This is a genomic window from Candidatus Stoquefichus sp. SB1 (genome assembly GCF_001244545.1).
Taxonomy (GTDB): Bacteria; Bacillota_I; Bacilli_A; order Erysipelotrichales; family Coprobacillaceae; genus Stoquefichus.
Window position 1 is genome coordinate 230,687 of sequence record NZ_LN852696.1, and the last position, 57,671, is coordinate 288,357.

Sequence of the window (57,671 nt, forward strand, 5' to 3'; positions counted from 1 at the left end):
TAATCCAACAGGAAGAATCTGGACTGATCAGGAAATGATGACAATGATTCAACTTTGTCAAAAATATCAGGTGAAAATCATATCAGATGAAATTCATATGGATATCCAAATAGGTGATAGAAAACATATTCCTTTACTCAAATATTTTCATCAATATAATGAGTTATATACTGCTTCATCATCAAGTAAGACATTAAATACACCAGGATTAATTGGTTCTTATGTCATTATTCCTAATGATGATGTAAGAGATGCATTTTTAAATCAGACAAGAAAAAAAGACTTTCTCAATTCAGCAAGTATTTTTGGAATGCATGCGACAATGATTGGTTATACACAATGTGATGATTATATTGACCAATTGAATGAATATATTCGTCATAATATGCAGTATGTAGAAGATTTTATCAAAAGAGAATTACCTGATTTTCAATTTCATCAACCTGATGCAACATATCTTGCATGGATAGATATTCGTCACGTTCCTTATACTTCTGATGAAGTTCAAGATGCTCTTGTGAATATTGGTGGTGTTGCGATTATGCGTGGTGAAACATATGGAGAAAATGGAAATAAGTATTTAAGAATGAATTTAGGATGTCCGCTTTCTAAAATAGAAGAGGGATTAAAGCGTATAAAGCTAGCAATGGATGCTTTATATCAAAAATAGGAGGAAAAGTTTTATGCAAAAATTATGGAGAAAATTAACACCTTGGCTTGATCGAAAACCAACAAAAGTCAAATTCATTACACGTTTTATTGCCTATGTTATTGACTGGGCTATTGGCGGTATCATTGCAGGATTCCCAGCTGTTTTCATTTATGCTGCTGTTACTAAGCGTTCAGATATGTTTAGTGATCTGTATGTTTTTCCGGCTTTAGATTTTCCTATTTATTGGTCTTTTATTGCTGGTATTTTCTGCGTTTTGGTGGCTTTGGTTTATTATGTTTATATTCCTTATAAAAAATATCCAGGACAAACATTAGGTAAAAAATGGATGAAAATTAAGATTATGCGATTAGATGGTCAACCATTAGATCTCAAGACATTATTCATCAGACAAATATTGGGTTTAATGCTATTAGAAGGTGTTTCAATGGTTGCGACAAATTATATAAGGCAAATGCTAACTCTGGCAACAGGCTTCTATTTAGATTACTATCTTTTAGCGTTTGGGTCTTTTATCACAGTGATTTCTTGCATTTTGGTATTTAACACACCTTCTGCTCGTGCTATCCATGATTATATGGCAAAAACCAGAGTGGCTTTGGAAGATGAAGAGTATCATATTACTGAGAAAAAAAAGAAATCAAAGTCAAAATTAAAAAATCAACATAAGTAATTGCATAAAAAGAATTAACACTTCTATAACAATAAAAAACAAGTCTCTGACTTGTTTTTTAAATAATCAACCATGGATTTTCTTTGTTTTCATGCATGGCTAAAGAACTGGTTATCGAATATTCTACCATATTACTAACAGCTTGATGCGTAAAGAAAGCTGTATGAGGTGTCAAAAATACATTTGGGAAAGAACGTAATATGGCAAGATTTCGATTATCTAAAACTTCATTTTTTAAATCCTTATAATAGAGGTGAGATTCATTTTCTACAACATCTAATGCTGCATAACCTATTTTTTTGTTTTCCAATGCATCAATAAGATCACTTGTATTAATCAAGGCACCACGTGCAGTATTAATAATGATGACATCATCTTTCATTTTTGCAATACTTTCTTGATTAATCATATGATATGTTTCATCTGCATTAGGTGCATGTAAAGAAATAATATCACTACGTTGATACAATGTATCTAAATCAACATACTCTATTTGATTTTTTAAAGTCTCATTTGGATATAAGTCATATGCAATAATATGACAAGAAAAATGAGATAACAATCGGATGACTTCCTGTCCAATTTTTCCAGTCCCAATAATACCAACAGTTAAATCCTTGAGTTCACGTCCACGAATATGATTTAAACTAAAATCCTGACTTGAAAACCTTTCTAAAATAAGTTTAATGTTTCTTAGTGACATTAAAATCATCATTACTGTGTATTCAGCAACACTACTTAAAGAATAACTCACATTACCAACATGAATACCATATTCCTGACATGCTTTTAAATCAATATGATCAAAGCCTATTGTTCTTGTTGAAATATATTGAATATTGTATTCTTTTAATTTTTCAATAATCTTCCTATCTGTTTTGGTTGTCATAATACTGATAGCTGTTGCATCTTTACAAAGATGAACATTTTCTAATGTTAAGGCTTCTCGACATATTGAAATCTCTATCTGATATTTTTTGGCATATTGACTGACAAAATCATATTCATCATCTCTGACACTAAAAAAAGCTATTTTCATTTTTCTAACTCCCTTCTTACATACATATTATAATGGAGTAAAAGTACTATCAAAAGGTGATATTTTGCATTTTTAAGTGCAGTTTTTTAATGATTAAATGGGTTAAATAAGAGCGAAAATCACTAAGTATAAGGGCAATGTGTCTTTCGCTTTTTTTGGTTATATGATATAGTTAGTTTATAATCAATAGTGATATGTTTTAAATAGCTATCTAGTTGATATGGGATTTGAATGATTTTTAATGAATAACATGAAAAAAGGAGTGAGGGGCATGGATCCTTTTTATCGAACAGAGAATATAGAGATATTTAGAAAATGGGTCTATTTTCAAGTTATGAATGATCCTCGTTTAACGCTTGAAGAATATGATTCTAGAACGTATAAAATTTATTATCAAAAAAGGGTAGCAAGATTTGTTATATGGCCAATTGGGATTGTGGAAGAGGCTGTGACTGAAGGTGAAGAATTATTATTTTATTTACATTATCAGTTTTATAACTTTTGTTTTGCAACTGATTTATTTCATCGGATGATTCAAAAGCTGACTGAAGTTCATGAAGAGAAAAAATCGATTTTACTTTGTTGTAGTGGTGGTATGACAACTGGTTATTTTGCAGAAAAAATGAATAAATACTGTCAATTAAATAAGTTGCCTTATACAATTCAGGCTGCTCCAGCATATCATTTACAAGATGTTTATCAAAAGTTTGATTTAATATTAGTAGCACCACAATTAAGATATAAAGCCGCTGAGTTAATGCAACAGTTACAGCCAGTTACAGTGAAATGTATAGAACCGACGACTTTTGCAACTTATGATTGTCAGGCTTTGCTAGATCAGATAGAAGATTTTTATAAGAATGAGGAGAAAGTATGAGTGAAAAAGAAAAGATGCTAGATGGGCATCTGTATCAAGCTTATCATGGTGAACTTTATAAAGATAGAGAATTTTGTAAAGCTTTATTACATGAGTATAATATGTTAAGTCCAATTGATAAAGAGGATAGAGATTTGTTATTGAAGAGACTTTTAAATGTAAAAGGAGAGTTATGTATTGAACAGCCATTTTATTGTAGTTATGGCTATAATATTACAATTGGATTGAATTTTTATAGTGATGTGAATTTGACTATTTTAGATCAAGGAACTGTTACGATTGGAGATAATGTAATTTTAGGACCTAATGTCAATATCTATACTGCAGCACATCCTTATAATGAAATTCAAAGGATTAAAGGTTTAGAATATGCTAAGCCAGTTAAAATCTATGATAATGTCTGGATTGGTGGAAATGTTACTATTTTACCAGGTGTGAAAATTAATCAGGGTGCTATTATTGGTGCTGGAAGTGTTGTAACACATGATATTCCACCTTATGTTATTGCAGCAGGGAATCCATGTCAAGTTCTACGTTCTATTACAAAAGAAGATGTACACAAAGTGTGGTAAAAGAAAAAATGGCTACTAGCCATTTTTCTTTATATTTGAGAAATTAATTAATTCAATATGATTTTCTTCAATAAATTGTCTTAATTCAGGAGAAAGAATAAGTTGAAGTTCTTTCATACGTGGTAAACAATAACTTGTCATATCATATAATCGTTGATCAACATAGGCTGGATGACACATAAATTCTAATATTTCATCATCAGTATTAAATGCATTTGTAACAAAATCATAGTTGGCATCATCACCATACATACGATCATCACAGCGAGCATATTCATAAGTATCTAAGACTTGTTCTCTTTGACGCATTGGTAAATCATATTCTTTAGCTAGTCTTTTAGCAACTTCAACATGCCAAGGCAATAAATGAACATGATGGTGAGAATCAATATGAGTAGGTTTATGTCCTGCCACAGCAATAAATTTTTCCATTTGTGCTTTCCATTCTACATATAGTTCTTCTGGATCAGCATGAGGATGATTGTCTGGATAATCCTTAGGTCTGATAAAGTTTCCATCTTTATCAGTATAAGATGTAGCTCCTTCCACTAATGGTCTACCAACAGTTAATACAAAGTGAATTCCTACACCTAATTGAGGGAATTTTTTTGCTTGCTCTAAAGCAAACTGGGCATAAGGCATATTCATCATACATGTTGTAGATGTTAAAATACCTTGTGCATGTGCCATTAAAATTCCAATTGAATTTCCTTGAGTCATCCCAAAATCATCAGCATTCATAATTAATTTTTTAATCATTATTATAGTCCTCCCGTTTATGATTTTATTATATAGCGAAAATAAGTAAAAAGGAAATTATTTTAATATTCTGAAAATAAAAATAGACATTTATGAATTGGACTTTGTATTTAAAGAGGCTTTGCTATATAATAAGGGAAGAAAAAAGGAGATGAATCACTTGAATAAAAATACAATTACAGGTTATACCGGTTTATATGGTATTGTGGCTAATCCAATCAAACATTCGTTTTCACCAATGATGCATAATACTGCTTTTCAAACATTGGGAATTGATGATGTTTATTTAGCATTTGAAGTTATGGAAGATAAACTGGCTGATTATATAACAAGTGTGAAAACATTAAATATTAAAGGATTTAATGTTTCTATGCCATATAAATTAAAAATAATGGATTATTTGGATGATTTGACAAATGAAGCGAAACTATGTCAGGCTGTGAATACAGTTAAAAATGTGAATGGAAAACTAATAGGGCATATTAGTGATGGCAAAGGGTTTGTTATGGCATGTGAAGAAAAGGGATGGCATATTCAAAACCAAAAAATTGTTGTTCTAGGAGCAGGTGGAGCTGCTCAGGCAATTATTGTAGAAATGGCATTACAGGGGGCTAAAGAGATTGTTGTCTATAATCGTAGTGTAAAACCATTTATAGAAGAACTTAATCAAAAGTTAGATTGTTCTATTTATTTAAAATCTTTAACAGACAAAGGGGAATTAAAAAAAGATTTAAAAGATGCCTATTTGTTAGTTCAAACAACAAATGTTGGAATGAGTCCAAACATTGATCAATGTTTAATTGATGAATCTTATTTATCTCCTCAATTAAAAGTTGCAGATATTATTTATAAGCCTGTTCAAACGCAGTTGTTAAAAATAGCAGAAAAATTAGGATTAGAATATATGAATGGTGAAGGCATGATTTTATATCAGGGTGCTGTCTCTTTTGAATTTTGGACTGGCCAGAAAATGCCTATTAAAGAAGTAAAACTTGCATTAGGAATGGAGTGAAAATATGAAAGAAATTATTGTCGCATCTACAAATGAAGGAAAAATTAAAGAAATCAAAGCGATGTTGAGTGAGATTGGGATTGAAGTGAAATCTATAAAAGATGTTTTTGATGAGGATATAGATATTGAAGAAACGGGTCAAACATTTCAAGAAAATGCTTTAATTAAGGCTCAAACGATTTGTGATATGATTCATAAACCAACATTGGCAGATGATTCAGGATTAGAAGTTGATGCACTAGATGGTGCACCTGGTATTTATTCAGCACGATTTATGGGTCACGATACAAGTTATGATATTAAAAATCAATATATTATAGATGCTGTCAAAGGGAAAGAAAGAGGAGCACGATTTGTCTGTGCAATGGCTTTATGTATACCTCATGAAGAACCTATTTTGATTGAAGAATATTTTAATGGTGAAATCTATGATCATATAGAGGGTGAAAATGGCTTTGGGTATGATCCGATATTTTATGTCCCTGAATTGAAGAAAACATCAGCATCATTAACTTTAGAAGAAAAAAATCAATATTCACATCGTGCAAAAGCACTAAAAAAACTATATCAAATATTAAAGGAGAAATAATCATGAATCATATTGTTTTAGTACACCCAGCAATACCTCAAAATACGGGGAATATTATGCGTACATGTGTTGCAACACATTCAAAATTACATATTATTAAACCAATGGGTTTTTCATTAGATGATAAACATATGAAAAGAGCAGGTTTAGATTATATTAAAGATTTAGATATGCAAATTTATGAAAACTGGGAAGAGTTTGTAACAAAAAATCCAGGTGATTATCATTTCTTTACACGTTATTCTAAACTTTGTTATACTGATCAAAGTTATGTATCTCATCAAGATCAATATTTGTTATTTGGTCATGAACATGATGGGATACCACATGATATTTTAAAAGATCATTTAGATGAGTGTGTACGTATTCCAATGGATGGTAATGCGAGAAGTCTTAATTTGTCAAATTGTGTAGCTATTGGCATCTATGAAGCTTTACGTCAACAAGATTATCCAAGTTTATCAAAAGTAGAGGTCCAAAAAGGTGAAGACTTTATTTACGAATAGGAAGAGAGACATTGTATTAGCCTTACTGCTAACAATTTGTATTATTTGTTTTGCAGTTATTATCACAGTATTTTTTAAACAACTGTATTATTTTGATATTGATTATTTAAATATTGTACAGAATACAGGTTTATCAAAAGAGGTGATTAAAAATAATTATGATATCTTAATTCAATACCAAAGTATTTTTTATCAAGGAACATTAGCGTTACCAGATTTTGTGATGTCTACAACAGGACGTATTCATTTTGAAGAAGTCAAAAGAGTTTTTGAGGTAATACAAATTATGTTTGTTATAACTGGTATCATTTCAGGTGTTATGATTTATCAAAATGTAAAACAAAAAGAATATCGTTTTTTACAGTTAACTGCTCTTTTTGCTGTAGGGATTCCAACAATATTAGGGTTCTTTGTCGCTTTAGATTTTGATAAAGCTTTTGTTATTTTCCATAATATTGTTTTTAGAAATAATTATTGGATATTTGATTATACAACCGATCCAGTTATTACAATTTTACCAGAAGACTTTTTCATGCATTGTTTTATGATGATTATTGTAATTGTTATTGTCATAAGTTTAACAATGTATTGGATATATCGAAGAAAAAGAAAAATGATATTACAAACACAAGTTCAATAGCTTGTGTTTTTATATTTTTACATCATTTTCTGGTAATTTTACTATAATGAAAAGATATAGTTGAATAGAGGTGATTTTTTGAAAAAAAGATTAATCTTATTCTTTATAATATTTTTGTTAGGTATATGTTTGATTTGTATAAAAATAAATAGGAAAAATCTATGGATGAGTAGTGATAAGCAGACAGAAAGTTTATTCTTCAATCAAGATATCAAAAGTGCTGATGATTGTAAGAAAGTTATTGATATAGATGAGATTTTACAAAATCCTGAATTACCAACAGGATGTGAAGTCACTTCATTAGCAATGGTTTTAAATTATTGGGGGTATGATATTGATAAATTAACTTTAGCCACCGATTATTTGAAAAAAGGTGAAATTGGTTCAGTTAATTTTAAAGAAGCGTTTGTAGGTGATCCTAGAAGTGCTGAAGCATATGGCTGTTATGTGGAAGTTATTGTAGATTGTGCTCATAATTATTTATCTGATGTTTCTTCTTTAATGCAAGTGACAAATGTGAGTGGCAGTGAACTGAGTGATTTATATGCCTATATTCAACAAGATATACCAGTTATAGTATGGACAACGATTGACTTAGTAGAACCAGTTTATACAACAGAGTGGGTTATTAATGGTGAAACGCTCAAATGGCTATCAAATGAACATTGTGTTGTTTTGACAGGTTATAATCAAGAAGAAAATGTGGTTTATGCAGCTGATCCACTTAAGGGAAATGTCACTTATGATGCAAGTCTTTTTGAACAAAGATATAATCAACTTTTTTCCCAGGCAGTTATTATTAATTAATAAATCTGAAAAGACTTTAAAAGATTAATTTTTTAAAGTCTTTTTAAAAACACTTGACCAACTTGTTATAAGATGTTATATTATATATGTAAGTTGTTATAAGATGTATTAAAACAAACAAGGAGAGAAATATGGAAATCAAAGAAATTATTGCAACAATTAAACAAGAAAAACCACAAGTGAAATCAATTTATTATGTAGGGTGTGGCGCTTCACAGGCAGAACTTTATCCTGCTAAATATTTTTTAGAAGCTAATGCTCAACATTTACGTATTGCATTATATACTGCTAATGAATTTAATTATGCAACACCTGCAGGATTGAATGAAGATGCAATTGTCATTACTTGCTCATTAGGAGGAACAACACCAGAAACAGTTGCGGCTTCAAAATTAGCTATGGAAAAAGGGGCAGCAGTCATTGCTATCACAAATAATGGGAACTCTCCATTAGCGAAAGCATGTCATTATTTAGTTGTTCATGACTGGGAAGGCAGTTATTCAGCAAAAATGGATAAAATGAATAAAGCTCTTCTCGTTGCCATTGAAATTTTAAATCAATATGAAGGTTTTGAAACATATGATACAATGATTAAAGCTAATCAGGATATTTATCAAATTATTGATGAAGCTGTTCAAAGTGTTTTGCCACAAGCTAAAGCATTCGCTGAAAGTTATAAAGATGATGAAGTCATTTATGTGATGTCATCAGGAGCAACTCATAAAGTTGCCTATTCATTTTCTATATGTTTATTAATGGAAATGCAATGGATGAATTCTGGTTCATTCCATGATGGAGAATTCTTCCATGGTCCATTTGAAATTACTGATAAAGATGTACCTTTTATCTTATTAATGAATGATGGACGTACACGTGCAATGGATTCAAGAGCACTTACATTTTTAGAAAGATTTGATGCAAAAACAACTGTTATAGATGCTAAAGATTTTGGATTAGGTTCATTATTACCTGGTGGAGTTGCAGAATATTATAGTCCAATGGTGATTTCAGCAGTTTTAAGAATTTATGCTGAACAATTAGCTATTGTCAGAAATCATCCACTTACAAAACGTAGATATATGTGGAAATTAGAATATTAGTTTATAATAATAGGGGCAAAGGGGGAATCGTGTATGCGTCCAGAATTAGTGATTTTTGATGTTGATGGTTTAATGTTAGATACTGAGGCAAGATGGCAACAGGCATGGCAGGAAGTAGGATTAAAACATGGTATTGCTGATTTGGGTTATACAACTTTTTTAAGGTGTGTAGGTAGAAACGGTCAAGAAGTTGAACAAATTGTTTATGATGATTTGAAGGAGGACCATGTTGAACCACAAAGTATTTTAGAGGAAGCACGCCTTTATGGTAGACAATTATTAGAGGAACATATTGATCCAAAACCAGGTATTTATGAATTGCTTAAATTGTTAGATGATTTACAAATACCTAAGGCAGTTGCGACTGCAACTGATCGTGATTTAACTATCGAAAGATTGCAGAGACTTCATTTGCTTCATCATTTTGATTATTTACTTTGTGGTAATGAAGTGACAAAACGTAAACCTCATCCAGAAATCTATCAAAAAGTGATTCATCATTTTGGTGTTGATTCAAAAAAAGCTTTGGTTTTGGAAGATTCAGTTGTGGGAGTGGAAGCAGCTTATCGAGCTGATATTCCTTGTATTATGGTTCCTGATCTGATTGCTCCTCAAGAAACTCAAAAACAACAAGCTATAGCCATTGTTTCTTCTTTACATGATGTTATTCAGTTATTTGAATAAGCGATAGTTTGACTATCGCTTTTTGCTTAAAAATAGCCTATAATAGAAAATAAGTGAGGTAGAGATATATGAAATTAGATGATAATAATTCAATGCCTTTATATTTGCAGTTAAAAAATACAATTAAAGGTTTGATTGATAGTGGTGAAATCAATAAAGGTGATAAAATTCCTTCAGAAAATGAACTCTGTAAAAAATATAATGTGAGTCGTATTACTGTTAGAAATGCTTTGGCTGATTTAGAAAGTGAAGGGTATCTCATAAAAAAACAAGGAAAAGGAACATTTGCAACAACACCTAAATTATTTAGACCTTTACAAGATAGTATTGGTTTTAGTGAATCATGTAAAAATGCGGGTATGGAAAGTTCTTCTATTGTTTTAAAAAGAGAAATATTACCATTAGATGATCGTATGAAAGATATTTTAAAATTAGCTGATGATGACCAGGTTCTTTATATTCAAAGACTCAGATTAGCTGATGGAATACCTTTAATGATTGAAAATAATTATTATTCTTATCAGAAATTTGGTTTCCTTTATAATGAACCTTTAATAGGTTCATTGTATGAATTGTTAGCAGAGAAAAAGGGAATCATTTGTGATCGTTCATTAAAAACAGTGATTACTGTAACAACAGCAAGTGGTGAACTTGTGAAAATGTTACAAGTTTCTATTGGAGCACCATTGTTTGTTATGGATGGGATTATGGGCGATGAACATGGTGAGCCGGTTCATTATAGTTTACAGTATATTGTTGGTGAAAGATATTCGTTTGTTAGATAATTTTAAAATGAAAAAGAAGTGTTTGAATTCTCAAAACAGTGTTGAGTCTTTAAACACTTTTTTTATTTTGTTGAGAAATCCATATAATAAATGATATGAAAAAGGGGGAATGAAGATGAATGGACTTAGAAATTATATAGGATCTAAAGCCTTTTATAAACGTGCTTGTCTGATTGCTATTCCATTAGGATTACAGCAGTTAATTACAAGCTGTATGGGAATTATTGATTCGCTTATGGTCTCTTGGATTGGTCAGGTTACAGCTGTTGGAACAGCCGTTCAATTAGAAACATTATGTACATCAGTTTCTTGGGCATGTGCGGCAGGGGTAGGTATTTATTCGGTTCAGTTTTTTGGTGCTGGTGATTTAAAGAACTTGAGACGTTCATTTGGGTTGAGTCTCGTATTGGCAGTTATTTCTGGGGGATTTTGGTTTTTATTAGCTGCATTTTTTGGTAAGGATATTTTAAGTTTTTATATACAGGATGTGACAGTAGTTAATAATGGCTTGCAATATTTAAACATTGCTATGTTTTCTTATATTTTTTTAGCTTTAGAATTTGCTTTTAATATCATTTATCGCAATATCAATAAACCACGAGTTCCTTTGTTTATTGGTTTAATGACTATGGTTATCAATGTAGTCTGTAACTATGTTTTTATTTTTGGATTATATGGTTTTCCTGAAATGGGAATCCAAGGAGCAGCGTTAGGAACCTGCATGGCTCATATGAGTGGGGTTATTGTTCATTTTATTTATGCCTATCATACTCATCAGCCATTTCTTGGTCATTTCCATGAATTGTTTTCTTTTGATACATTATTTGTTAAAAATATTATGCGTAAGACTCAACCAATGATTATTAATGAGTTATTCTTTGGCTTTGGGTCGACTTTATTTATTAAAGCTTTTGGTGCTTTAGGAACAAGTTCAATGGATGCTTATTATGTAGGTGCAAAGATTTCAGATATTTTTTATGCTTTTGCTAACGGTTTTTCAAATGCAGTTGCTGCTATTATTGGAATGTCTTTGGGGGCTGGCGATATTGATAAAGCCAAACGTGAAGCTAATTATTTCGTCAGTATGGCCATTTGTTTATCGGTTGGAGTGATGGGATTAATTTTCACAGCTGCACCATTATTCGTTTCTATTTTTGATCTTAATAGTTTTTCCGTTATTCATGAGGCTATCTTAATTGTTAAAGTTTTTGCTTTAAGAATTGCTTTACGTTTCTTTATTGTCATTGTCTTTTCATCACTTCGTGCTGGTGGTGATTCAAAAGTATTAACAATTTTAGATAGTGGATTAATGTGGAGCATAGGTATTCCGCTCGCTTTTTTAAGTGTTCATTTCTTCCATATCCATAGTATTGCTCTTGTCTTTTTGATTTGTCAAATTGAACAGGTTATTCGTGTTTGTTTTGGTATGAAACGTTATGCTAAAGGAGAATGGGCCATTAATTTGACAGCTTTGATTTCTAAATAAGAAAAGCCATTATATATCCCTTTGAATGATGTAAAATAAAGATAGATTCAACTGTCTAACCTCTTTATGCTTTACAAGTGTCGAAACGTGTTGAGAAGTGTTGAAAATATCAATGTTTATCCAAATAATTAAAAAGTGTGTCAAAGAATTCAACACTAATGTTATAAGATGTCATAATACGATATAGTAGAGTTGTCAGGCAGGGATGAATCAGAAAACTCATGAAAGGATGATAAAAAATGGCCAGTAGTACAAAAGATCTTATATTAAACTATCTGAGTGATCTGAGTGAAAACTTTGATTTCACACAAGTCCAGCATTTCACTGCTTCTTCGATTAGTGATGAAATGCATATCAGTAGAAGCCTTGCAAGTCAATATCTCAATGAACTCGTTAAAGAAAAGTCAGTTATGAAAATTAACTCTCGACCTGTTTACTTCTTACATCGTCAAAAAATGGAGGAACTTTATCAGACAACATTTCAAGATGATGACTTCTATGATTTAGAAGAAGTTAAGCAATATGTGATGAATCACTCTCAAGGAGTAGGAGATTATTCTCATATTATTGGAAGTGACAAGTCTTTAACAGGTGTTATTAAACAATTACGAGAAAGCATTGAGTATCCACCAGCCGGTTTACCAGTTGTTGTGTATGGTGAAAAAGGTGCTGGTAAACGTACTTTGTGTACAACAGTCTATGAAAATGCTGCAAGAAAGGGAATTATTGGAGAAAATACAAAACTTGTGAAATTAGAATTTTCTCCACATAATCAAGAAGAACTTCTTCAGAGTGTCTTTGGACAAAAGAATAAGCCAGGATTGATTGAAACAAATCATCAAATTGTCTTTATTTTCTGTGGAGCACAGCATATGTCAGAAGCTTTCCAAACACAATTATGTCAATTGATGGAAGCTGATAAGAATCATATGTCTATGAATCATAAAAATAAAATTATTCGTTATATGTTTGTGAGTGATTTACATCCAAGTTTATTTATGAGCGAAAGACTTTTAAAGAATATTCCTGTAATTGTGAAAGTTCCTTCCTTAACAGACAAAAGCAATGAAGAAAAAGAAGAATTAATCATTTACTTTGTTCAACAAGAAGGCAAGAAAATGAATAAAACAATGAAAATCAGTAATGTTGTTTTACGTGCTCTTGTCAATGGAGATTACGATAACAATATGATCGGTCTTCAATCTACAATTCGCATTATGTGTGCAAGTGCACTTAGAGAAAGTGCAGGTAAAAACGAAGCCATTATTCACACATATCATTTACCAGAACATCTTCTCCAAACAATGCCAATTATGATTAATGAAGATGTCATCTACATCAATACAACAACTTACAAAAAAAGTGAACAAATTGAATTTATCTTAGATTACTTCAACCGTATCCTAAAGCCTTTTGTCAAAACACAGAGTTTTCTAGAATCAGTTAATGAAAGTAAACATAACTTTGATTTATTAAGTGATTATCTTTCTTACAAGCAAAGAATACCACCTGAAAGAATCAAAGGAACAGAAATATCATTATCCAATATGATGGATATTGTCTTAAAAAAACGTTATATCAATTTACCAAGTGGTTTTTGTACAACCTTGGCTAAATTAATTTATATTAATGATTTGTATAGTTCATCTATCCAAAAATGGCAACAGGATAATCGGAATTTGATTGATGATGTTCTTTCACAAATGAAAGAACACCTCTTCAATGAATCATTAATTGTTGAAGATATTATAAGATTAATGAGTACAAACTTAGAAATTCATGCAACTGATTTCTTATCTGTAATTATGATGGTTTATTTACAACATTATAATTCAGAATTGACGAATCGAAAGATTTTTGGAATCATTGTCTGTCATGGTTATTCAACAGCAACAAGTATTGCAGATGCTGTGAATAGTTTACTTGAAACATATGTTTTTGATGCTGTTGATATGCCACTAGATATTACAGTAGATGAAATTAAAGAAATATTGATGGAAAAATTGAATCGTATGAATACCAATGCTGATGTTATTGTGATGGTAGATATGGGGTCTCTTGAACAGCTTGGTAAAAGTTTAAGTAGTGCAATTAATTGTAATGTTGGAGTGATTAATAATGTTTCTACAAGATTAGCACTTAATGTTGCCAATTGTATCTTAAATGAGAAAGATATGAAAACGACATTACAAAAAGTAAGTGAAGATTCGCTTGCTCATTATACAATTATTGATCGTAAAAAGAATGATACGATATTATTTACAAGTGAAAGTGGCATTCATATGGCCCAAAGAATGAGAGAATTATTTGAAAATAGTTTTCCTCTTCAAGTACCAGTTGATTTAGAGGTCTGTGATTATAACCAGCTCTTAGCAAGTGGTTCAAATCATGAGATTTTTACAAGTAGTAATGTCCTGTTTATGACAGGGACAGCAAATCCACAAATTGAAGGTCAAATCTTTATTGCCTTAGAAGAAATTATTTCAGGCAATAACATTGATATTATTATGAAACGTTTATCTAAATATTTAAAACCAGATGAATTAAATCAGTTATTAGATGATTTAAGAAAGAATTTTACATTACAGAATGTTGTTGGATACTTAACGATTTTAAATCCAAAGGTATTATTAGATAATGTCAGTCAAGCTGTAGAAGAATTACAAGATCATCTTGAAAAGAGATTTGGTGGAAAAACACTGATTGGTATTTATATTCATGTTTGTTGTTTGATTGAAAGATTGGTTACAAAATCTGCTATTACTGAATTTGATCATTTAGAAGATTTTGAAAAACATAATCAAAGTTTTATACAAGATGTTCATGATTCCTTTCAAACATTATCTAAGCGTTATAATGTGACTTTTCCAACGAGTGAAATCGCTTATTTGTATGAATTTATTGCAGCTGATGAAAAAAGATTTGGAGATGGTGAATTATTATCAAAATTAGAGAAGAAATAGGGGATAGGAAATGGAAAGAGAAAAGAAAGTTGTTATAGCAACACATGGTCATCTTGCTGAGGGATTTGTGAGTGCCCTTAAGATTATTGTGGGTGATAATCCACAGGTGACAAGTGTATGTGGATATACAACACCGGATTTTAATTTAGATGAAACAATTGAAAATATCATGAAAAATCATGATTTTGAAGCATTTGATTTGGTTATATGTACAGATATGATGGGTGGAAGTGTCAATAATGGCTTTATTAAGTATTTAGGTCAATATCCATTCCATTTGGTAACAAATATCAATTTAGCCTTTTTGGTTGATTTGTTGTTAACACCTGGTGGTATCAATAAAGCAATGCTAACAAATAAGGTAAATGAAGAGTTAGTATCTGTAAAATATATTAATAATGTCGTTGAAAGTTTTACTGATGAAGATGATTTATAAAAGGATGGAGGTGAAAGAATGATTAAGGCAGTTAGAATTGATCATCGATTGGTACATGGTCAGGTCGCATTTACTTGGACACATTTCTTAGCAGCAACAAGAATTATTGTTATTGATGATAAGGCTGCAAATGATGAATTTCAAAAGATGGCATTAAATATGTCTAAACCAGCTGGGGTGAAGTTAAATATTTTCACTGTTGAAAAGGCTTTATCAAAGATGGCAAAAGTAGAAACATTAAATGATACAATCTTTATCATTTTTGGTGGAACGCATGATGCAGCAAGATTTATAGAGGCATATCCAAAGATTAAGGAAATTAATTATGGAGGGATTGCTAAAAAAGAGGGATCAAATTCGTATGGTGATGTTGTTTATTTAAACGCTGAGGAAGTCGCTGATACGAAAAAGATATTAAGCTGTGGAACAAAAATCTTTATGCAACAGCTTCCAACGAGTAAAAAAGAAGAATTAAAATTATAGGATTGAGGAGGAAAAAGGATGTTAATAGAAGCAATTATCGTGGGATTGATTGCAGTCTTTGCAAGAATTGATTCACGTATGTTAGGACGTTTAAATTTTGAAAGACCATTAATTACATGTACACTTGTAGGTTTGTTCTTGGGAGATGTGAAAACTGGTTTGGCAGTTGGAGCATCAATGGAAATGGTAAGTTTAGGATTTATGAGTATTGGAGCTTCTGGCTTTGATATGAATATGGGATCTATTGCTGGGTGTGCTTTGGTTATTATGACAGGAGCAAATATTGAAACAGCTTTAGCAATTGCAACACCAATGACTTTATTGATTACATTGATTGAAACTGGAGCAAGTGTTGTTCGTATCAGTATGACTCATATGTGTGATAATTATGTTGATAATGGTGAATATCAAAAAGCGAAGATGGTTGATATTTTCTGGGGTCCATTATTATATGCAGTTTGTACTTTTGTTCCTGTATTTATGGCTGTTTATTTAGGTGCTGATGTTATTAATGCAATTGTTAATGCAGTTCCTGAATTTGTATTAAATGGAATTACTTTGGGAGCTAATTTGGTTGCCTTCTTTGGTTTTGCTATGTTGTTGTCAGTTATGATTAATAAGAAAAATGCAATATTCTTCTTCTTAGGATTTGCGATTGCAGCTTATTCAGGATTAAGTTTAACTGCAATTGCTGTGATTTCAGTGATTATGGCTGTCTTATTTTATCAGTTGAAATATGGTGATGGTTCATCTCTTCAAGGAGCAGGAGCAAGCGTTGATGAGTTAGATGAACTTGATGATGAATTAGATGATTAGGAGGAGAAAAAGATGTCACAAAAAGGATTAGAAGCACAAAGAAATTATCCATTACGTAAAAAAGTTAGAGAGTTTTTCTGGGGTGGATGGTGTATGCAGACAAACTGGAACTATGAAAGACAGATGAATACAGCATTCATGTGGGGAATTTCTAAAACAATTGATCGTCTGTATCCCAATCCAGATGAAGATGAAAAGAAAAAAGAAAGATATCGTGCAGGGTTAGAGTTCTTTAATATTACACCACAATTTGGTTCATTCGTATTAGGTTTGACTGCTGCAATGGAAGAAGAATATGCTGAAAAACCAGAAGTCTTTGATCCTAAAATGATTACATCAGTCAAAACGGCTTTGATGGGTCCATTATCTGGAATTGGTGATTCTCTGTTCCAAGGGACAGTAAGAATTATTGCAATGAGTATTGGTATTTCATTAGCTCAGCAAGGATCAATCTTAGGTCCGATCTTAGCGATGTTGATTTCATTTGGAGTTAGTTTCCCAATTACATGGTTTGGTGGGAAGTTAGGTTATACAAAAGGACAAGAATTAATTCGTCAAATTTCTGAAAGTAACTTAATGGATAAATTAATGTATGGATGTTCCATTGCTGGATTAATGGTTGTTGGTGGAATGTCTGCAACATTAGTTAATGTTACAACACCACTTAAATATGGTGAAACATTGATTGTTCAGGAGATTTTAGATGGTATTATGCCAATGATGTTACCATTAGCATTAACTGGTTTTATGTATTTCTTAGTGAAAAAGGGTGTTCACCCAATCGCAATTGTTGTTTGTTGCTTTATTGCTGGAATTATCTTAAATTACTTTGGTATTTTAGCAGCTTAGAATTTACTTAGTCATAAGTTAATTCATAGATTATTGAACGTTAGAAAAGGATAAAGAGGAGGAAAAGGAAAATGTTCGATGTTAAAAAAATGATTGAAGAGATTACTTCAAAAAAAGAAATCAAAAATATTAGTTTTACTGGAGTAGGAGGTTCATTAGCTTGTTTCTATGCACCATATTATTATGTGACAAGAGAAGCTAAAAATGTGACAACAAGCTATACATCATCAAATGAATTTGTTCATGATACACCATCATGTATAGGGGAAAATTCAATTGTTGTGATTTCATCACGTGGTGGAAATACTGCTGAAACAGTTGAAGCTGGACGTGTTGCTAAAAAATTAGGAGCAACTGTTATTGGTATGACACATGAAGAAGGAGACAATGGAATTCATGAAGTTTCTGATTATGTCATCTTATTTAAAGATTTATCTGAGGATGTTTATGAGGTCAGCAAAACTGGATATATCTTACGTATTGCAGTTGAAACATTACATCAAGTTGAAGGAACTGGAAAATATGAATTGATGATTGATGCAATGAAAAAAATGAATACTCTTGTTCCTGCAGCTGAAAAAGCAATTATTCCAGAAGCTATTCAATTTTCAATCAATTATAAAAATGATAATATCATTTATACAATGGGATCAGGAACAGCATGGTCTGCTGCTCAACAACAACAAATTTGTATTTTAATGGAAATGCAATGGATCAACTCTGCAGTTATTCATACTGGTGAATTCTTCCATGGACCATTTGAAATTACAGATCCAGATACAGCATTCTTATTACTTAAATCAACTGGTAAGACAAAACCATTAGATGAAAGAGCAATCTCATTCTTAAGTCAATATAATCATCATTTCACAGTTATTGATGGTGAAAAATATGGTATGAATGATTTAGGTGAAGTCAGTGAATACTTCGATTATGATTTCCATACAGCAATGTTAGGTGTATTCAATAACTTACTTGCAGATATGAGAAATCATCCATTAAGTAAAAGAAAATATATGTGGAAATATAAATATTAAGAGTGATGTCTGGCAATGCAAATTGCCAGATTCATTCTTTTTAAGGAGGTAAAAAATGTTTCGTAAGATGCGTCGATATAAACAAGAACTTTCACTTCAAGAAAGTCAAGCCGTTTTAATGAGAGGAACTTCAGGTGTATTAGCAGTGTTGGGTGATGATGATTATCCATATGCTGTTCCTTTAAGTTATTTGTATGATGGTTCAAGAATTATTTTTCATATGGCTAAAACAGGTCATAAGATGGATGCTATTGAAAAGCATTCAAAGGTTTCTTTTTGTGTCATTGATCAAGATCAAATTGTTGAAGAAAAGTATACAACATATTTTAGAAGTGTGATTGTTTTTGGTAAGGCTCATATTTTATCTGAAGAGATAGAGAAACGTGAAGCTTTTGAAAACTTTGCAGCTAAGTATTCACCTCGTGATGAAAAAGGCAGAAAAGCAGAAATTCAAAAACTATTTCAGCAGACAATGATTGTTGTTATTGAGATTGAACATATGAGTGGTAAAGAAGCCATTGAGTTAAAAAAGTAATGAGAGGAGGGTTATGATGAGTGAAAGAAGAGCCCATCTTTATTGTGGGATAGTTGCTGTGATATGGGGACTTGGATTTATTGCGGTGGAAAGAGCACTTGTTTCATTTTCTTGTTTTGAGATTTTGTTTATTCGTTTTATGGGATCAGCTATTTTGGCATGGCTACTCATTATTAAAAAACTGAATCATATTGATAAACGAACAATTCAAAAAGGTGTCTTTAATGGGGTTTTATTATTTGTTGCCTATGCACTTCAAACCTATGCACAAACACTCACAAGTGTAAGTAACAATGCATTTTTATCAGCATCTGGTGTTGTTATGGTCCCTTATTTTTGTTATTTTGTATTTAAACAAAAACCAACCAAACGTCAAATGATGAGTTCATGTTTATGTTTATTGGGTGTGGCAATTCTAACCTCGTCACAAATGACTTTCCAATGGGGTGATTTATTAGCTTTAGGGTGTGCTGTTTTCTTTGCAGCTCATCTTGTTTCTTTGCAGTATACATGTGTTTTAGAAGATAGTCGTGTGATTAATGCAATTCAGTTAGGAACATGTGCCTTGCTATCTTTGCCTTGCCTCTGTTTATTTTCCAAAGGACCAAGTCATATAACAACTCAATCTATTCTTGCTTGTGTTTATATTGTTGTATTTGCGACATTTCTTTGTTTCTTTTTACAAACAAAAGCACAACAAGTTGCAAGTGCTAGCAGTTGTTCAGTGATTTTATCAACAGAGAGTTTATTTGCTGTTATTTTTTCAGCGATTATACTCCATGAATATATTAAAATGAATATTATTGTTGGTGGTTTATTTATTCTTATTTCAGTAATCCTTGTTCAAACATCCTCCCTTAAAATTGTTTCACATAGATTACTAAAAAGAGTGAAAGCTTATCGGTAATTTCATTATCTTTGTTATAAAAATAATATAATTAATTATGAAAAGAGTGTATTGATATTGAAATCAAAAGCTCTTTTTCTAATTCCGAAAAAATGAATATGATTTGAAATATTGTTTTAAAATAGAGAAATATGGAGGGATAAGTATGGATTATCAATTAATTGCATTAGATATGGATGGAACACTTTTAAATCATCAGCATGAAATAACGAAAAGATGTTTAGAAATGATTGAAAAAGCTCAAAAGATAGGGAAACAAGTTGTTATATCAACAGGAAGATCACTAAGTGAGATGCAACTTTATTTAGATGACTTAAAAATGATAAGATATATGATTTTAGAGAGTGGTGCATGTATTTATGATTTATGGCAGCAAAAAATGATATATCAAAAAACGTTTGATAGTCGTGAAATAGAAAAAATTTATCAAACACTTATTGAACAAGATATCATGTTACATATTTTTATGGATGGATATTCGTATTCTCTACAAGAATGTATGCATCAAATGGCTAAATATCAGATGGGGAAATACCAGGAAATGTTTTTACAATGTGTAAAACCAATAAAAGATGTTCAGGAATTTTTTAATAAATATCAAGATCATATTGAAAAAGTGAATTTTTATCATTGTTCTCCTCAATCAAGAGAAGTCTCTTTACAAGCATTAGAAGGCATTGATGTTGTTAAAGCATGTGTTGAAATATCTTCATTAGAATTAACCCCAAAAGGTGTAGATAAAGGAGTAGGAATCAAGCATTTGTGTCAGTATTTAGATATCCCGCTTGTTCAAACAATTGCGGTAGGAGATTCACATAATGATTTAGAAATGCTAAAAACGGTAGGACTTAGTATAGCAATGGGAAATGCGAATGAAGCTGTCAAAGCGATTGCAGATAAAGTTGTGAGCGATTGTGAGCATGATGGTGTTGTGGAAGCTATTGAACAAAACTTGCTGTAGAATAAATAAAAGAGACAGATGTTTTCATCTGCCTTCTTCGTATATGTTATAAAATTTGTAGTGCAATAAGTTTTTCTTCTAAATCATCTAAGTAAGGTAACTCAATACCTGTGATGCCTAAATCTATACTTGCCTTAACATTAGCAGGAGAATCATCAATAAATACAGATTCTTGAGGAAGTAAAGCATATTTATCTAATAATAATTGATAAAGTTGATAATCGGGTTTGATAAGATGAACATGGGCTGAAATCATTTGTCCATCAAAGATCTTAAAAAACTCATATTTATGAAAGACTGTCTTAATAGCTTCAGTATGAAAATTAGATAGTAAGTATAAAGCATAGCCTTTATCTTTTAATTGATAAGCTAATTTAACATTCTTCTCAATAGGTGTCATCATATCAGTCCAATGATTTAAAACAAATACAATTTCATCATGATATTGAGGATATCTATTTGTTAAAATACCAATAACATCTTCAATCATCATTGTCCCTTTATCAAGTTCTATCCATTCTGGACTTGCAAAAATAATAGTCATTAATTGTTGCACTGTATCTGGATTATAAAATTGACTTAAATAATCATACGGTTGAAATCTTAATAAGACATTTCCAATATCAAAAATAATGTTCTTCATTGTATTCTCCATTTCTATAAAATATTCATTTTCATTAACTCTGTTTTTAAATCTTTTTGATAAGGTAAATAAATACCATGAATACCTAATCTTTCAGCAGTACTTACATTTGATAATAAATCATCAATAAAAACTGATTCCTGAGGAATTAATGAATATCTATCAAGTAAAACTTGATAGATTTTTTCTTCTGGCTTTACTAGTTTTTCTTGTGATGATATAACAGCACCATCAAAAAGATTGAAAAAAGAATATCTTTGATAAAGAATATCAATTGCTTCAGTTGAAAAATTAGACAATATATATAATTGATAATGTTTATCTTTTAACTCATAAAGAATATCAACTGTCTGCTGAATTGGAACCATCATATTGGTCCAATTTTTTAAAAAGAAGATAATTTCATCATGATAATGAGGATGTCTTGTTGTGAGAGATTGCATGACTTCTGGTAACATCATCGTTCCCATGTCCAGTTCAATCCATTCATCACTAGAAAAAACAATTGTCATTAAATCACCCATAACTGTTTTATCAAAATATTGTAGAAGATATTCTTCTGGTTGAAAATCTAAGAGCACATTTCCAATATCAAAGATAATATTTTTCATATAATTAGACTCCATTCATATAGAATTCACATTATTTAACCATCATTGTATTATATATTCTAACATGGAGGAATAAATCATGAAAGTCTTTTTACAGAAATATGAAAATATAAAATATTTAATTGTTTTTTTAATTGTCTATATGACTGGATTTTTATTTTTAGAAAATCGGTTTTCTACGAAGACAGTGATGACAACTTCTTTTATAGATCAATATATTCCTTTTAATGAATATTTTGTTATTCCTTATTTATTGTGGTTTGTATTTATAGCTTTAGGTTTTGCATATTTTATATTTATTGATCAGGAAGGATTTAAAAGAACGGCTTTTTATCTTTTTACTGGTATGATAATTTGTTTAGTTATTTATGCTATTTTTCCAAATGGACAAGATTTAAGAGTGGCACTTAATAATGAAAATATATTCCAAATGTTAGTTAGTTTTATATATTCAATAGATTCTCCAACCAACGTTTGTCCAAGTATTCATGTTTATAATAGTATCATGATGTCTATTTCTTTGCTTAAAAGTGAAACTATCAAAACACATAAAATATTATCTGGTAGTATTATAGGATTGACATTTTTAATTTGTTTATCAACAGTGATGATTAAACAACATGCATTTATTGATGTGATTGCAGCAATTGTCTTGGTACTTGTCATTTACATCATTGGAAAGTATATGTATAAATATAAGAAAAGTATAAACATCTGATTATGATGAAGTTTATGAGTTAGTAAAAACAAGTATTAAAACTTGTGACATTAAGACAAATGAAAATGAATTGTTTCTTCTTTTTTTAAGAAGAATAGTGATAATAATACTACGGATATATAAATAAGATTTCATATAGATAAGAAGATTATTTTTATACAAATTAAAACTATAACTTTTGATTTGTATAAAAATGTGGCGATGTATCAAAAAATATGACTTAATTGAAATATATTTGTTATATCTATCAATCGGATAGTTTTATTTTTTTATTCGTTAAAAAGTATTTTATTAATAAAGTGATTATAGTGGGTATATTATATATAGTAAGTCACTAGACAATATTTAAAAATGAGTGTATAATTTTATACAAATCAAAGGTTTAAACTTAGATTTGTATAAGGAGGCAATGATATGATTCAAAGAACTATCAAAAAGTATGTTATTGATTCTCTTGATTTATATCCAGTTATTGTTTTGACTGGGGCGAGGCAAGTTGGGAAATCTACATTGGCTATATCTTTACAAGAAGAATTTGATTTTCATTATGTTTCTCTTGATGATATAGATAATCGTAGAATGGCTATTGATGATCCAAAACTATTTATTCAATATCATGGTTATCCACTGATCATTGATGAAATTCAATATGCTCCAATTCTTTTGGAAGTTATTGAATCTATTTGTAATAAAGCGAGAATTGAACAAAAGAAATCAACTGGTTTATTTATATTAACTGGTTCACAGGATTTTCAAATGATGCGAGGTGTTAGTCAATCATTGGCTGGTAGAGCAACAATTATTAATATGAGTCCATTATCTGTTAATGAAATAAGAGGTGTTGAAGAAAAACCATTTAAAGTTAATATGGAAACAATGAAGAAAAAGTTTATTTATCGTAGTATTGATGAATTATTCAAAGAAATTCATAGAGGATACTTTCCAGAACTTTATAATCGAAGAAATCATTCTTCTGAGAAATATTATTCTGATTATATGCATACCTATATTGACAGAGATGTGTCTGAAATAATAAATTTAAAAGAAAAGTTAAAATTTCATAATTTTATGCAGATACTTGCTAGTTTAACAGGACAACAGTTAAATTATGCTTCTTTATCTAAAGAGGTAGAAGTGAGTGCAGTGACGATTAAAGAATGGCTTTCTGTTTTACAAGCAAGTGGAATCATTTACTTGTTACAGCCTTATCATGAAATGTCTATGAAGAAAAGAATTGTAAAGGCACCTAAAGTTTATTTTACTGATACAGGTTTAGCGTGTTATTTAGCTAAACTGAAAGATTATGAAAGCTTATTAGCAAGTCATTTTGCAGGAGCATTTATGGAAACTTTTGTAGTTAATGAGATTAGAAAGAGTTATCTTAATAATAATCAAGAGTTTGATGCTTATTATTATCGTGATAATAATCAAAATGAAATAGATTTGATTTTATTAGAAAATGCTCAATTAACACTCATTGAAATAAAAAAAGGTGTTAGTTTTAAACTCTCTGATGTAAAAGCATTTAAACAATTAAAAAACAGTCAGTATAAAATCAAAGAATCATGTATTTTATGTAATACGGAAAAAAATTATCCTTTAAGTCAAAATATATTTGTCATGTCTGTGAATGTGATTTAAGAATGAAAAAGTGATTTCATTCTTTTTTTGTAGTCATTCTATTCATTATATATATATATGAAAATGTTAAAAATGAACTTTTTTTGCGTATATATAAGTAAGGAGAACTTTTAAATAGATATTTACTTTAAGCAAATATTATAGTATATTATTATTATTAGGATCCCTTATATCAATATAAGGAGGTTGTGTAATGAGTATTTTGATTTGTGAAAATAGCACTGATTATCTTGATTATATTGCCAGACCGAGACAGAGGTATTGGGATATGGATTGCCAATCTATCATAGTCGTTATAGAATTGATGAAAATAATGAGAGACTTGATGAAGGAACTGAGATTATCTATGTAAATGCAAACATTCAGGAGGATACAGCACTAGGGAGATTAATGCATGATATGTTCTGTACTGATCCAAAAGATATTCATTATGAGTTTCTAAGAAAGAGAGTAAGATATTACAAAGAAAATGAAGGAGGGAAAAGAGAGATGTGTGAGATATGGGAAGAGATTAGAAGAAAGGGATTGCTTGAAGGTGAAGCCATTGGAGAAGCAAGAGGAAAAGCTATTGGAAGGCAGGATGGATTAATCGAAGGTAAACTCATTGGCAAACAACAAGGGATAATTGTATCAATAAAAAAATTGATGAGTAAAAATGCTTATACATTAGAAGAAGCATTAGATTTCTTAGATATCCCCAAAGAGGAACGTTCACTATACATAGAGATATTTGCTTCATAATGAGAAGGGACAAATTGATTTTGTCTTTTTTTATTGACTTATATATCGCACCTTGATATAATCATAGTGTGATATATCGAGATACGATATAAAGGAGATGAAAATATGATATATGATTTTGTGATGGCAGCTTGGCCTTGGATTGCTATGGGGGTAGGAGTAGCAATAGCAATGGTATATATAACGAAAAGGAATGATAAAAATGGATGATAAAATAAAACGTATTTATATACCGATGACTGAGACGGGATTTTATATTTTGTTTTGTTTGCAGGATGAGATGCATGGTTATAACATTATTCAAAAAGTAAGTGATATGACAAATAAAGAAATCCAAATCGGGGCTGGAACAATGTATGGGAGTCTTTCTAAAATGGAAAAAGATGGACTGATTAGATTTACAAAAGAAGAAGGTAAAAGAAAGTGTTATATGATAACTGAATTAGGACAAATGATTCTAAATATTGAGATAAAACGTATTGAAAGGTTGTATAAAAATAGTCGAGGGGTGAGTTTATAATGGAAACAAAAATTTTAAGAAGGTTTTTTGGATTGGCTGATTTTTTAGATGAACAAAAGTTTTTAGAAGAACAGCATCGTCAAGGATGGAAATTTAAAAGTTATAGTTATATGACAAAGTACGTTTTTGAAAAATGTGAGCCTGAAGAATATATTTATCGTTTAGATTATAATGAAAATAATCAAGATGAAGAAGCCTATATACAGATATTTTCTGATTGTGGCTGGGAGTATATTATGAAGTTTCAAACATGGTATTATTTTAGAAAGAAAAAATCAACACTTAATGTTCAAGATAATGAAATATTTAGTGATAATGATTCGAAAATAGATATGATTAAAAAGGTGATGTGGCGACAAACATTTATAGTCATACCAATGCTTTTTTTCCTAGGATATTTTCTGTCATTTATAAATTGGCAAAATGATACTGTATTTAGAACAATTATGATTGTTTATACACTCATTATGACATTTTTATTAACCATTAGTGTAAGAAATGTTATTAAGCTTAATAAACTCATCCATGAACTTACTCATCCATTAGATGAATAAAATATTTATAAATAAAAAGCCCTCAGGAGAACCTGAGGGTGTAAATTTTTATATTATCCTTTAAAGAAAGTATAAGCTTCAAAATGAGCTTGAGGATGATCACAAGCTGGACATCTTTCAGGAGCTTTTGTTCCTTCATAAATAAATCCACAGTTATTACATTTCCAAGTCACTGTTTCAGCTTTTTCAAAAACAGTTCCATTTTCTAAGTTTTCTAATAATTTTAAATATCTTGCTTCATGCATTTTTTCAGCAACAGCAATACTTCTACATACATTAGCGATTTCTGGGAATCCTTCTTCATCAGCAATTTTAGCGAATTCTGGATACATGTCTGTCCATTCTTCATTTTCACCAGCAGCAGCAGCTTTTAAGCATTCTGCAGTTGTTCCTAACATGATTGGGAAATCACCTTCAACATGTAATGCTTCACCTTTAAGTTCAGCATTTAATAATTTCATTAATCTTTTGGCATGTTCTTTTTCTTGGTTAGCAGTTTCTTCAAAGATATTAGCGATTTGTACATATCCTTCTTTTTTAGCAATTGATGAATAATAAGTGTAACGATTTCTTGCTTGAGATTCTCCAGCAAAAGCATGTAATAAGTTGTTAGCAGTTTTTGATCCTTTTAATGTAGGCATTTGATATGCCCTCCTTTCTAATGTTTCGTTTTTAAGCAGTGGCGACAAGTTCCATGGAATAATATCTCCGCAGAAGTAATCTGGTCGTCGCAGATATCTTGAACCTTATCGATAAGAGGGGAAATAAGAGCATCATCTAAAAATAAATCTTGAATACTACCACATTGATCACAAACCAAATGATAGTGTGGTTCAATTCGTGCATCAAAATGGACAACACCATCACCAACATCCAAACGGATAATTCTTTTTTGATCAGCAAGTAAATTCAAATTCCTATAAACGGTCCCTAAGCTTATATCAGGAATGATTTTACGAACATTCATATAGATACGATCAACATTAGGATGTGAACAATCATCTTTCAAGACATCATAGATAGTTTCTCTTTGTTTAGAGTATCTTAATTTTGTCTCAGCCATAATATTCCTCCTTATTAATAATGGTTACTATTATTTTAACACATATTATGATAATGTCAATTCATGTCACCTATAAATTGGAAAATAAATTGTAACTCTATAAAAGAAAGAAATATTGTAGTATACAACATAGTAAAAAAGAACAAATACCATGAACGATACGATCTTTAAAGTAAATCGAGAATGAATACGGAATTCCTTCTAAAATATTGTCTACTTGCATAAGTACAGATAATCCAGAAAAAGAAAGGTAAAAACTTACAAATGGATAAACTAAAAAATGATGATATTGTAACAATTGAATAGAACCAGAACTGAATTCTAAAAATCCTTGAATAATAGTAAGTAGAAAATGATTATGAATAATTGTTCCTAAACTATACCCAACAAATTGAAAAACAAGCATATATCCTAGAATAAATATAAACGCTGTTAATGAAGATGTAATACTTTGTTTTAATGCTTCTACAAAGCTGATATGGGGATTTTTTAATTCATAAAGAGTCTCTTCAAAACTTAAAAACTGATAACTATCATGATGAAGAAATGCTTTAAGAATACTTGGAAGAATATGACTTATATAAATTGTTATAGCAATTTGAAAGGGAAGATGAAGAGAAACAAAGATAAAGCTTAATGAGGAAAAAGAAGCAATGGAGAGAAGATGTTGTAATTGATTAATATTTAAATAACCTAATTGGTAAGATTCTTTAATAATTTTTGCATTTGTTGGATAACCACAAAAGAAAGATACAAAATATAATGAAGCCATATGTGGTGTAAGATGAAATAATGGTGAAAATAAAAATTGAATAAAGTAACTAAAAAGCTGAAAGAGACCAAGAGATAAACATAATGAAATAAGGATCATAAATGGTAATAATGAGGGTAAAAGATTGGTTAAAACAATCTGAATAACGTTTGTAGAAACTTTTACAATTTGAAACATATTCATGAATGAAAATATAGTTGTGAATAAAACAAGACAGAGAGTGAAATAATAGTTGGCTTTTTTCATAATGACTCCTTATAATAGAGAAGAGGTGAGAATGTGAAGGCAATTTTAGTTGGAGTAGAATATGATCATATGGATTATGATCTTGATATATCAATGAATGAATTAAAAGAATTAAGTATAGCTTGTCATATAGAAGTTAAGGATATTATGATTCAAAAGTTAGATCAAATATCAGCAAAATATTATATTGGAAAAGGAAAAGTAGAAGAATTAAAAAAGCGAGTTAGTGATGATGATATTGTTATTTTTAATGAAGAATTATCACCATTACAAGTTAAAAATCTAAGTGATGCTTTAGCTGTTGAAGTCACTGATCGTAGTGATTTGATACTGCGTATTTTTGAATCACGTGCGAAAACAAAAGAAGCCAAGTTACAGGTGCAAATTGCACGTAATCAATATCTTTTGCCACGTTTAGCAGGAATGAAAGAAGAACTCTATTCTCAACAAGGTGGTTCGGGTTTTAGAGGCAGTGGTGAAAAGCAGATAGAACTTGATCGAAGAGTGATTCATCGAGAATTATTACAAGCAAGACGTGAACTTCAAGCCATTGTTAAACAGCGTCAAACGCAACGACAATTACGTAAAAGAAATCAAGAAAAAGTTGTTTGTTTAGTTGGTTATACAAATAGTGGAAAATCATCTTTATTGAATTACTTTACAGATAAAAAAGTGTTTCAGGAGGATATGTTATTTGCTTCTTTACAGACTGCATCAAGACAAGTGAAATTAAGAAATCATCATATTGTTATGAGTGATACAGTGGGTTTTATTAATCAGTTACCACACCATCTCATTCAAGCTTTTCGTTCAACGCTTGAAGAGGTAAAAGAAGCAGATTTGTTGTTACATGTTATTGATTCATCATCAACTTATTGTGAAACACAAATTGAAACGACTTTAGAAGTTTTAGAGGCACTTGGAGTTAAGAATACACCAATGATTTATGTTTATAATAAAGTAGATAAAGATCGTTATGCTTTTTTACAGATTCAAGAACCAGCTGTTTTTGTATCAGTGAAAGAAGGAACCAATTTAGATGTCTTAGAAAATATGATGATTGAAACACTCTTTAAAGATTATGAATTAATTGAGTTATATATTCCTTATGAAGATGGACAAATTTATAGTGAAATTAAACAATATTATGAAATCATTACAGAAAATTATTTAGATAAAGGCATTTATATTTCTTTTTATGTTGATAATAAAAAGAAATATAAATATCAAAAATATATATATCATAAAATTAACTAAAAAATGCTACATCAATTGTAGCATTTTGAGTCTTTTATATAGTTGTTTTGAATAGTTTTGATAATTTGACGATAATCTTTTGTTGCAAAGTCTGTTGGATCAATACAATGGACAGGAATTTGACGTTTAATGTGGGCTAGGATATTTGGCTTGAAATAAGCAATCTGTGGAGCTAAATATAAAGCTTCATAATTTTGGAAGTCTGTATAGATTTGATCAATTGAAAGAGAATACAGTTTAAATGGAATGTTTTCTAGTTTACAGACTTCTTTCATTTCTTCTACAAAGACAGAAGTAGATAAGCCACCACTACAGCACATCGCTATTTTAATTTCTTTTTGGTTATTATGTTTAATTAAAGTTTGATAAAATTCATTGAATAAATTATGGCATTGACCAAGATCAACAATTGTATAATGCAAATAGAATAAAAGTTCGTGACTATCTTTATGATGAATTTCTTCTTCTACAATATTATTGTACCAGAGTGTCACTAATCCAGTAACATGAGGCATTGTAAAAGAAATGGATTGAAATCTTTCATTTTCTTCTTCAATCTGACAATCAATACCGTCTTTTAGGTATGTATTGGCATTCAAGGTAATCCATTTAAAAAAGAAATCATGATATAATTGTAAATAGAATTCTTCTAACATCATTATCACCTTCTTTTATATCATAACCTTTTTTGAGAAGAACGGAAACCTTTTTCTTGAATAGAAAAGATTATTAAGAAATAATTTTAATTTTTAAAATATAAGCATGTTTAGTTTAATAAAAAAAATAATTATGGTAGAATGTAATGGGGTGATGATATATGGAAAAAAGAATATTTGTTATATCGGATCTTCATGGTCAATTTGTTTTGTTGCAGTTATTGCTTGATCGCATTGGGTTTACAGATGATGATGAGTTATATATATTAGGTGATATTATGGATAGAGGTCCTAATAGTATTGATATTTATTATTTTGTTCAAGCGATGGATAATATTCATATGATTAAAGGTAATCATGAAATTATGATGCGTCAGTCTATGCAGACTGCTTTGAAATATAATGATCTAGATTCTGAAAGATCAAATCCGTATCGATTGTGGAAGCAAAATGGTGCACAAAAGACAGTGAATAGTATACGTGAATATTTGCAAAAAGATTATATTCCGTATGAAGAATATTTTGATTTAAAACAGATGTTTATAAAAGAACTGATTGCATTTATTGATTCATTACCTAGTTATATTGAATTAGATGTCAATGGAAAACACTATGTATTGGTTCATGCAGGTGTTGACCCAGAAATACCTTTAGAAGAAAATGATGAAGAAATATTAGCTTGGATTAGAGAGTACTTCTATTTGAATGAAGCTAATCCTCAATATACTTACATCTTTGGACATACACCATGCTGTTTTATTAATGATGATCATTCTTTTGATATCTGGTATGATCCTGATTACCATAATAAGATCGCTATTGATGGTGGATTAGCTGTTGGTAATAAAGGACAGCTTAATTGTCTTTGTTTAACAACAGGTGAAGTGACAGTGATTAAATATGAGGAGGGACAGCCTAAGTGAGAAGTGCATTCTATAATTTAATTAATTTTATAAACATGACGAATGTGCATGATGTTTATTGGGGGGCTGCTAAGAAAATACTTCAAAATATATATCAAATTCCACATAGCACTATTACAGAGGTTGCTGATATGTGTTATGTTTCTACTGCAACGATCTCTCGACTATGCAGGAAATTGAATTATGAATCATTTGCAGATTTTAAAAATGATGTGACAATGAATTTAAATTTCTTTAATCAGGATGCAAAACGTTTGTATTTTGATCATCAGCTTCCTTCAAGAGATACCATTAATGAAGGAAAAGAAATTTTTAAAGATCATTTTCAGAATATTATTCATAATTTACAAGATACTTATGATAATATTCAATATGAAGATTTAATGAAAATTGTTGATAAAATTCATGATTCTTCACGTATTTGTTTTGCTGGAAACTTTTTTACACAATCTGTTTCTATGCAATTACAAATTGAATTATCTTATTTAGGAAAAGATTGTATTGCTATGTATCCTTTAGAACAGCAAAAAGAAATTTATAAGTCATTAGATGATCAAGATCTAGTGATTGTAACATCGATAGCTGGAGGTTTCTTTCAAGATCATCCAGATGCAATGAGAGCCTTGATGAAGAGTCATGCATATGTCATTGCAATTACACAATTGGATGAGTTTGCGTATAGTGATAAAGTGGATATGATTTTACATGTTGGGAACAATCATCATTCACTGATTGGGAAGTTTTCGATTACTTATATATTTGAAGTATTGGAAGCTTTGTATCATTTAAAGTATGGAACGAAAAAATAAAGATTATGTATATTCAATAAATGTGAAACAGATCCTAGACTTTAAAAATTATATAGGGTCTTTTTTTCTTGATTTTATTACTTGATCAAATGAAACTGATTTTTTAATTTCATTGAAAATAGCTAATAATTATCTATGCAAATACTATCTATATCAGAAAAAAAGTAGCAGTTAAGAACTGCTACTTGAACTTAAAGTAATAATATTAATTTCATTTCTTGCAAAGAATTTATATGGGAAACTAGATGGACCAGAGAAACCATTAGATACTAATAATGTAGACCCACTATTTTGATAAATTCCATGATTATATGTTTTTGCACCGTCAATAGTCATTAATGGACCATAATAAGGAATATATATAGAGCCACCACCACTATGTCCAGATAATTGGAAATTTATCTTTCCTTGATTTTGAGAAAATGTATCTGGTTGATGTGCAATAGCGATTTTAATTGTTTGAGTATCACCTTTTAGTGTAGATATATCAGTTTGATCATCAGTAGCTAATAAAAGAAATGATGTATCTTTATAATAGATTGTTCTGATTTCATTTTCAATAACTTCAAAGCCACCATCATTAAGAACTTGTGTTACTTCTAATGATGATTTTTTATCATTTTCTCCTAAAACTGCAAATTTTCCATATTTACAATCAATATTTTTTAATGCAGAAGAGACTTCTTTAGCACTAAAAACATGACCATCATATAAATCTCCACCAAAGATAACCATATCAAAAGGATAGTCGTTAAGTTTAGTAATCATTTCTTGAAAACGTTCAAGATTGTTTTTATCTGATAAATGAATATCAGTAATAAACGCAATTTTAAACCCATTTAATTTTGAATTGATATTTTTATGAACGTATTCATAACGAGAAAAAGTATAATCTTTTGGTGATAAAGCATATGTATAAAAACCAATAAAGAATAAACCAAAGACGATTAATAAAAGAATTAATCGTCTTAATAATTTTAGTTTTTTCATGCTTTTTTATTCATGATAACAGGAATAATCATTGGATTACGTTTTGTCTTATGATAAAAGTATGGTCCAAGAGTATCTCTGATTGTTGTTTTGATTTCACCAAAAGTTGTTTTACGTTTTAATAATTGACTTAATTCACGACTTACTAAAAATTCAGCTTCTCTGATCATCTCTTTGCTTTCTTGCATATAAACAAAACCTCTAGACATAATAATTGGTTTGTTGAGTAAACATCCAGAACGAGAATCCATTGAAATAAGAACAGAAACCATTCCATCTTCACTTAAAATCTGTCGATCTCTTAAGACTGCAGTAGATAATCCAGTGATATCATTACCATCCACATAAATATCATCAACATGTACACGAGGACCTAATCTTGCTTCTCCGTTACGTAATAATATAGAATCACCATTAGATAAAACAAATGAATTTCCTTTTGTTAAACCAACCTCTTCAAATAATTTCGCATGAATTTTTAACATACGATATTCCCCATGGACTGGGAAAAAGTATTTTGGTCTTGTTAATAATAACATTAATTTTTGTTCTTCTTGTGAAGCATGACCAGATGTATGCAAATTATTAATAGCTTCATTTGTTAAAACACGAGCTCCAGCACGATAAAGTTTATTAATGACTTTGCTAACACTTCCAGCATTACCTGGAATAGGATTAGATGAGAATAAAACAGTATCACCAGGTTTAATAGAAATCTGACGATGTGTTCCATTAGCAATTCGGCTTAAGGCAGCTAAGGCTTCTCCTTGACTTCCAGTACATAAGATAAGAATTTCGTTATCTGGTAAGCGTTTAGCTTCATCGTTTTTAATAAAGAAACGATCTGGACATTTGATATATCCTAATTTTCTTGAAACTTGAATGTTATTTTCCATTGAACGTCCAAAGACAAGAATCTTACGATTAAATTTAACAGCTGCATCAATAATTTGTTGAACACGATGAACATTAGATGCAAAAGTTGCAACAATAAGTCTTCCCTCAGTTTTTCTAAATTCTTCTTGAACACTATAAGCAACTTGTTTTTCACTAATAGAAAAATTAGGGACTTCAGCATTCGTTGAATCACTTAATAATAAGGTTACACCAGTTTCACCTAAAAAAGACATCACCTGATAATCAGCAGGATCACCTACAGGTGTTAAATCAAATTTAAAATCACCAGTAGAAACAACACGTCCATTAGGTGTGTTCACAATAATTCCTAATGATTCGGGAATAGAATGGTTTGTTTTAAAGAAACCAATATTGAAATGTTTTGTTTTTACTTGATAAAGATTATTAATTTGAACAAGTTTTGTTGCATTTGTGAGTCGTCTTTCTTCTAATTTTCTTCTAATCATTGCACAGGCAAGAGGAGAAGCATAAACAAAAGGAACAGAGACAACTTGGAGTAGGAAAGGAATCCCACCTATATGATCTTCATGACCATGAGTAATTAAAAGACCTTTAATCTTCTTTTGATTACGTTTTAAATAAGAATAATCAGGAATAACATAATCAATTCCTGGTAAACCATCCTCGGCGAATTTGACACCTGCATCAATAATGATGATTTCATCATCATGTTCAATACAGTACATGTTTTTTCCGACTTCGTTAAGTCCTCCTAAAGCAAAAACCTTTGTATCTAATGAATGGTTTTCTTTTTTTATATTCGTCGATTTTTTTGTTCTATTATTATGAGGTGTTCTTCTGCGTTGAGGAGAACGTTTTTGAGGCATATCTGCCATTCTTTTCACCTTTCTTTCTTTTTTATAGTATACCACTTTGTCTTCATTTTATAATAAAATGAATGAGAATGGAAGCCATTCTCATTTACATACTAAATAATCTTTTTACATGCAGCAACTGCAAGTGAATGTGGACCAATATGACAAGCAACACTTAATGATAAAGGATCACAGATAATTTCATGATGAGGGAATGTTTCCTCGGCTTGTTTTTTAAGTTCAAGAGCTTGTTCTTTATCATAAGTATAAGCAATCATAATACGTGCTCCTGACATATCTTCATGTGTTGGATCAATACGTGTTTTGATATCTTCTAAAGTTGCATTAATCATTATTTTGGTAGCCTTAGCCATTGTACGTGTTTTCTGGAAAGAATCGAGCTTTTCACCTTGAATTGTTAAAATTGGCTTGATTTTAAGTAATCCACCTAATGCCGCTGCGGCAGGTGTAATTCTACCACCTTTTTTTAAATATTCTAAAGTATTAACAGTAATATAAATTGTTGCATTGAGTTTGTTTTCCATAAGAATATCATGGATTTCTTTAGCATCTTTACCTTGCTTAGCCAACTCTAATGCATCTAATACATCATATTTTTGTGTTACTGAAATTCTTTGTGAATCAACAACATAGACCTTGTTCTTATATTCCTCTTCTTCAGCTAACATCATTGCTGTTTGACAAGAACCACTTAAGCCACTTGACATAGGGATGTGTACAATTTGATCATAATCTTTTAAGATATTATTGAAAAAATTTGTTACTTCTCCAGCCGCTGGCTGAGAAGTAAAAACTTCAGCACCATTCATTAATTTATCATAAAACTCTTCTTGAGAGAGATTGATATCTTCTTCAAACTCTTGACCATCTATAGTAAAAGGCATTGGTAACACAAATATTCCTAATTCTTTAGCTTCTTTTTGTGTAATACCACTATTGCTATCAGTCATTATAGCGACTTTCATGGAATTCCTCCTTAATTATTGTATGTAATTTGACATTACTATTTTATCTTATTTATAAAATATTGCAACCTTTTTATATTGACTTGTTGACAATATTTCTTAAACTATATATATAATAAGATGAAAAGAGGAATTGGGATGAATAATATATTACAAACATTTATAGATAAGTATACAAATGTAGGACTAAATTTAGTTGATGCGCTCATTGTTTTTATATTGGGTTGGTATGGTACAAAGATTCTACTTCATATCCTTGAAAGAATGATGAAAAAGTCAAATGTGGATCCCATTGTCATCAATTTTGTAAAATCAATAGCAAATGTAGGATTAAGAGTTATTGTCATTATTACTGTGATTGGTCAATTAGGAGTTTCAGTAACTTCGTTGGTTGCTGTTTTGACAACTGCTGGAGCAGCTATTGTTTTAGGGTTGCAGGATTCTATGAAAGGGATAGTTTCAGGGATTATTATTTTATTTGCTAAGCCATTTGTTAAAGGTGATATTATTGAGGTTAATAATTACATAGGAAAAATTCAGGAAATTCAATTGTTATATACGATACTTATGACTTTTGATAATAAGATGGTTGTTATTCCTAATAATGAGTTAGCTTCTTCAACTTTTGTAAATTATTCACATGAAGATATTCGTCGTGTTGATATGACTATGGATATTCATTATGAAAGTGATGTGGAAGTAGCAAAACAAATTATTATGGAAGTCATTAATCAGCATCCTTATGCATTAAAAGAACCTTTGCCTTATGTAAGAGTAAGTGAATACAAAGATCATGCTATTGCTATTGGGTTAAGAGTTTGGGCACAAACAGAGCATTATTATGATTTAAAAGATGATCTTGTAGAACAGATTAAGGCATCATTTGACCAAAATGGTATTAGTATTCCATATACACAAATAGATGTCCATATTCATCAATCTGATAAATCTTGACAAAAGCATACAGACTGTATGTTTTTTTGTTTATATTTTCTAAAATTTTCATAAAATATGGAGTATAGATGAAAATAAATTGTTTAGACATGTATACAATTACAAAAATGCAAACGTTTTTTTACTGAAAATAACAAAAAAATAATTATATTTTTGGAAAAATATGAAATCGACAAAATTTTTTTTAAAAGAAAGTTGACCAAAGAACAATTTTTATGTATGATGTATTGTACGAAGATATATTTTATATGAATTTTGGCTCATAAAATAGGAAAATATCTTTGTTACGATGAAAGGTATGGTAAAAAATGGGTAAGTATGTAGTAAAACGTATATTAATAGGGATTATAACGTTATTTGTTTTATCTAGTGCTACTTTCTTTTTGATGAAGGCGACACCTGGTTCACCAATCAGTGGTGAAAAATTTAAAACAGCTGAAGCAAGAAAAGCAGCAGAAGAAAGATATAATTTAGATAAACCAGTTTTGACACAATATGCTTTGTATATTGAAGGCGTTGTGCAAGGTGATTTGGGAGAAAGTATGGTACACGAGGGACGTACTGTTACATATTATATAGGAAATGGTTTTCCTGTTACAGCAAAATTGGCATTTGTAGCTTTTATATTCGCGGTAACAGTGGGGATTACATTAGGAACAACAGCAGCACTTTCTAGAAAGAAGTGGATTAACAATGTTTGTATGTTTATTGCAACAATCGGTGTAAGTGTTCCTTCATTTTTAATAGCTATGTTACTAGTCGTTATATTTGGTGTTAAACTGCGAATGTTTCCATTTATTGGATTGGCAACACCAGCACATTATGTTTTACCAGCGTTAGCGTTGTCATTGTATCCAATATCAATGATTTCACGTTTAACACGTAGTAGTATGTTGGAAGTTATGAAACAAGATTATATTATATTAGCACGTTCTAAAGGAACACCATATAAAAAAGTTATTATTAAACATGCTTTAAAAAATGCAATGTTACCTGTTATTACATATATTGGACCTATGTTTGCATTTTTGTTAACAGGAAGTTTGGTAGTAGAGACAATATTTGCAATTCCAGGACTTGGTTCTTCATTTGTTACATCTGTTATGGATCGTGATTATCCTTTGATTATGGGGATGACTATTTTCTTAGGAATTTTAATTATCACATTCAATTTAATTACTGATATTGTATCAGCAATGGTTGATCCAAGAATTAAGTTAAAGTAAGGAAGGAGTTAAGATTATGGATTTGAAAAAAGAAGAATTAAAACTAACTCCAGACTTATTTGAAAAACTGGATGATAGTGAAAAAAATGCTGAGAAGATTTCATACGAAAGTAAAACGTATTTTCAAGATGCATGGGTACGTTTTAAACAGAATAAAATGGCATTAGTTGGATTATTCTTTGTATTAATTATGATTATTGCTTGTATCATAATACCAATGATTTCACCATATACTTATGATGAACAAAATATGGCTATTGCAAATCAGGGGCCTACATTGGCACATTTAATGGGAACAGATAAATTTGGTAGAGATATCTTAGTTCGTATTATGTGTGGTGGTCGTATTTCATTAAGTGTTGGATTTATGGGAGCATTTATTGCTTTAGGTATTGGAGTTATTTATGGTGGAATAGCTGGATATGTTGGTGGCAAAGTAGATATGTTAATGATGCGTTTTGTTGATATGATGTATTCTATTCCAGATATTCTATATATTATCATGATTGTTGTTGTATTAGAGCCTAGTTTAACATCTATTATGTTAGGAATCACAATTTCATCTTGGATGGGAATGGCAAGACAGGTTCGTGCACAGGTTTTAACATTAAAAGAACAAGAGTTTTCATTAGCTGCGTTTGTATTAGGGGCTAGTAAAGCACGTATTTTGTTAAAACACTTAATTGTCAATTCTATGGGACCTATTATTGTTTCAGTAACAATGTTAGTGCCTAGTGTTATATTTAATGAAGCCTTCTTAGGTTTCTTAGGAATTGGTTTAAATGCTCCTCAAGCAAGTTGGGGAACATTAGCAAATGATGCACGTCGTATGATGATGTCTCAGCCAATTCAGATTATTTGGCCAGTTATGGCAATTTGCTTAACAATGTTAGCATTAAACTTTATTGGAGACGGATTAGGAGTTGCTCTTGATCCTAAGAAGAAGTAGGGAGGTTAAAAAATGTCTGCAATGTTAGAAATCAAAAACCTTTCTACAGAATTTTCTACTGATAATGGAACAGTACAAGCTGTAAGAGACGTTTCATTTGAAGTCAAGAAAGGTGAAATTTTAGGTATAGTTGGTGAGTCTGGTTCAGGGAAATCACAAACGATGTTTTCTGTTATGGGACTACTAGCTGGGAATGGTCGAGTTGCTAACGGGGAAATTATCTTAGATGGTAAAAATATCTCTCCATTGGCATTTAAAAATGAAAAAGAATATGAAGATACAATGAGTGACATTCGTGGAAATGATATGGCTATGATTTTCCAGGATCCAATGACATTCTTAAATCCGGTTTTAACAATTGAAACACAATTGACAGAACCAATTTTGAATCACAATAATGTTTCTAAGGCTGAAGCAAGACAAAGAGCTATCGAGTTAATGGCTAAAGTTGGGATTCCTTCACCAGAATCAAGAATTAAACAATATCCACATCAATTCTCTGGTGGGATGAGACAACGTATTATTATTGCAATTGCTTTGGCATGTAATCCAAAATTGATTATTGCGGATGAACCAACAACTGCATTAGACGTGACTATTCAAGCACAGGTTTTAGATTTAATTACTGGTTTGCGTGATGAACTTGATTCAAGTATTATCATGATTACACATGATTTGGGTGTTGTTGCTAGTATGTGTGATAGAATTGCTATCATGTATGGTGGTAAGATAGTTGAAATTGGAACAGCTGATGAAATTTTCTATAATCCTCAGCATCCATATACAAAAGGATTATTATCTTGTATTGCTAATCCTGAAGATAAAGAAAAGAAAGAATTACATCCGATTCCTGGATCACCACCTGATTTATTGAATTTAGGTGATTGGTGTCCATTTGTTGATAGATGTGAAAATGCAATGAAAGTTTGTAAGATGAAAATGCCATCTCAGGAAGTCTATTCAAAAACACATCAGGCTTCTTGCTGGTTATCTCATCCTCTTGCAAAAGAAGGGAAGGGTGAATAAGAATGGCTGAACCTATATTAGAGTTAAAAGATTTAAAAGTTTATTTCTATGTTAATGGTGGATTTTTAAAGAAAAAAGATGAAGTCAAAGCTGTTGATGGAATTTCACTAAAGATTTATCCAGGTGAGACATTTGGATTAGTTGGTGAATCAGGATGTGGGAAATCAACAACTGGTCGAGCTATTGTTAAAATTAATCAGCCTACAAGTGGTCAAATTTTAGTTGATGGACAAGATATCACTAAAATTCATGGTGATGAGTTAAAACAGTTTAGACAAGATGTTCAAATGATTTTCCAAGATCCTTATGCAAGTTTAAATCCACGTATGACAGTAGGAGAAATTATTCGAGAACCAATGGATATCCATGGTATCTTTGATACTAAAGAAGAAAGAGAAAAACGTGTAAGGGAATTGCTTGACTTGGTTGGGTTAAAGCCTGATCATATTCGTAGATATCCACATGAGTTTTCAGGAGGACAAAGACAACGTATTGGAATTGCAAGAACACTTGCATTAAATCCGAAGTTTATTGTTTGTGATGAGCCTATTTCAGCGCTAGATGTTTCTATCCAAGCGCAGGTCATAAATTTGCTTGAAAAGATTCAGGCAGAAATGGGAATTTCTTATTTATTTATTGCCCATGATTTGAGTATGGTTAAACATATTTCAGATCGTATCGGTGTTATGTATTTAGGAAATTTAGTAGAAGTTGGAAATAGTGATGAGGTTTATACTGATCCACTACATCCATATACACAAGCTCTTTTATCATCTGTACCAATTCCAGATCCTAAAACTGCTCGTGAAAGACAAAGGATAGTTCTTGAGGGAGAACTGCCTAGTCCAATCAATCCGCCTTCAGGATGTGTATTTAGAACACGTTGTCCTAAGGCGACAGAGAGATGTGCACAGGCAAAACCTGAATTAAAAGAGGTTAATGGCCGACTTGTTGCATGTTTCTTGTTTGAAGATAATAAAGAATAGGGAGGAGAAAAACATGAAAAAATTATTGAGTTCTTTATTATGTTTCGCTATGGTTGCCACATTAACAGCATGTGGTGGAGGAGGTCGTGCTGACTCAACTCTTATTAGAGTTGCGCTTGGTGGAGACTGTGAATTCTTAGATCCTGCAATCGTAGACGATTCAATTACTGCTAATATTTTAGCACAAATGTATGAAGGGTTATATAAGTTAGATAAAGATGGTGTTGCTCAACCTAGTGTTGCTGAAGCTGCTCCAGAAATTAGCGATGATGGTTTAACTTATACAATCAAATTAAAATCAGGTTATACTTGGAGTGACGGTGAAGCTTTAAAAGCAAGTGACTATGTATATGCATGGAAACGTGCTTCTGCAATGGGGATTGGTAAAGCTTACTATTCACAATTTATTAACAAAATCGTTGGAACTACTGATGGTGCTAAACCATTAAGCAGCCCTGATGATATTAAAAACTTCGGTGCTGTTGCAAAAGATGATAATACAATTGTTATCACTTTAAAAGAAAAATGTGCTTATTTTACATCTCTATTAACGAATACAGTATTCTACCCACTTCGTAAAGATATCGTAGAAAAAGATGGTGGTAATCCATTAACAAATAACTGGGCTGATAGATTAGATAATCCTACTAATGGAGCATTCCGTGCAACTTCTATCAATGCAAAAGATGAAATCGTTCTTGAAAGAAATGAAAAATATCATGCTGCTGATGAAGTAAAAATTGAAAAAATTAGTTTCAAAGTTATGAAAGATTCAGATACACAAACAAGTGGTTTCCAAGCTGGAGATTTAGATTGGGCTACTTCTGTAAACAATGAAACTGTTCAAAACACAGAAGATTTAAAGAAACAAGCTTATATTATTGATCCATTTGTATGTAACTATTATATCTTAATTAATTCAGGTGATGAAAACACAAACAAAGCATTAAAAGATGTTGATATTAGAAAAGCAATTTCTTATGGTATTAATCGTCAAAACGTATTAGATGCAACTGGATATGGTGACTATGCTTATGCATTAGATAAATTAGTTCCTGTAGGTATTCCAGGAGCAAATGGTGATTATAACGAAGAAGTAAAAGATGATGTTTATGGAAGTTATGATAAAGCTAAAGCACAAGAAATTATGAAATCTAAAGGTTATAGCGAAAGCAATATGTTAAAATTAACATATAAATATAACGATTTACCATTACACAAAGATGTTGCTCAAGCAATTCAAGCTTCATTAAAAGAAGTTTATATTGATTTCCAATTAAAAGTTGAAGAAAAAGAAACATTCTTCAAGAGTCGTGATGATGGTAACTTTGAATTAGCTCGTCATGCTATGACTGCTGACTTCTTAGATCCAATGGCTTATTTATCAATGTATTATGGTCATTCTTTAGCTGGTAATACTGTTGATGATGATAAATATGAAGCAATGATTACTGCTGCAGAAAAATTAGATGGTGCAGAACGTATTAATAAATTACATGAAGCAGAAAAATATTTAATTCAAGAACAATGCTACATGATTCCTTTATTTGGATACACTGATCCATTCTTAAAAGCTTCTGATCTTGAAGGTATCACTTCTTCACCAGAAGGACATTACGATTTAACAAGAGCATATTATAAATAAAAAATCAATAGGAGCACATTTGTGCTCCTTTATGATATGAAGGAGGAAGATTATGGAAATAAAATCAATAAAAGAACAGTATAAAGTCAAAGATATCTGTTTAAAAGAGCGTTTAGATGTGATTGTTCCTGAAGTGATGAAACAAAGTGAAAGTGATGCATGGATAGTTGCAAGTAAGGAATATCATGAGGATTTAGTGTTTGATTCATTGACACCTGCCAGCTATTTAACAGCAAGACGAATTACCATGCTTGTTTTTATCAAAACAAATGACGAAGTGAAAAGATTTTCTTTAAGTATGCCTGATCCTGCCCTTAATCATTATTATCCACAGTATTGGAAATTTGGAGAAGAAGAGCAGATGGATGCATTAAATAGTTTGTTTGATGAATATGATCCTCAAAAGATTGCAATTAATATTTCAAAAGATTTTACTTATGCTGATGGACTTAGTCATGGTTTATATGTTTCATTAAAAGAATCATTAAAACCTGAATATGTAGAAAGATTGATTGTTGATGAATTGTTACCAATTAAAGTCATGGAAATAAGAACATCAACAGAATTATCTCTTTATCCTGAATTAATGAATATTGCATTTTCTATTATTGAAGAAGCTTTTAGTTTCCGTGCAATTGAACCAGGAAAGACAACATGTGAAGATCTTGAATTTTTTATGATGGATAAAGTCACACAATTAGGATTACAATATTGGTTCTCTCCAACAATTGATATACAAAGAGAAGGACATGATGGGGTTATTCATGAAGGTATTATAGAAAAAGGTGATTTATTGCATTGTGATTTTGGAATTAAGTATTTAAATTTATGTAGTGATACACAACGTTTAGCTTATGTGGCTAAAGATGATGAAACAGATGTACCACAATGGATGAAAGATGGATTTAAAGTTAATAATCGTTTCCAAGATATTGTTTGTGAGTGTATGGCGGATGGAAAGAGCGGAAATGATGTGTTAATGGATGCACTAAAAAAAGCTAAGGAAGAACATATTGATGCTTGTTTGTATTCACATCCATGTAATATTTATGGACATGGTCCAGGGCCAACAATAGGATTATGGAATAATCAAAATCCAATACCTTTAAAAGGTGATATTAAAATGTCTTATGATACAGTTTATGCATTAGAACTTAATGTTAAATATGAATATAATGGATTGGTATATACAATGTTCAGTGAAGAAACAGTATCATTTACACATGATGGTGTAACATTCTTATATCCAAATAGAGATCAAATTTATTTCATTAAATAGTAAAAGGGGAATGCTATGAAAATAATGGAGCAATATCTAGGGTTAAAAAAAGAAATTTATATTTTAACTTTTGGTAAAGTTGTTACTTGTTTGGGAGCAATGGTTTGGCCAATGATGACTCTTATTTTATCAAATAAATTGAAGATGGATGCTTCGCAAATAGCATCCCTTTTGCTTATTATGAATATTGTTCAAATTCCATGTATGATGTTTGCTGGATACATGGCTGATCATTATAATAAAAAGATGATGATTATTCTTTGTGATTTAGTGAGTGTCATTGGTTATTTATCTATAGCAATCTTAGATATCAATATGGGGACAGTTATTATTTTCTTTATTGCTGGATTATTTGCAATGATGGAACATCCTGTATATGATGCACTTATTGCAGATTTAAGTGAATCAAAAGATCGTGAACGAGCTTATAGTTTAACTTATCTAGGTGCCAATTTGGGTATGGTTTTGGCACCAATGTTAGGTGGATTATTGTTTGCAGAACATTTACAGTTGTCTTTCTTTATTGATGCGATATCAACGCTTATATCAACAATTATGATTATTCTTTGGTTGAAAGATACATCTGTTGTATCAGATGATTCATGTGAAAAATACGAAGAAGCTACTAGTATGAGTTTATGGCAGGTTTTAAAAACAAGAAAGATCTTGTTATATTATCTTTGTTGTTTTGTTGTGATTGAATTTATTTATAGCCAGTATCAGTTTTTATTACCTTTGAATCTTGAACAGTTACATGGGTCACAAGGAGCGCTTTATTTTGGCGCTATGACAAGTTTAAACGCTATAGTTGTGGTGATGGGAACACCTTTATTAACTTCATGGTTTTCTCGTGTTAAGGATATTAATAAGATTGAAATAAGTGCGATATTGTTTATGATAAGTTTATCTATGTATATTTTTATTCAAGGAAAAGTTCCTCTTTATTTTTTATCTATGTTTTTATTTACATGTGGAGAAATATTTAATGCTTTAGGGCAACTTCCATATATTACAAAGAGAATTCCTTTATCCCATCGTGCTCGTATGAATTCATTACAAAGAATGTTGAGTGCTATTTTTATCGCAATAATGCAAAAAGGGTGGGGAATATTAATAGATCATTATACAATTGTTTTCATTTGGTCATTAGTTAGTCTTGTGACAATCATAGGATTGCTTATGATTGTTATTTTGAAAAAAGCAGATAAGCATTTTTATCCATCATTGTAAAAATAAAGAGTTAATAAAAAAGAATGAATACAGTCATTTTAAACCATTGACCTATATTCATTCTTTTCATTTATTATAAAAATTTCTTATTTTACATTATTTTCTAGTATTTTAAGAAGAACTTCAACTTGTTTTTTCATCATTGTTAATGAAACATATTCAAAAGGACCATGATAGTTATAACCACCAGTTCCAAGATTAGGACATGGTAATCCCATATAAGTGAGATTAGCTCCATCAGTTCCACCTCTGATAGGAACAGCACGTGGTTCAACTTGACATTCTTTCATAGCTTTCATTGCATTATCAACAATATACATATTTTCTAATATGTGTTCTTTCATATTTAAATAACTTTGTTCAATCGTTACATTGACAAGACTATAACCATATTTTTGATTAAGAAAATCAGCAATATTTAGAAAATCCTGACATTGTTTTTTTGCTAAATCAAGATCGTGATTTCTAATGATATATTCCATAACTGTTTTTTCACAGTTTCCATGAATATCATGTAGATGATTGAAACCTTCATATCCCTCAGTAGATTCAGGTCTTGCGTGAATTGGTAACATTGCATCAAATTCTTGAGCAATATGGATAGAATTGACCATTGCATTTTTGGCAGAACCAGGGTGGATACTCTTACCAGTGACTTCCACAACAGCACTAAATGCATTGAAATTCTCATATTCAATCTCAGAAATATCTCCACCATCAACAGTGTAAGCATAATCTGCATGGAAACGTTCAACATCAAAGTGTTCTGTTCCACGTCCGACCTCTTCATCAGGTGTAAAAGCAATTTGAATGTCATTATGTTTAAATTCAGGATGAGTTAAAATATATTCAGCCATCTGCATAATAACAGCAACACCAGCTTTATCATCAGCACCAAGAAGAGTCGTTCCATCAGTTGTTATTAAATCATGATGCAAAACATTTAATAGTTCAGGGAAATCATGAGGATCCAGAGATAATTTTTTATCTTTATTAAGAACAATTGTATCGCCTGAATAATCTCTAATAATTTGTGGATGAATGTTATGACCAGCTGCATCTGGTGATGTATCCATATGAGCAACAAATCCAATAACATGACCTTGTGCATTATTATTAGCTGGAATTGTTCCATAAACAATACCATATTCATCTAATTGAGCATTTTCAATTCCTATTTCTTTCATTTCTTCAACCAATGCTTTTCCTAATTCTAATTGTTTCATAGTTGAAGGAGCAGTTTCTGATTTAGGATCAGACTGTGTATCAAAACTAACATATTTTAAAAATCTTTCTTCAATATTCATATTTTCTACCTCACTTTCTATTTCTATATTATACATGGAAATGAGGGAATAATCTATGTTATAATTGAAAAGAAGTGGAGGAAAAAATCATGAATGAAACAATTAAAGAATTATTTGAAAGAAAGTCTGTTCGTATGTATACAGATGAAAAAATAACTGAAGAAGAAAAAAGAATAATATTGGAATCGGCATTACAGGCACCTACTGCAGGGAATATGGCTCTTTATTCAATTATTGATGTACAAGATCAAGCTTTAAAAGATGAATTGGCAATTAGATGTGATCATCAACCATTTATTGCTAAGGCGCCTCTTGTTCTCATTTTCCTAGCTGATTATCAAAAATGGTTTGATATGTTTAATGAATATACGCCAGGTGTTCCGAAATTAGAAGAATCTGATTTATTTTTAGCGACTCAAGATTGCATTATTGCTGCTCAAAATGCTGTTGTTGCAGCACAGTCTTTAGGAATTGGATCATGTTATATTGGGGATATCTTAGAAAATTTTGAAGAGAATCAGAAATTATTAAAATTACCTAAATATGCTGTTCCTTATGTTATGGTTGTTTTTGGAAAACCAACAAAACAACAACAAACAAGAGAAAAACCACATCGCTTTGCACTTGAAGATATGGTAAGTGTGAACACTTATCATCAAAAAACAATTGAAGAGACAAAAGAAATGTTTATTAAACAATCTGGCAAGAGTGAAGAAGAACTTGAAAAGTATATTTCCTCATTTGCGAAAAGAAAATTCTTTGCTGAATTTAGAGATGAAATGAATAGATCATCAAGAGAAATATTAAAACATTGGATAAAATAAAGCTGCCTTGTGAGGCAGTTTTATTTTGGAATCATTTGACTCACGTATTGTGCTAATTCTTGATGTGCATTTTCGCCATGACTGGCAATAATATCGACAATTGCACTACCAACAATAACACCATCAGCTATTTGTAAATATTTTTGAGATTGTTCTGGACTATGAATACCAAAACCAATAGCAACTGGAACATCAGTCACTAAACGAATATCATTGATAATACTTTGTAGATCCGTTTGGATATCTTTTCGCATTCCTGTTACCCCCATAGAAGAAACAAGATAAATAAATCCTTCAGCTTTTTTAGCAATTTCTAAAACTCTCTGTTGTGATGTTGGAGCAATCATAGAAATGACGCTTATATTATATTGTTTGGCAATTTCTTTAACTTCATGGCTTTCTTCAAAAGGACAGTCTGGGATAATAATACCATCTACACCACATTGTTGACAGTTCATAAAGAACTTTTGATAACCATAGTGGAAAACAGGATTTAAATATGTCATAAGACAAATTGGAATTTGTGATGTTTCCCTAATAGACTTAACAATTTGAAAAATGTCATCAGTCGTTATACCATGATTTAAAGCACGAATGTTAGCAGCTTGAATGACTGGACCTTCAGCAGTAGGATCACTAAAAGGAATACCAATTTCAATTAAAGAAGCACCTGCTTTTTCAAGTTCTAAAGCATATTCGATAGTTTTTTGTGGCTGAGGATCCCCAGCCGTTAGAAAAGCAATAAATGCTTTTTGATTATAAAATGCGTTTTGAATTCTATTCATGAATATCAATCCCCCCATATTTTGCAATCGCTGCAACATCTTTATCACCACGACCTGATAAACAGATAATCACAATATCATCTGATGAAAGAGTAGGTACATATTTTTTTGCATAGGCAACAGCATGAGCACTTTCAATAGCACAAATAATACCTTCTGTTTTCGCTAAATATTCAAATGCATCAACAGCTTCTGCATCAGTTACAGGCACATACTGTGCTCTATTGATATCATGTAAGTAAGCATGTTCTGGTCCAATTCCTGGATAATCTAAACCAGCTGAAATAGAATAAACAGGAGCAATCTGTCCATATTGATCTTGGCAGAAATAGGATTTCATACCATGAAAGACACCTAATGAGCCTGTATTGATTGTTGCGGCAGTAAAAGCAGTATCAACACCTTTACCAGCGGCTTCACAGCCAATCAACTGGACACTTGGTTCATTAATGAAATGATAGAACATTCCCATAGCATTACTTCCTCCACCAACACAGGCAATTACAGCTTTAGGAAGTTTCCCTTCACATTCAAGAATTTGACTTTTTGCTTCTTTAGAAATAACACTTTGAAAATCTCTAACAATCATCGGAAAAGGATGAGGTCCCATGACTGAACCTAAGACATAAAGGGTGTCATCAACACGTGATGTCCATTCGCGCATTGTCTCATTCACTGCATCTTTCAATGTCATTGTTCCAGAGGTCACACTATGCACCTGAGCTCCTAATAATTGCATACGATAAACATTGAGTGATTGTCTGTCTGTATCCTCTTTACCCATAAAAATTTCACAATCTAGTCCTAATAAAGCTGCGGCAGTTGCTGTTGCGACACCATGCTGGCCTGCACCAGTTTCTGCAATTACACGCGTTTTTCCCATCTTTTTTGCCATTAGGACTTGTCCTAAAACATTATTTATCTTATGTGATCCTGTATGGTTTAAATCTTCACGTTTGAGATAAACTTTTGCACCTTTTAAATCTTCTGTCATTTTTTTAGCATAATATAATAAAGAAGGACGTCCAGCATACTCATTTAATAGCTGATTGAGTTCTTTTTGAAAGCTCTCATCATTCTTATAATATTCATACGCTTTTTCTACTTTATGAATTTCATTCATTAATGTTTCTGGAATATATTGACCACCATGTATTCCATATCTACCTTTTTCCATATTTAACTCTCCTTACAATTTCATTTATTTTTTGAGAATCTTTATACCCATTTGTTTCAACCCCACTACTTAAATCAATTCCATAACAAGCAATTTTTAAAGCATCATCAATATTTGTTAAATTAATTCCTCCCGCTAGAAAGAATGGTTTTTTGATTTGAGGCAGAAGTGACCAATCAAAACATCTTCCACTGCCAGCGTTGGATGCATCAAATAAATAATAATCAATATCCTGATAGTGATGAGAAAAATCTTGAATAGAAATAGCTTTAATAATAGGCATATTTGTTTTTTGTTTTAATTGACTAATATATTGCTGATCTTCATTTCCATGTAATTGAATCAAATCAATGATTCCCTGATTGACAATAGAAACAATATCCTGGATAGGTGCATTAACAAAAACACCAACAGCTTTGATATTTTGATTTAACATTTTCTTGAAAATACTGGCTTGATTAACTGTAACTTGACGACGACTCTTTGCAAAGACAAAACCGATATAATCAGGGTTTGCTTCATTAACAAACTCAATATCTTCTTTTCTAAATAATCCACAAATCTTAATCTTCATCTTGATTCCTTAATGAGTTGAAGAAAGACTGTTTATGTGAAGAAGTCATCATCGCTTCACCAATTAAAACGGCATCAACCTGATGTTGAGAAAGTTGCTTTATATCATCTGCTGTATGAATACCACTTTCAGATACAAAAATGATATCTGAAGGAACTTTTTGACGTAATGTAAAAGTTGTTTGAAGATCAACTGTAAAATCTTTGAGCTGACGATTATTAATACCAATTATTTTTGCTTGTGCTAATAGAGCCATTTCTATTTCTTGAGCATCATGTGCTTCAACTAACACACTCAATCCTAAACTTTTTGCTAGGGCAATATAGTGTGTGAGCTGTTCTAATGTGAGGATTGCACAAATAAGCAAAATAGCATCAGCATTATTTGCTTTTGACTCATAAATCATATATTCATCAATTATAAAATCTTTTCTTAATACAGGAATATTGACATGTTGTTTAATATCTTTTAGATAAGTGATATCTCCCTGAAAAAAATCAGGTTCAGTTAATACAGAAATTGCATCGGCACCTATCTTTTCATATTCTCTAGCAATATCTAAATAGGGAAAGTGTTCAGCAATAACGCCTTTTGATGGAGAGGCCTTTTTCACTTCTAAAATAAAAGACATTGATTTTTTATTTAAAGATTTTTCAAAAGGAAAATCATTTTGATTAGGTTTTGACATAGCTAATTGTTTCATTTCTTCTAATGAAATTTTTTGCTTGAGTGAGAGAATATGTTGTTGTCTATGGGCTACAATTTGATCAAGTATCATATGTTCACCTGTGAAGCCCTTATAAACTCATTGAGTTTATTTAAGGCTTTCCCTTCATCAATTATTTTTCTGGCTATATCAATCCCTTCCTGTATATTTTGTGCTTGACCACCTATATAAATTGCTGCCCCAGCATTTAAGAGAACAGCGTCTCGCTTAGGACTTGTTTGACCATTTAAGATATCTAAAGTAATCTGAGCATTTTCTTGTGGTGAACCACCAATAAGTTCTTCTTTTTGACAACGTGCAAAACCAAATTGTTCAGGGGTTATTGTATAACTTTGGTATTGACCATTATGGATTTCACAGACAGTAGTAGGTGCTGATAGAGAAATTTCATCTAATCCATCTTGACCATAGACAACCATTGCTCGTTTCACTCCTAAATGACTAAGAACTTTGGCTAATGGTTCAACTAAAGATTCTTCATAAACACCCATGACTTGCATAGAAGCTCCAGCGGGATTTGTGAGTGGTCCTAAGATATTGAAAACAGTTCTTATCCCTAATTCTTTTCTAACGGGAGCAACATATTTCATAGCAATATGATAATTTTGGGCAAAGAGAAAACAGATATGATGTTGTTTAAGAATATGAGCACTATGTTCAGGAGTGATATTAATTTTAACCCCTAAAGCTTCTAAAACATCAGCTGCTCCACATTTTGAACTTGCGGCACGATTGCCATGCTTGGCAACCTTAATTCCACTTGCTGCAATGACAAGTGCTGAAGTTGTAGAGATGTTGAATGAATGGGAATGATCACCACCTGTCCCCACAATTTCTAAAACCTCTTCGTCATTGAGTAACTTTATACAATGCTCACGCATACCACTGGCACTGCCTGTGATTTCATCAATTGTTTCACCTTTTAAGCTTAATGCAGTAAGATAACTGGCCATTTGGATTTGAGAGGCCGATCCGCTCATAATTTCATTCATACATTCATAAGCCTGTTGTTTTGATAAATTGCTATTTTGTGATAATAATTGAATTGCTTCTTTAATCATTTTTAATTCCTCCTAAAAAATTTTGAATTATTTTTGTACCATCCTGAGTTAAAATAGATTCAGGATGAAATTGTAAACCATAAGTATAACTCTGTTGATGTTTGACAGCCATAATTTCTCCCTCCTTTGTTTGAGCAATCACTTTTAACTGATGAGGAAGATTTTTAGCAATCAGAGAATGATAACGTGCTACAGTTAAATGTTGATTCATACCTTGGAAAATAGGATCCGACTGGGTTTTTATAAGTGACGATTTTCCATGCATAATTTGAGGGGCATAAGTAATTTGCGCACCAAAAACTTCACAAATTGCCTGATGTCCCAAACAAATTCCTAAAATAGGTATTGTTTGATGGAATTGAGCAATGATTTTTTCAATAATTCCAGCATCTTTTGGTCTTCCGGGACCTGGAGATATAATAATTGCTGTTGGTTTCAGTTGAGTGATTTGTTCAAGTGTTATTTCATCATTACGAGCAATTGTGATATTTGGTTCAATGGAACCAATCAATTGGTATAAATTGTAGGAAAAGCTATCATAGTTATCAATGAGTAATATCATATAAAACCTCCATCTGCTTGTTTTAAAGCTTCCATTATTGCGGCTGCTTTATAGCAGCATTCTTGATATTCATTTTCTGGCTTACTATCAGCGACAATGCCGGCACCACTAGAAACGAAAATATGCTGGTTGATCTTATAAGCAAAACGAATCGCAATACAAGTATCCATTTGACCAGTAAAATCTATATATCCAATAGCTCCACCATATAAATAACGTTTCTGTTTTTCTAGTTGGTAAATAAGTGAACTTGCCTTGATTTTAGGAGCACCAGATAAAGTACCTGCTGGTAATAAAGCATCAATCACATCAAGCGCATCTTTATCTTTGGATAAATAATCTGTGATGGTTGAACCAATATGCATCACATGTGAGAACTTGAGAATCTGCATATAGTCTAAAATCCTGACACTAGATAATTCACTCACTTTGCCAATATCATTTCTGCCTAAATCGATTAACATTTGATGTTCAGCTAATTCTTTTGGATCATTGAGTAGTTCTTTTTCATTTTGTTCATCTTCTTTATGTGTTCGACCACGTGGACGAGTACCAGCAAGTGGATAAGTATAAATGTGATGATCTTGTTGTTTGACGAGAGTTTCTGGAGATGAACCAATAATCTCAATATTTGACATTTGCAAATAGAATAAATAAGGTGAAGGATTGATATCTTTTAAAATTTGATATGTTTGAAAAAGACTGCCAGAAGCCACAGTATGCCATCGATTAGAAAGAACAATTTGAAATATATCACCTTCATAAATATGCCTTTTAGCCTGTTTAACCATTTGGCAGTATTCTTGTTTGTTATAGCTAGGGAGAAAGTCTTTTTGTAATTTAAGAGGTTCTGGTTCTTGAGGTTTAATTTTAAGTAATGAAGCAAGTTTTTGTAAAAGCTGTTGTGCTTTTTGATAGTCATTTTCTAAATCGTTAAGAGGAATATGAGTTATCAGCTGAATGAGATTTTGTTGGTGATCAATACAGATAATGGTTTCAAATAACATGAGATGCATATCAGCAATTTGATGAATGTTTTTTTCATTTACTTTTAATGAAGGCTCATTATAATGAAAATATTCATAGCCAAAATATCCGACAAGACCTCCTTGAAAAGGTGGGAGATTTAAAATTTGAGGACAACGATATTGGCTTAGAATTTCTCTTATAACATCATGAGGATGGTTAGCTTGAATCAGGTTATTGTTGATATAAATCTTCTCTTGATAGCAGGTCATATGCATTTTAGGTTGAAAACCTAAATAAGAATAGCGTTGTTGTTGATGTTTTAAAGATGCATTTTCAAACATAAAACAATCATGATCATGTGTTTTGAGTATTTTAAGAATATCTGATGGTGATTGAAAATGATTAGGTATTTGATAAACAATAGGGACAATATCATAATGTTTATGTTGAATTATTTCCTGAATATCTTGAATTGATGGGTAGTACATATAAGTTCCTCCTTTATAAATAAAAAATCCGTCCCGACAGAAAAATTCTGTCAAGGACGGATCTATACTCCGCGGTGCCACCTTGTTTCACGATAAAAAAATCGTGCACTTATCAGATGCTATCACATCTTCGACTACTTACGTAAGTCATAACGTCAAAGAATACTCAGCAGATGCTTTTCACTTTGCCCTCAGTGGTCCATTTAATAGGCTGCGTTCTGCTTGTTTCCACCATCCAAGCTCTCTAGTAGTGCACGATCTATTTTTATCTCCACCTCAACGGTTTGTTGTATTTATCATATACTTATGATAAAAAAATGTCAACATAATATTTAAATTTCAATTGTTTATACAATCCATAAATTAAAAAAATCCTCTTATAGAAAGAGAATTTTCATTTTAATCAGACATTTTTTTAATTGATTTATCAGTCACTTCTATATGATTTCGATAAAGTGAAATATTAATAAAGCGACTACCAACTGCATAAATTAAAGCCATACTTGGAACCGCAATTAATAATCCAAAGAAACCAAATAAATTACCAAATACAACCAAAGATAAAAGAACATACAAACCAGAAATACCAACAGCACCACCCACAACTCTTGGATAAATAATGTTTGCTTCAAATTGTTGAATAATTACAAAACAAATTGTAAAGATAATAGCCTGGGTTGGTTCAACAGCCAAAACGAGGATAAAACTAATTCCAAATCCAACAAATCCTCCAAACATAGGAACCAAACTTGCAAGACCAATAATAAAAGCAATTAATTCAGGAAATGGTAAACCTGTTAATCTAAATCCAGCATACATCAAAGATGTTAAAATACAGCATTCTAACAATTGACCAGATACAAATCCATTAAAATAATGATTAGCTTCTGCACCAATATCAAAAATTACTAAAGATTCTTTATAACCAAATAAGAAAGTCACAATCTTTTTCAGTTGTCTTAAATGTGTTTCTTTATTTGCTAATAAGTATAAAGACATGATAAATGAAGTAATGACATTAATAAAAAATCCAAATATACCAATTGACTGGAAGAGTAAATTGATTCCAGCATTCCCTAATAAATCACCACTTTTAGAAAGAAAATTATTTAAATCTAAAGTTGCTAAACCTTGTTGAATTGAATCATAATTAATCGCATAATTGACATGGAATTTTGCCATTGTATCATTGACTAATGTCACTAAACGATTTGCATAATTAAATATATTTGTAATAATCAATGTAATACTTTCACCAAGTCTTGGAATAATAAACGAAGAAAACAAGACAATTAATAGTAATGCTAAAATTAATGTTGTTGCCATTGCTAAACCACGTTTTAAACCACGTTTTTTTATTTTTTTACCATACAAATGCTCTATCTTACGCATAGGAATATTTAAGATAAATGCAATAATAATTGCAATATAGAGGGGTGTTGCTAATGAGAGTATATAACCAATAATGGAAAAGACTGTATTAAAATTAAATACGATAAAGGCTAATACTATAGCATAAGTAATATAGAGCATTGTTTTATTGTTTTTGACAATATGTGTTTTGTCAATCATATTTTCACCTTCTTTATTTTCATTATCATAACATAAATAGAATAAAATGTGTAGTTGATTGTGTAAAGCTACAAAACATGATAAAATGTGACATGAGGTGATAAATGTGAAATTAACAAGACAGGCTCAAGTACTGATTTTCGCATTCATGGCAGTTATCTTTTTAGTGATTGCGTTTTTATTGTTTAAGCCAGATGATCATGATGAAGGAAAAACGGATAAGGCAGAGTACACAGTGAAGCTGGTGAGTGAAAATACACCGTTGATATCAACTTATATTGATTCTATTTCGATTGAAAAATCATCAACTGATTTCAAGGAAAATAAAATTGAATTAGAAAAAGGATATAAAATTGGAGATTATACTTTATCTTCAAATCAATCTTTTATTAAATATATTCAATTAACTGGTCCAAAAGAAAAAGAAGCTTTAATTAAAGGGTCAAAAAATATAATGACACATTATGCTTATACAATGTTATTAACTGGAGATATTATTGAAAAGACAAATACACAAACAAAAGAAAAGATTTATGAGGTTGTTAATGCACATATAACATATAATCGTATACCATTAACTCTTTTAAGTGATAATAATAATGTTGCTATTGCAAATCAAAAGAAAACAAAAGAGAAAATTATAAATTTACAGGAATTTATCAATGCTTTAAAAGATGTAAAACAAAGAGAGCAGATGTTATCATGGTAGAACTATCGAAAGATAGTTCTTTTGCATATGATTTGATTTTTAAATGAAACTAGGTTTATAATCCTAATAAAGAGGAGTGAGAAAATGAAAAAATTATTAAAAGTATCTTTTATATATGTTATATTAGCACTTGTTGGTGGTGTGTTTTATCGTGAGTTCACAAAATGGAATGGTTTTACAGGAATCACAAGTTTAGCTGATATTCATGTACATTTGATGGTTTTGGGTGTTTTTATGTTTATGATTTTGGCTTTGTTTGCCCAAAGAACAAAGTTGATTGAAGCAAAAAAATTCAGTTTATTCATGATTTTATATAACGTAGGACTTGGACTAACAGTGATTATGATGTTGATAAGAGGTGTGACACAAGTCTTAGCGACAAACCTTTCTACAGGGTTCAATGCTGCTATTTCAGGCATGGCAGGAATTGGGCATATTTTACTGGGAATAGGGATTGTTTTATTGATGATGATTTTATTAAAAGTAAGTGAGGAGGACTAAAGATGAAAGCTGTTGTATTATTCAAAGATGGATTTGAAGAATTGGAAGCATTAAGTGTTGTTGATGTTTTAAGACGTGCACAAGTTCCTTGTGAAATGATAGGAATGGATCAAATGCATGTCAAGAGTTCACATGGGATTGAAGTAAAAATGGACAGATGTTTTGATGATTCTGTTTATGAAGCTGATGTTGTTGTTTTACCAGGTGGACTACCTGGTGCGACTTCATTAAGAGATGATCAAAGAGTGATTGATGTTTTAAAAGACTTTAATCAAAAAGGGAAATGGATTGCGGCTATATGTGCTGGACCTATTTCACTAGAGCCTGCCAATGTTGCTAATGGTAAGCAATTCACTTGCTATCCTGGTTTTGAAAAAGATATACCTTCTGGTATACATCAGGATACATTGGTGTGTGTTGATCAAAATTTAATTACAGGTAGAGGTCCAGCAGCAGCGTTGAAGTTTAGTTATACAATTTTGGAAAAACTGGGATATGATGCAAATCAAATTGCTAATGCAATGCAGTATCATTATTTATAATCGTAAAGAAAGCATATACAAACAGACGAGTACTATTGTCTGTTTTTTTAATTTTGTATTTGTGCTGGGGTATAGATTTACTTGTTTTTATGTGATTATCAATGTAAAATAAATGTAGTGCTGGAGGATAAGCCTATGAAATATATTGATATTGTGAGAAAAAATGAATGTAAAGATCGTTTTTGTAATTTATATAATGAAAGTGAATCAATGCTGATTACTAAAAATAAAGGTTTTGAGGTGTTAAGAATATCTATGCCTAAAGGAAATAAAGGTGTAATGCCTCCGTTGGCTGATCATATTACAGAAGTGTATTATATATTAGAAGGTTGTTTATCTTTTATTTATAAGAATCAGGAAGAATTTTTATATAAAGGAGATACATTTGTATTAAGAACTTATCCTAAAGCAATTCCTTATATTGTTCATGAAGATTTAACAATGATATTAAGTACCAATCATCTTGAATTTAATAAGCATAAAGAAATATTGGATTTATTACAAGAACAGATGGATTTATTAGAAAACA

63 protein-coding genes and 1 other annotated feature (2 of these 64 running past the window's edge) are annotated in these 57,671 nt (G+C 30.9%); of the genes, 43 read left to right on the plus strand and 20 right to left on the minus strand.

What is annotated here, in order from left to right:
• On the plus strand, positions 1–670 hold the 3' portion of the coding sequence (locus BN1865_RS13550; RefSeq protein WP_050637800.1) for a MalY/PatB family protein. The gene continues 512 nt to the left of window position 1, outside the view; the window shows 670 of its 1,182 coding nt (coding positions 513–1,182); its start codon lies beyond the left edge, outside the window; its stop codon occupies positions 668–670.
• Positions 671–683: 13 nt separating this feature from the next.
• On the plus strand, positions 684–1,343 hold the full coding sequence (locus BN1865_RS13555; protein WP_050637801.1) for an RDD family protein: 660 nt from the start codon (positions 684–686) through the stop codon (positions 1,341–1,343).
• 58 nt (positions 1,344–1,401) lie between these two features.
• Here the strand turns inward: BN1865_RS13555 and BN1865_RS13560 are convergent, their stop codons facing one another.
• Positions 1,402–2,382 (minus strand): D-isomer specific 2-hydroxyacid dehydrogenase family protein, encoded by a 981-nt coding sequence (locus BN1865_RS13560; protein WP_050637802.1) that lies wholly within the window; start codon positions 2,380–2,382, stop codon positions 1,402–1,404.
• Between the two features lie 271 nt (positions 2,383–2,653).
• Between BN1865_RS13560 and BN1865_RS13565 the strand changes: the two genes are divergently transcribed.
• A complete protein-coding gene (locus tag BN1865_RS13565) occupies positions 2,654–3,259 on the plus strand; it encodes a PTS sugar transporter subunit IIB (RefSeq protein WP_050637803.1) in 606 nt (201 codons plus the stop codon).
• Positions 3,256–3,831: a sugar O-acetyltransferase gene (locus BN1865_RS13570; protein ID WP_050637804.1), complete on the plus strand. Its 576-nt coding sequence runs from the start codon at positions 3,256–3,258 to the stop codon at positions 3,829–3,831. The genes BN1865_RS13565 and BN1865_RS13570 overlap by 4 nt, the downstream gene beginning before the upstream one ends.
• Before the next feature lie 15 nt (positions 3,832–3,846).
• On the opposite strand, the gene chbG is transcribed toward BN1865_RS13570, so the two are convergent.
• On the minus strand, positions 3,847–4,590 hold the full coding sequence (gene chbG, locus BN1865_RS13575) for a chitin disaccharide deacetylase (RefSeq protein WP_050637805.1): 744 nt from the start codon (positions 4,588–4,590) through the stop codon (positions 3,847–3,849).
• 160 nt (positions 4,591–4,750) lie between these two features.
• Here chbG and aroE point away from each other — a divergent pair, with 160 nt between their 5' ends.
• The 18 genes from aroE to BN1865_RS13665 all read left to right on the plus strand — a co-directional run bounded on the left by aroE (position 4,751) and on the right by BN1865_RS13665 (position 21,186).
• A complete protein-coding gene (gene aroE, locus BN1865_RS13580) occupies positions 4,751–5,602 on the plus strand; it encodes a shikimate dehydrogenase (RefSeq protein WP_232780401.1) in 852 nt (283 codons plus the stop codon).
• A gap of 4 nt (positions 5,603–5,606) precedes the next feature.
• On the plus strand, positions 5,607–6,191 hold the full coding sequence (locus tag BN1865_RS13585; protein WP_050637807.1) for an XTP/dITP diphosphatase: 585 nt from the start codon (positions 5,607–5,609) through the stop codon (positions 6,189–6,191).
• 2 nt (positions 6,192–6,193) lie between these two features.
• Positions 6,194–6,697 carry a tRNA (cytidine(34)-2'-O)-methyltransferase gene (locus BN1865_RS13590; RefSeq protein WP_050637808.1) on the plus strand — a complete coding sequence of 168 codons (504 nt, stop codon included), beginning with the start codon at positions 6,194–6,196 and terminating at the stop codon, positions 6,695–6,697.
• Positions 6,675–7,337 (plus strand): TIGR01906 family membrane protein, encoded by a 663-nt coding sequence (locus BN1865_RS13595; protein ID WP_050637809.1) that lies wholly within the window; start codon positions 6,675–6,677, stop codon positions 7,335–7,337. The genes BN1865_RS13590 and BN1865_RS13595 overlap by 23 nt, the downstream gene beginning before the upstream one ends.
• Before the next feature lie 165 nt (positions 7,338–7,502).
• Entirely contained in the window at positions 7,503–8,144 is a 642-nt protein-coding gene (locus BN1865_RS13600; protein WP_232780402.1) for a C39 family peptidase, read from the plus strand.
• A gap of 131 nt (positions 8,145–8,275) precedes the next feature.
• The gene (locus tag BN1865_RS13605; RefSeq protein ID WP_050637811.1) at positions 8,276–9,244 is read left to right on the plus strand and encodes an SIS domain-containing protein; all 969 of its coding nucleotides are present in this window, start codon (positions 8,276–8,278) and stop codon (positions 9,242–9,244) included.
• Positions 9,245–9,277: 33 nt separating this feature from the next.
• Positions 9,278–9,928 (plus strand): HAD family hydrolase, encoded by a 651-nt coding sequence (locus BN1865_RS13610; RefSeq protein WP_050637812.1) that lies wholly within the window; start codon positions 9,278–9,280, stop codon positions 9,926–9,928.
• A gap of 68 nt (positions 9,929–9,996) precedes the next feature.
• Positions 9,997–10,713 (plus strand): GntR family transcriptional regulator, encoded by a 717-nt coding sequence (locus BN1865_RS13615; RefSeq protein ID WP_050637813.1) that lies wholly within the window; start codon positions 9,997–9,999, stop codon positions 10,711–10,713.
• Positions 10,714–10,828: 115 nt separating this feature from the next.
• Positions 10,829–12,199, plus strand: coding sequence for an MATE family efflux transporter (locus BN1865_RS13620; protein ID WP_050637814.1), 1,371 nt, complete (start codon positions 10,829–10,831; stop codon positions 12,197–12,199).
• Positions 12,200–12,438: 239 nt separating this feature from the next.
• Positions 12,439–15,162, plus strand: a complete 2,724-nt coding sequence (locus BN1865_RS13625; protein ID WP_050637815.1) for a PRD domain-containing protein — start codon at positions 12,439–12,441, stop codon at positions 15,160–15,162.
• A 10-nt stretch (positions 15,163–15,172) separates the two neighbouring features.
• Positions 15,173–15,598, plus strand: coding sequence for a PTS sugar transporter subunit IIA (locus tag BN1865_RS13630; protein WP_050637816.1), 426 nt, complete (start codon positions 15,173–15,175; stop codon positions 15,596–15,598).
• A gap of 18 nt (positions 15,599–15,616) precedes the next feature.
• On the plus strand, positions 15,617–16,081 hold the full coding sequence (locus BN1865_RS13635) for a PTS sugar transporter subunit IIB (protein ID WP_050637817.1): 465 nt from the start codon (positions 15,617–15,619) through the stop codon (positions 16,079–16,081).
• Between the two features lie 18 nt (positions 16,082–16,099).
• Positions 16,100–16,897, plus strand: a complete 798-nt coding sequence (locus BN1865_RS13640; protein WP_050637818.1) for a PTS mannose/fructose/sorbose/N-acetylgalactosamine transporter subunit IIC — start codon at positions 16,100–16,102, stop codon at positions 16,895–16,897.
• Positions 16,898–16,909: 12 nt separating this feature from the next.
• On the plus strand, positions 16,910–17,746 hold the full coding sequence (locus BN1865_RS13645; protein WP_050637819.1) for a PTS system mannose/fructose/sorbose family transporter subunit IID: 837 nt from the start codon (positions 16,910–16,912) through the stop codon (positions 17,744–17,746).
• Positions 17,747–17,817: 71 nt separating this feature from the next.
• Positions 17,818–18,783 carry an SIS domain-containing protein gene (locus tag BN1865_RS13650; protein ID WP_050637820.1) on the plus strand — a complete coding sequence of 322 codons (966 nt, stop codon included), beginning with the start codon at positions 17,818–17,820 and terminating at the stop codon, positions 18,781–18,783.
• 55 nt (positions 18,784–18,838) lie between these two features.
• On the plus strand, positions 18,839–19,318 hold the full coding sequence (locus tag BN1865_RS13655) for a pyridoxamine 5'-phosphate oxidase family protein (protein ID WP_050637821.1): 480 nt from the start codon (positions 18,839–18,841) through the stop codon (positions 19,316–19,318).
• Between the two features lie 16 nt (positions 19,319–19,334).
• Positions 19,335–20,225, plus strand: a complete 891-nt coding sequence (locus BN1865_RS13660; RefSeq protein WP_050637822.1) for a DMT family transporter — start codon at positions 19,335–19,337, stop codon at positions 20,223–20,225.
• 145 nt (positions 20,226–20,370) lie between these two features.
• A complete protein-coding gene (locus BN1865_RS13665; RefSeq protein ID WP_050637823.1) occupies positions 20,371–21,186 on the plus strand; it encodes a Cof-type HAD-IIB family hydrolase in 816 nt (271 codons plus the stop codon).
• Between the two features lie 46 nt (positions 21,187–21,232).
• Here the strand turns inward: BN1865_RS13665 and BN1865_RS13670 are convergent, their stop codons facing one another.
• Positions 21,233–21,829: an HAD family hydrolase gene (locus BN1865_RS13670; RefSeq protein ID WP_050637824.1), complete on the minus strand. Its 597-nt coding sequence runs from the start codon at positions 21,827–21,829 to the stop codon at positions 21,233–21,235.
• A 14-nt stretch (positions 21,830–21,843) separates the two neighbouring features.
• Positions 21,844–22,440 (minus strand): HAD family hydrolase, encoded by a 597-nt coding sequence (locus BN1865_RS13675; protein ID WP_050637825.1) that lies wholly within the window; start codon positions 22,438–22,440, stop codon positions 21,844–21,846.
• Between the two features lie 79 nt (positions 22,441–22,519).
• Here BN1865_RS13675 and BN1865_RS13680 point away from each other — a divergent pair, with 79 nt between their 5' ends.
• From BN1865_RS13680 to BN1865_RS13700, 5 genes are all read left to right on the plus strand, one after another.
• Entirely contained in the window at positions 22,520–23,158 is a 639-nt protein-coding gene (locus tag BN1865_RS13680) for a phosphatase PAP2 family protein (RefSeq protein WP_232780403.1), read from the plus strand.
• 414 nt (positions 23,159–23,572) lie between these two features.
• A complete protein-coding gene (locus tag BN1865_RS13685; RefSeq protein ID WP_050637827.1) occupies positions 23,573–24,799 on the plus strand; it encodes an ATP-binding protein in 1,227 nt (408 codons plus the stop codon).
• Between the two features lie 261 nt (positions 24,800–25,060).
• Positions 25,061–25,540 carry a FliH/SctL family protein gene (locus BN1865_RS13690; protein WP_050637828.1) on the plus strand — a complete coding sequence of 160 codons (480 nt, stop codon included), beginning with the start codon at positions 25,061–25,063 and terminating at the stop codon, positions 25,538–25,540.
• Between the two features lie 202 nt (positions 25,541–25,742).
• A complete protein-coding gene (locus BN1865_RS13695) occupies positions 25,743–26,060 on the plus strand; it encodes a PadR family transcriptional regulator (protein WP_050637829.1) in 318 nt (105 codons plus the stop codon).
• Positions 26,060–26,614, plus strand: coding sequence for a DUF2812 domain-containing protein (locus BN1865_RS13700; RefSeq protein WP_050637830.1), 555 nt, complete (start codon positions 26,060–26,062; stop codon positions 26,612–26,614). Before BN1865_RS13695 ends, BN1865_RS13700 begins: the two co-directional genes overlap by 1 nt.
• Before the next feature lie 53 nt (positions 26,615–26,667).
• Here BN1865_RS13700 and rbr read toward each other — a convergent pair whose 3' ends face one another.
• From rbr to BN1865_RS13715, 3 genes are all read right to left on the minus strand, one after another.
• Complete coding sequence (gene rbr / locus BN1865_RS13705; protein ID WP_050637831.1) at positions 26,668–27,255, minus strand: rubrerythrin; 588 nt, start codon at positions 27,253–27,255, stop codon at positions 26,668–26,670.
• A 17-nt stretch (positions 27,256–27,272) separates the two neighbouring features.
• The gene (locus BN1865_RS13710) at positions 27,273–27,677 is read right to left on the minus strand and encodes a Fur family transcriptional regulator (RefSeq protein WP_050637832.1); all 405 of its coding nucleotides are present in this window, start codon (positions 27,675–27,677) and stop codon (positions 27,273–27,275) included.
• A 97-nt stretch (positions 27,678–27,774) separates the two neighbouring features.
• Positions 27,775–28,695 (minus strand): nucleoside recognition domain-containing protein, encoded by a 921-nt coding sequence (locus BN1865_RS13715; RefSeq protein WP_050637833.1) that lies wholly within the window; start codon positions 28,693–28,695, stop codon positions 27,775–27,777.
• 33 nt (positions 28,696–28,728) lie between these two features.
• Between BN1865_RS13715 and hflX the strand changes: the two genes are divergently transcribed.
• Entirely contained in the window at positions 28,729–29,952 is a 1,224-nt protein-coding gene (hflX, locus tag BN1865_RS13720) for a GTPase HflX (protein WP_050637834.1), read from the plus strand.
• An 11-nt stretch (positions 29,953–29,963) separates the two neighbouring features.
• Here hflX and BN1865_RS13725 read toward each other — a convergent pair whose 3' ends face one another.
• On the minus strand, positions 29,964–30,611 hold the full coding sequence (locus tag BN1865_RS13725; protein WP_050637835.1) for a PTS sugar transporter subunit IIB: 648 nt from the start codon (positions 30,609–30,611) through the stop codon (positions 29,964–29,966).
• A gap of 158 nt (positions 30,612–30,769) precedes the next feature.
• Here BN1865_RS13725 and BN1865_RS13730 point away from each other — a divergent pair, with 158 nt between their 5' ends.
• Together BN1865_RS13730 and BN1865_RS13735 are read left to right on the plus strand one after the other, a co-directional pair.
• On the plus strand, positions 30,770–31,531 hold the full coding sequence (locus BN1865_RS13730) for a metallophosphoesterase (protein ID WP_050637836.1): 762 nt from the start codon (positions 30,770–30,772) through the stop codon (positions 31,529–31,531).
• A complete protein-coding gene (locus BN1865_RS13735) occupies positions 31,528–32,340 on the plus strand; it encodes a MurR/RpiR family transcriptional regulator (protein WP_050637837.1) in 813 nt (270 codons plus the stop codon). The genes BN1865_RS13730 and BN1865_RS13735 overlap by 4 nt, the downstream gene beginning before the upstream one ends.
• 171 nt (positions 32,341–32,511) lie before the next feature.
• Here the strand turns inward: BN1865_RS13735 and BN1865_RS13740 are convergent, their stop codons facing one another.
• From BN1865_RS13740 to BN1865_RS13750, 3 genes are all read right to left on the minus strand, one after another.
• Complete coding sequence (locus BN1865_RS13740; protein ID WP_050637838.1) at positions 32,512–33,330, minus strand: metallophosphoesterase; 819 nt, start codon at positions 33,328–33,330, stop codon at positions 32,512–32,514.
• A complete protein-coding gene (gene rnjA / locus BN1865_RS13745) occupies positions 33,327–35,084 on the minus strand; it encodes a ribonuclease J1 (RefSeq protein WP_050637839.1) in 1,758 nt (585 codons plus the stop codon). The genes BN1865_RS13740 and rnjA overlap by 4 nt, the downstream gene beginning before the upstream one ends.
• A 92-nt stretch (positions 35,085–35,176) precedes the next feature.
• Positions 35,177–36,049: a DegV family protein gene (locus BN1865_RS13750; RefSeq protein WP_050637840.1), complete on the minus strand. Its 873-nt coding sequence runs from the start codon at positions 36,047–36,049 to the stop codon at positions 35,177–35,179.
• 138 nt (positions 36,050–36,187) lie between these two features.
• On the opposite strand from BN1865_RS13750, the gene BN1865_RS13755 reads away from it, so the two are divergent.
• The 8 genes from BN1865_RS13755 (at position 36,188) to BN1865_RS13790 (ending at position 45,344) form a co-directional block, all read left to right on the plus strand.
• Positions 36,188–37,003, plus strand: a complete 816-nt coding sequence (locus BN1865_RS13755; RefSeq protein ID WP_050637841.1) for a mechanosensitive ion channel family protein — start codon at positions 36,188–36,190, stop codon at positions 37,001–37,003.
• A 308-nt stretch (positions 37,004–37,311) separates the two neighbouring features.
• Complete coding sequence (locus BN1865_RS13760; protein WP_050637842.1) at positions 37,312–38,229, plus strand: ABC transporter permease; 918 nt, start codon at positions 37,312–37,314, stop codon at positions 38,227–38,229.
• Between the two features lie 16 nt (positions 38,230–38,245).
• Positions 38,246–39,178, plus strand: a complete 933-nt coding sequence (locus tag BN1865_RS13765) for an ABC transporter permease (protein WP_050637843.1) — start codon at positions 38,246–38,248, stop codon at positions 39,176–39,178.
• 12 nt (positions 39,179–39,190) lie between these two features.
• Positions 39,191–40,204, plus strand: coding sequence for an ABC transporter ATP-binding protein (locus BN1865_RS13770; protein WP_050637844.1), 1,014 nt, complete (start codon positions 39,191–39,193; stop codon positions 40,202–40,204).
• Positions 40,205–40,206: 2 nt separating this feature from the next.
• Positions 40,207–41,190, plus strand: coding sequence for an ABC transporter ATP-binding protein (locus BN1865_RS13775; RefSeq protein WP_050637845.1), 984 nt, complete (start codon positions 40,207–40,209; stop codon positions 41,188–41,190).
• Positions 41,191–41,203: 13 nt separating this feature from the next.
• The gene (locus tag BN1865_RS13780; RefSeq protein ID WP_050637846.1) at positions 41,204–42,835 is read left to right on the plus strand and encodes a peptide ABC transporter substrate-binding protein; all 1,632 of its coding nucleotides are present in this window, start codon (positions 41,204–41,206) and stop codon (positions 42,833–42,835) included.
• 52 nt (positions 42,836–42,887) lie between these two features.
• Positions 42,888–44,114, plus strand: a complete 1,227-nt coding sequence (locus BN1865_RS13785) for a M24 family metallopeptidase (protein ID WP_232780404.1) — start codon at positions 42,888–42,890, stop codon at positions 44,112–44,114.
• 15 nt (positions 44,115–44,129) lie between these two features.
• A complete protein-coding gene (locus BN1865_RS13790; protein WP_050637848.1) occupies positions 44,130–45,344 on the plus strand; it encodes an MFS transporter in 1,215 nt (404 codons plus the stop codon).
• An 86-nt stretch (positions 45,345–45,430) separates the two neighbouring features.
• Here BN1865_RS13790 and pepT read toward each other — a convergent pair whose 3' ends face one another.
• On the minus strand, positions 45,431–46,651 hold the full coding sequence (gene pepT, locus BN1865_RS13795) for a peptidase T (RefSeq protein ID WP_050637849.1): 1,221 nt from the start codon (positions 46,649–46,651) through the stop codon (positions 45,431–45,433).
• Positions 46,652–46,740: 89 nt separating this feature from the next.
• Between pepT and BN1865_RS13800 the strand changes: the two genes are divergently transcribed.
• Positions 46,741–47,475, plus strand: a complete 735-nt coding sequence (locus BN1865_RS13800; RefSeq protein ID WP_198527289.1) for a nitroreductase family protein — start codon at positions 46,741–46,743, stop codon at positions 47,473–47,475.
• Between the two features lie 20 nt (positions 47,476–47,495).
• On the opposite strand, the gene trpA is transcribed toward BN1865_RS13800, so the two are convergent.
• The 8 genes from trpA to BN1865_RS13840 all read right to left on the minus strand — a co-directional run bounded on the left by trpA (position 47,496) and on the right by BN1865_RS13840 (position 55,390).
• A complete protein-coding gene (gene trpA, locus BN1865_RS13805; protein ID WP_050637850.1) occupies positions 47,496–48,260 on the minus strand; it encodes a tryptophan synthase subunit alpha in 765 nt (254 codons plus the stop codon).
• Complete coding sequence (gene trpB, locus BN1865_RS13810; RefSeq protein ID WP_050637851.1) at positions 48,253–49,437, minus strand: tryptophan synthase subunit beta; 1,185 nt, start codon at positions 49,435–49,437, stop codon at positions 48,253–48,255. Before trpB ends, trpA begins: the two co-directional genes overlap by 8 nt.
• Positions 49,424–50,011 (minus strand): phosphoribosylanthranilate isomerase, encoded by a 588-nt coding sequence (locus tag BN1865_RS13815; protein WP_050637852.1) that lies wholly within the window; start codon positions 50,009–50,011, stop codon positions 49,424–49,426. Before BN1865_RS13815 ends, trpB begins: the two co-directional genes overlap by 14 nt.
• Entirely contained in the window at positions 50,001–50,789 is a 789-nt protein-coding gene (gene trpC, locus BN1865_RS13820; RefSeq protein WP_050637853.1) for an indole-3-glycerol phosphate synthase TrpC, read from the minus strand. Before trpC ends, BN1865_RS13815 begins: the two co-directional genes overlap by 11 nt.
• Positions 50,786–51,799, minus strand: a complete 1,014-nt coding sequence (gene trpD / locus BN1865_RS13825; RefSeq protein WP_050637854.1) for an anthranilate phosphoribosyltransferase — start codon at positions 51,797–51,799, stop codon at positions 50,786–50,788. Before trpD ends, trpC begins: the two co-directional genes overlap by 4 nt.
• Positions 51,792–52,361, minus strand: coding sequence for an anthranilate synthase component II (locus BN1865_RS13830; RefSeq protein ID WP_050637855.1), 570 nt, complete (start codon positions 52,359–52,361; stop codon positions 51,792–51,794). The genes trpD and BN1865_RS13830 overlap by 8 nt, the downstream gene beginning before the upstream one ends.
• Entirely contained in the window at positions 52,358–53,818 is a 1,461-nt protein-coding gene (locus BN1865_RS13835) for an anthranilate synthase component I family protein (RefSeq protein WP_050637856.1), read from the minus strand. Before BN1865_RS13835 ends, BN1865_RS13830 begins: the two co-directional genes overlap by 4 nt.
• A gap of 49 nt (positions 53,819–53,867) precedes the next feature.
• Positions 53,868–54,107: a binding site (T-box leader), on the minus strand.
• A gap of 110 nt (positions 54,108–54,217) precedes the next feature.
• Complete coding sequence (locus BN1865_RS13840) at positions 54,218–55,390, minus strand: AI-2E family transporter (RefSeq protein WP_050637857.1); 1,173 nt, start codon at positions 55,388–55,390, stop codon at positions 54,218–54,220.
• 106 nt (positions 55,391–55,496) lie between these two features.
• Here BN1865_RS13840 and BN1865_RS13845 point away from each other — a divergent pair, with 106 nt between their 5' ends.
• The 4 genes from BN1865_RS13845 to BN1865_RS13860 form a co-directional block, all read left to right on the plus strand.
• Positions 55,497–56,099 carry a hypothetical protein gene (locus BN1865_RS13845; protein WP_232780405.1) on the plus strand — a complete coding sequence of 201 codons (603 nt, stop codon included), beginning with the start codon at positions 55,497–55,499 and terminating at the stop codon, positions 56,097–56,099.
• A gap of 84 nt (positions 56,100–56,183) precedes the next feature.
• Positions 56,184–56,600, plus strand: coding sequence for a DUF2871 domain-containing protein (locus tag BN1865_RS13850; RefSeq protein ID WP_050637858.1), 417 nt, complete (start codon positions 56,184–56,186; stop codon positions 56,598–56,600).
• A gap of 2 nt (positions 56,601–56,602) precedes the next feature.
• Entirely contained in the window at positions 56,603–57,142 is a 540-nt protein-coding gene (locus tag BN1865_RS13855) for a DJ-1 family glyoxalase III (protein WP_050637859.1), read from the plus strand.
• Positions 57,143–57,277: 135 nt separating this feature from the next.
• Positions 57,278–57,671, plus strand: the beginning of a protein-coding gene (locus BN1865_RS13860; RefSeq protein ID WP_050637860.1) for an HD-GYP domain-containing protein. 455 nt of this gene lie beyond the right edge of the window; the window shows 394 of its 849 coding nt (coding positions 1–394); its start codon is at positions 57,278–57,280; its stop codon lies off the right edge, out of view.

What these genes read in the sequence shown, in the direction of transcription:
- BN1865_RS13555 (WP_050637801.1), top strand. Translation starts at nt 684, where the DNA reads ATGCAAAAATTATGGAGAAAATTAACACCTTGGCTTGATCGAAAACCA.
- BN1865_RS13560 (WP_050637802.1), bottom strand. Translation starts at nt 2,382, where the DNA reads ATGAAAATAGCTTTTTTTAGTGTCAGAGATGATGAATATGATTTTGTC.
- BN1865_RS13565 (WP_050637803.1), top strand. Translation starts at nt 2,654, where the DNA reads ATGGATCCTTTTTATCGAACAGAGAATATAGAGATATTTAGAAAATGG.
- BN1865_RS13570 (WP_050637804.1), top strand. Translation starts at nt 3,256, where the DNA reads ATGAGTGAAAAAGAAAAGATGCTAGATGGGCATCTGTATCAAGCTTAT.
- chbG (WP_050637805.1), bottom strand. Translation starts at nt 4,590, where the DNA reads ATGATTAAAAAATTAATTATGAATGCTGATGATTTTGGGATGACTCAA.
- BN1865_RS13585 (WP_050637807.1), top strand. Translation starts at nt 5,607, where the DNA reads ATGAAAGAAATTATTGTCGCATCTACAAATGAAGGAAAAATTAAAGAA.
- BN1865_RS13590 (WP_050637808.1), top strand. Translation starts at nt 6,194, where the DNA reads ATGAATCATATTGTTTTAGTACACCCAGCAATACCTCAAAATACGGGG.
- BN1865_RS13600 (WP_232780402.1), top strand. Translation starts at nt 7,503, where the DNA reads ATGAGTAGTGATAAGCAGACAGAAAGTTTATTCTTCAATCAAGATATC.
- BN1865_RS13605 (WP_050637811.1), top strand. Translation starts at nt 8,276, where the DNA reads ATGGAAATCAAAGAAATTATTGCAACAATTAAACAAGAAAAACCACAA.
- BN1865_RS13610 (WP_050637812.1), top strand. Translation starts at nt 9,278, where the DNA reads ATGCGTCCAGAATTAGTGATTTTTGATGTTGATGGTTTAATGTTAGAT.
- BN1865_RS13615 (WP_050637813.1), top strand. Translation starts at nt 9,997, where the DNA reads ATGAAATTAGATGATAATAATTCAATGCCTTTATATTTGCAGTTAAAA.
- BN1865_RS13620 (WP_050637814.1), top strand. Translation starts at nt 10,829, where the DNA reads ATGAATGGACTTAGAAATTATATAGGATCTAAAGCCTTTTATAAACGT.
- BN1865_RS13625 (WP_050637815.1), top strand. Translation starts at nt 12,439, where the DNA reads ATGGCCAGTAGTACAAAAGATCTTATATTAAACTATCTGAGTGATCTG.
- BN1865_RS13630 (WP_050637816.1), top strand. Translation starts at nt 15,173, where the DNA reads ATGGAAAGAGAAAAGAAAGTTGTTATAGCAACACATGGTCATCTTGCT.
- BN1865_RS13635 (WP_050637817.1), top strand. Translation starts at nt 15,617, where the DNA reads ATGATTAAGGCAGTTAGAATTGATCATCGATTGGTACATGGTCAGGTC.
- BN1865_RS13640 (WP_050637818.1), top strand. Translation starts at nt 16,100, where the DNA reads ATGTTAATAGAAGCAATTATCGTGGGATTGATTGCAGTCTTTGCAAGA.
- BN1865_RS13645 (WP_050637819.1), top strand. Translation starts at nt 16,910, where the DNA reads ATGTCACAAAAAGGATTAGAAGCACAAAGAAATTATCCATTACGTAAA.
- BN1865_RS13650 (WP_050637820.1), top strand. Translation starts at nt 17,818, where the DNA reads ATGTTCGATGTTAAAAAAATGATTGAAGAGATTACTTCAAAAAAAGAA.
- BN1865_RS13655 (WP_050637821.1), top strand. Translation starts at nt 18,839, where the DNA reads ATGTTTCGTAAGATGCGTCGATATAAACAAGAACTTTCACTTCAAGAA.
- BN1865_RS13660 (WP_050637822.1), top strand. Translation starts at nt 19,335, where the DNA reads ATGAGTGAAAGAAGAGCCCATCTTTATTGTGGGATAGTTGCTGTGATA.
- BN1865_RS13665 (WP_050637823.1), top strand. Translation starts at nt 20,371, where the DNA reads ATGGATTATCAATTAATTGCATTAGATATGGATGGAACACTTTTAAAT.
- BN1865_RS13670 (WP_050637824.1), bottom strand. Translation starts at nt 21,829, where the DNA reads ATGAAGAACATTATTTTTGATATTGGAAATGTCTTATTAAGATTTCAA.
- BN1865_RS13675 (WP_050637825.1), bottom strand. Translation starts at nt 22,440, where the DNA reads ATGAAAAATATTATCTTTGATATTGGAAATGTGCTCTTAGATTTTCAA.
- BN1865_RS13680 (WP_232780403.1), top strand. Translation starts at nt 22,520, where the DNA reads ATGAAAGTCTTTTTACAGAAATATGAAAATATAAAATATTTAATTGTT.
- BN1865_RS13685 (WP_050637827.1), top strand. Translation starts at nt 23,573, where the DNA reads ATGATTCAAAGAACTATCAAAAAGTATGTTATTGATTCTCTTGATTTA.
- BN1865_RS13695 (WP_050637829.1), top strand. Translation starts at nt 25,743, where the DNA reads ATGGATGATAAAATAAAACGTATTTATATACCGATGACTGAGACGGGA.
- BN1865_RS13700 (WP_050637830.1), top strand. Translation starts at nt 26,060, where the DNA reads ATGGAAACAAAAATTTTAAGAAGGTTTTTTGGATTGGCTGATTTTTTA.
- rbr (WP_050637831.1), bottom strand. Translation starts at nt 27,255, where the DNA reads ATGCCTACATTAAAAGGATCAAAAACTGCTAACAACTTATTACATGCT.
- BN1865_RS13710 (WP_050637832.1), bottom strand. Translation starts at nt 27,677, where the DNA reads ATGGCTGAGACAAAATTAAGATACTCTAAACAAAGAGAAACTATCTAT.
- BN1865_RS13715 (WP_050637833.1), bottom strand. Translation starts at nt 28,695, where the DNA reads ATGAAAAAAGCCAACTATTATTTCACTCTCTGTCTTGTTTTATTCACA.
- BN1865_RS13725 (WP_050637835.1), bottom strand. Translation starts at nt 30,611, where the DNA reads ATGATGTTAGAAGAATTCTATTTACAATTATATCATGATTTCTTTTTT.
- BN1865_RS13730 (WP_050637836.1), top strand. Translation starts at nt 30,770, where the DNA reads ATGGAAAAAAGAATATTTGTTATATCGGATCTTCATGGTCAATTTGTT.
- BN1865_RS13740 (WP_050637838.1), bottom strand. Translation starts at nt 33,330, where the DNA reads ATGAAAAAACTAAAATTATTAAGACGATTAATTCTTTTATTAATCGTC.
- rnjA (WP_050637839.1), bottom strand. Translation starts at nt 35,084, where the DNA reads ATGGCAGATATGCCTCAAAAACGTTCTCCTCAACGCAGAAGAACACCT.
- BN1865_RS13750 (WP_050637840.1), bottom strand. Translation starts at nt 36,049, where the DNA reads ATGAAAGTCGCTATAATGACTGATAGCAATAGTGGTATTACACAAAAA.
- BN1865_RS13755 (WP_050637841.1), top strand. Translation starts at nt 36,188, where the DNA reads ATGAATAATATATTACAAACATTTATAGATAAGTATACAAATGTAGGA.
- BN1865_RS13760 (WP_050637842.1), top strand. Translation starts at nt 37,312, where the DNA reads ATGGGTAAGTATGTAGTAAAACGTATATTAATAGGGATTATAACGTTA.
- BN1865_RS13765 (WP_050637843.1), top strand. Translation starts at nt 38,246, where the DNA reads ATGGATTTGAAAAAAGAAGAATTAAAACTAACTCCAGACTTATTTGAA.
- BN1865_RS13770 (WP_050637844.1), top strand. Translation starts at nt 39,191, where the DNA reads ATGTCTGCAATGTTAGAAATCAAAAACCTTTCTACAGAATTTTCTACT.
- BN1865_RS13775 (WP_050637845.1), top strand. Translation starts at nt 40,207, where the DNA reads ATGGCTGAACCTATATTAGAGTTAAAAGATTTAAAAGTTTATTTCTAT.
- BN1865_RS13780 (WP_050637846.1), top strand. Translation starts at nt 41,204, where the DNA reads ATGAAAAAATTATTGAGTTCTTTATTATGTTTCGCTATGGTTGCCACA.
- BN1865_RS13785 (WP_232780404.1), top strand. Translation starts at nt 42,888, where the DNA reads ATGGAAATAAAATCAATAAAAGAACAGTATAAAGTCAAAGATATCTGT.
- BN1865_RS13790 (WP_050637848.1), top strand. Translation starts at nt 44,130, where the DNA reads ATGAAAATAATGGAGCAATATCTAGGGTTAAAAAAAGAAATTTATATT.
- pepT (WP_050637849.1), bottom strand. Translation starts at nt 46,651, where the DNA reads ATGAATATTGAAGAAAGATTTTTAAAATATGTTAGTTTTGATACACAG.
- BN1865_RS13800 (WP_198527289.1), top strand. Translation starts at nt 46,741, where the DNA reads ATGAATGAAACAATTAAAGAATTATTTGAAAGAAAGTCTGTTCGTATG.
- trpA (WP_050637850.1), bottom strand. Translation starts at nt 48,260, where the DNA reads ATGAATAGAATTCAAAACGCATTTTATAATCAAAAAGCATTTATTGCT.
- trpB (WP_050637851.1), bottom strand. Translation starts at nt 49,437, where the DNA reads ATGGAAAAAGGTAGATATGGAATACATGGTGGTCAATATATTCCAGAA.
- BN1865_RS13815 (WP_050637852.1), bottom strand. Translation starts at nt 50,011, where the DNA reads ATGAAGATTAAGATTTGTGGATTATTTAGAAAAGAAGATATTGAGTTT.
- trpC (WP_050637853.1), bottom strand. Translation starts at nt 50,789, where the DNA reads ATGATACTTGATCAAATTGTAGCCCATAGACAACAACATATTCTCTCA.
- trpD (WP_050637854.1), bottom strand. Translation starts at nt 51,799, where the DNA reads ATGATTAAAGAAGCAATTCAATTATTATCACAAAATAGCAATTTATCA.
- BN1865_RS13830 (WP_050637855.1), bottom strand. Translation starts at nt 52,361, where the DNA reads ATGATATTACTCATTGATAACTATGATAGCTTTTCCTACAATTTATAC.
- BN1865_RS13835 (WP_050637856.1), bottom strand. Translation starts at nt 53,818, where the DNA reads ATGTACTACCCATCAATTCAAGATATTCAGGAAATAATTCAACATAAA.
- BN1865_RS13840 (WP_050637857.1), bottom strand. Translation starts at nt 55,390, where the DNA reads ATGATTGACAAAACACATATTGTCAAAAACAATAAAACAATGCTCTAT.
- BN1865_RS13850 (WP_050637858.1), top strand. Translation starts at nt 56,184, where the DNA reads ATGAAAAAATTATTAAAAGTATCTTTTATATATGTTATATTAGCACTT.
- BN1865_RS13855 (WP_050637859.1), top strand. Translation starts at nt 56,603, where the DNA reads ATGAAAGCTGTTGTATTATTCAAAGATGGATTTGAAGAATTGGAAGCA.